47 protein-coding genes and 3 pseudogenes (1 of these 50 only partly in view) are annotated in these 57,671 nt (G+C 54.0%); 20 read left to right on the top strand and 30 right to left on the bottom strand.

The window, feature by feature from the left end; translation table 11 throughout:
• The 3 genes and pseudogenes from NO878_RS13485 to NO878_RS13475 all read left to right on the top strand — a co-directional run.
• On the top strand, nt 1-594 hold the 3' portion of the coding sequence (locus tag NO878_RS13485; protein ID WP_256406500.1) for a helix-turn-helix domain-containing protein. Its footprint begins 357 nt before the window's first position; the window shows 594 of its 951 coding nt (coding positions 358-951); its start codon lies beyond the left edge, outside the window; its stop codon occupies nt 592-594.
• The gene (locus NO878_RS13480; RefSeq protein ID WP_256406499.1) at nt 591-1,436 is read left to right on the top strand and encodes a DUF6036 family nucleotidyltransferase; all 846 of its coding nucleotides are present in this window, start codon (nt 591-593) and stop codon (nt 1,434-1,436) included. Before NO878_RS13485 ends, NO878_RS13480 begins: the two co-directional genes overlap by 4 nt.
• 26 nt (nt 1,437-1,462) lie before the next feature.
• Nucleotides 1,463-1,844, top strand: a pseudogene (locus tag NO878_RS13475) (transposase); the annotation flags it as partial.
• Here NO878_RS13475 and NO878_RS17305 read toward each other — a convergent pair.
• Nucleotides 1,824-2,012 (bottom strand): annotated as a pseudogene (locus NO878_RS17305) (twitching motility protein PilT); the annotation flags it as partial. The pseudogenes NO878_RS13475 and NO878_RS17305 sit on opposite strands and share 21 nt — an antisense overlap.
• Entirely contained in the window at nt 2,009-2,377 is a 369-nt protein-coding gene (locus NO878_RS13470; protein WP_256406498.1) for a UPF0175 family protein, read from the bottom strand. The pseudogene NO878_RS17305 and the gene NO878_RS13470, both read right to left, overlap by 4 nt.
• 313 nt (nt 2,378-2,690) lie before the next feature.
• Between NO878_RS13470 and NO878_RS13465 the strand changes: the two genes are divergently transcribed.
• The 4 genes from NO878_RS13465 (at nt 2,691) to NO878_RS13455 (ending at nt 5,347) form a co-directional block, all read left to right on the top strand.
• Nucleotides 2,691-3,008, top strand: coding sequence for a helix-turn-helix transcriptional regulator (locus NO878_RS13465; protein ID WP_256406497.1), 318 nt, complete (start codon nt 2,691-2,693; stop codon nt 3,006-3,008).
• Entirely contained in the window at nt 3,005-3,340 is a 336-nt protein-coding gene (locus NO878_RS13460) for a hypothetical protein (RefSeq protein ID WP_256406496.1), read from the top strand. Before NO878_RS13465 ends, NO878_RS13460 begins: the two co-directional genes overlap by 4 nt.
• Before the next feature lie 316 nt (nt 3,341-3,656).
• On the top strand, nt 3,657-3,974 hold the full coding sequence (locus NO878_RS17385; RefSeq protein WP_465262112.1) for a DUF8070 family membrane protein: 318 nt from the start codon (nt 3,657-3,659) through the stop codon (nt 3,972-3,974).
• 149 nt (nt 3,975-4,123) lie between these two features.
• Nucleotides 4,124-5,347, top strand: coding sequence for a PQQ-binding-like beta-propeller repeat protein (locus NO878_RS13455; protein WP_343218064.1), 1,224 nt, complete (start codon nt 4,124-4,126; stop codon nt 5,345-5,347).
• An 839-nt stretch (nt 5,348-6,186) separates the two neighbouring features.
• Here NO878_RS13455 and NO878_RS13450 read toward each other — a convergent pair.
• On the bottom strand, nt 6,187-7,029 hold the full coding sequence (locus NO878_RS13450; RefSeq protein ID WP_256406495.1) for a hypothetical protein: 843 nt from the start codon (nt 7,027-7,029) through the stop codon (nt 6,187-6,189).
• Nucleotides 7,030-7,350: 321 nt separating this feature from the next.
• On the opposite strand from NO878_RS13450, the gene tnpA (NO878_RS13445) reads away from it, so the two are divergent.
• Nucleotides 7,351-7,740, top strand: a complete 390-nt coding sequence (gene tnpA, locus NO878_RS13445; RefSeq protein WP_256406494.1) for an IS200/IS605 family transposase — start codon at nt 7,351-7,353, stop codon at nt 7,738-7,740.
• 1 nt (nt 7,741) lies between these two features.
• Nucleotides 7,742-8,896, top strand: coding sequence for an RNA-guided endonuclease InsQ/TnpB family protein (locus tag NO878_RS13440; RefSeq protein ID WP_256406493.1), 1,155 nt, complete (start codon nt 7,742-7,744; stop codon nt 8,894-8,896).
• A gap of 43 nt (nt 8,897-8,939) precedes the next feature.
• Here the strand turns inward: NO878_RS13440 and NO878_RS13435 are convergent, their stop codons facing one another.
• From NO878_RS13435 to NO878_RS13400, 8 genes are all read right to left on the bottom strand, one after another.
• Nucleotides 8,940-9,989, bottom strand: coding sequence for a hypothetical protein (locus tag NO878_RS13435; RefSeq protein WP_256406492.1), 1,050 nt, complete (start codon nt 9,987-9,989; stop codon nt 8,940-8,942).
• Nucleotides 9,986-10,678 carry a hypothetical protein gene (locus NO878_RS13430; RefSeq protein WP_256406491.1) on the bottom strand — a complete coding sequence of 231 codons (693 nt, stop codon included), beginning with the start codon at nt 10,676-10,678 and terminating at the stop codon, nt 9,986-9,988. The genes NO878_RS13435 and NO878_RS13430 overlap by 4 nt, the downstream gene beginning before the upstream one ends.
• Nucleotides 10,678-11,061, bottom strand: coding sequence for a DUF7344 domain-containing protein (locus NO878_RS13425; RefSeq protein ID WP_256406490.1), 384 nt, complete (start codon nt 11,059-11,061; stop codon nt 10,678-10,680). The genes NO878_RS13430 and NO878_RS13425 overlap by 1 nt, the downstream gene beginning before the upstream one ends.
• A gap of 734 nt (nt 11,062-11,795) precedes the next feature.
• A complete protein-coding gene (locus tag NO878_RS13420) occupies nt 11,796-13,439 on the bottom strand; it encodes an ATP-binding protein (protein ID WP_256406489.1) in 1,644 nt (547 codons plus the stop codon).
• The gene (locus NO878_RS13415; RefSeq protein ID WP_256406488.1) at nt 13,439-14,038 is read right to left on the bottom strand and encodes a DUF8166 family protein; all 600 of its coding nucleotides are present in this window, start codon (nt 14,036-14,038) and stop codon (nt 13,439-13,441) included. The genes NO878_RS13420 and NO878_RS13415 overlap by 1 nt, the downstream gene beginning before the upstream one ends.
• Nucleotides 14,039-14,177: 139 nt before the next feature.
• A complete protein-coding gene (locus NO878_RS13410) occupies nt 14,178-15,443 on the bottom strand; it encodes a DNA double-strand break repair nuclease NurA (RefSeq protein ID WP_256406487.1) in 1,266 nt (421 codons plus the stop codon).
• Nucleotides 15,443-18,154 carry an AAA family ATPase gene (locus NO878_RS13405; protein ID WP_256406486.1) on the bottom strand — a complete coding sequence of 904 codons (2,712 nt, stop codon included), beginning with the start codon at nt 18,152-18,154 and terminating at the stop codon, nt 15,443-15,445. Before NO878_RS13405 ends, NO878_RS13410 begins: the two co-directional genes overlap by 1 nt.
• Nucleotides 18,151-19,668, bottom strand: coding sequence for a metallophosphoesterase family protein (locus tag NO878_RS13400; protein WP_256406485.1), 1,518 nt, complete (start codon nt 19,666-19,668; stop codon nt 18,151-18,153). The genes NO878_RS13405 and NO878_RS13400 overlap by 4 nt, the downstream gene beginning before the upstream one ends.
• A gap of 858 nt (nt 19,669-20,526) precedes the next feature.
• Between NO878_RS13400 and NO878_RS13395 the strand changes: the two genes are divergently transcribed.
• Nucleotides 20,527-20,739 (top strand): KTSC domain-containing protein, encoded by a 213-nt coding sequence (locus NO878_RS13395; protein WP_256406484.1) that lies wholly within the window; start codon nt 20,527-20,529, stop codon nt 20,737-20,739.
• A 52-nt stretch (nt 20,740-20,791) separates the two neighbouring features.
• Nucleotides 20,792-22,678, top strand: coding sequence for an AAA family ATPase (locus NO878_RS13390; RefSeq protein ID WP_256406482.1), 1,887 nt, complete (start codon nt 20,792-20,794; stop codon nt 22,676-22,678).
• 183 nt (nt 22,679-22,861) lie between these two features.
• Here NO878_RS13390 and NO878_RS13385 read toward each other — a convergent pair whose 3' ends face one another.
• Entirely contained in the window at nt 22,862-23,728 is an 867-nt protein-coding gene (locus tag NO878_RS13385) for a hypothetical protein (protein ID WP_256406481.1), read from the bottom strand.
• A 34-nt stretch (nt 23,729-23,762) separates the two neighbouring features.
• Between NO878_RS13385 and NO878_RS13380 the strand changes: the two genes are divergently transcribed.
• A complete protein-coding gene (locus tag NO878_RS13380) occupies nt 23,763-25,892 on the top strand; it encodes a DUF262 domain-containing protein (protein WP_256406480.1) in 2,130 nt (709 codons plus the stop codon).
• A 291-nt stretch (nt 25,893-26,183) separates the two neighbouring features.
• On the opposite strand, the gene NO878_RS13375 is transcribed toward NO878_RS13380, so the two are convergent.
• The 3 genes from NO878_RS13375 to NO878_RS13365 all read right to left on the bottom strand — a co-directional run bounded on the left by NO878_RS13375 (nt 26,184) and on the right by NO878_RS13365 (nt 29,059).
• Entirely contained in the window at nt 26,184-26,804 is a 621-nt protein-coding gene (locus NO878_RS13375) for a hypothetical protein (protein WP_256406479.1), read from the bottom strand.
• A 360-nt stretch (nt 26,805-27,164) separates the two neighbouring features.
• Nucleotides 27,165-28,286 carry a DsbA family protein gene (locus tag NO878_RS13370; RefSeq protein WP_256406478.1) on the bottom strand — a complete coding sequence of 374 codons (1,122 nt, stop codon included), beginning with the start codon at nt 28,284-28,286 and terminating at the stop codon, nt 27,165-27,167.
• Nucleotides 28,229-29,059, bottom strand: coding sequence for a hypothetical protein (locus NO878_RS13365; protein WP_256406477.1), 831 nt, complete (start codon nt 29,057-29,059; stop codon nt 28,229-28,231). The genes NO878_RS13370 and NO878_RS13365 overlap by 58 nt, the downstream gene beginning before the upstream one ends.
• A 298-nt stretch (nt 29,060-29,357) precedes the next feature.
• Between NO878_RS13365 and NO878_RS13360 the strand changes: the two genes are divergently transcribed.
• Nucleotides 29,358-30,269 carry an HFX_2341 family transcriptional regulator domain-containing protein gene (locus NO878_RS13360; protein WP_256406476.1) on the top strand — a complete coding sequence of 304 codons (912 nt, stop codon included), beginning with the start codon at nt 29,358-29,360 and terminating at the stop codon, nt 30,267-30,269.
• Between the two features lie 102 nt (nt 30,270-30,371).
• Here NO878_RS13360 and NO878_RS13355 read toward each other — a convergent pair whose 3' ends face one another.
• Both NO878_RS13355 and NO878_RS17185 read right to left on the bottom strand, forming a co-directional pair.
• Nucleotides 30,372-31,214, bottom strand: a complete 843-nt coding sequence (locus NO878_RS13355; protein WP_256406475.1) for a hypothetical protein — start codon at nt 31,212-31,214, stop codon at nt 30,372-30,374.
• Nucleotides 31,215-31,259: 45 nt separating this feature from the next.
• Nucleotides 31,260-31,778, bottom strand: coding sequence for a sigma factor-like helix-turn-helix DNA-binding protein (locus NO878_RS17185; RefSeq protein WP_256406474.1), 519 nt, complete (start codon nt 31,776-31,778; stop codon nt 31,260-31,262).
• Between the two features lie 309 nt (nt 31,779-32,087).
• Between NO878_RS17185 and NO878_RS13345 the strand changes: the two genes are divergently transcribed.
• The gene (locus NO878_RS13345) at nt 32,088-32,843 is read left to right on the top strand and encodes a hypothetical protein (protein WP_256406473.1); all 756 of its coding nucleotides are present in this window, start codon (nt 32,088-32,090) and stop codon (nt 32,841-32,843) included.
• A 1,040-nt stretch (nt 32,844-33,883) separates the two neighbouring features.
• Nucleotides 33,884-34,336 carry a hypothetical protein gene (locus NO878_RS13340; protein ID WP_256406472.1) on the top strand — a complete coding sequence of 151 codons (453 nt, stop codon included), beginning with the start codon at nt 33,884-33,886 and terminating at the stop codon, nt 34,334-34,336.
• A 45-nt stretch (nt 34,337-34,381) separates the two neighbouring features.
• Here NO878_RS13340 and NO878_RS13335 read toward each other — a convergent pair whose 3' ends face one another.
• The 3 genes from NO878_RS13335 to NO878_RS13325 all read right to left on the bottom strand — a co-directional run bounded on the left by NO878_RS13335 (nt 34,382) and on the right by NO878_RS13325 (nt 36,012).
• On the bottom strand, nt 34,382-35,095 hold the full coding sequence (locus NO878_RS13335) for a hypothetical protein (protein WP_256406471.1): 714 nt from the start codon (nt 35,093-35,095) through the stop codon (nt 34,382-34,384).
• Nucleotides 35,092-35,499 (bottom strand): competence protein CoiA family protein, encoded by a 408-nt coding sequence (locus NO878_RS13330; protein WP_256406470.1) that lies wholly within the window; start codon nt 35,497-35,499, stop codon nt 35,092-35,094. The genes NO878_RS13335 and NO878_RS13330 overlap by 4 nt, the downstream gene beginning before the upstream one ends.
• 66 nt (nt 35,500-35,565) lie before the next feature.
• Nucleotides 35,566-36,012, bottom strand: a complete 447-nt coding sequence (locus tag NO878_RS13325) for a hypothetical protein (protein WP_256406469.1) — start codon at nt 36,010-36,012, stop codon at nt 35,566-35,568.
• A gap of 346 nt (nt 36,013-36,358) precedes the next feature.
• Between NO878_RS13325 and NO878_RS13320 the strand changes: the two genes are divergently transcribed.
• On the top strand, nt 36,359-37,771 hold the full coding sequence (locus NO878_RS13320; RefSeq protein ID WP_256406468.1) for an HNH endonuclease: 1,413 nt from the start codon (nt 36,359-36,361) through the stop codon (nt 37,769-37,771).
• A gap of 55 nt (nt 37,772-37,826) precedes the next feature.
• Here the strand turns inward: NO878_RS13320 and NO878_RS13315 are convergent, their stop codons facing one another.
• Nucleotides 37,827-40,187, bottom strand: coding sequence for a DEAD/DEAH box helicase (locus tag NO878_RS13315; protein ID WP_256406467.1), 2,361 nt, complete (start codon nt 40,185-40,187; stop codon nt 37,827-37,829).
• Nucleotides 40,188-40,376: 189 nt separating this feature from the next.
• On the opposite strand from NO878_RS13315, the gene NO878_RS13310 reads away from it, so the two are divergent.
• The gene (locus tag NO878_RS13310; RefSeq protein WP_256406466.1) at nt 40,377-40,844 is read left to right on the top strand and encodes a hypothetical protein; all 468 of its coding nucleotides are present in this window, start codon (nt 40,377-40,379) and stop codon (nt 40,842-40,844) included.
• A 269-nt stretch (nt 40,845-41,113) separates the two neighbouring features.
• On the opposite strand, the gene NO878_RS13305 is transcribed toward NO878_RS13310, so the two are convergent.
• The gene (locus NO878_RS13305; protein ID WP_256406465.1) at nt 41,114-42,388 is read right to left on the bottom strand and encodes an RNA-guided endonuclease InsQ/TnpB family protein; all 1,275 of its coding nucleotides are present in this window, start codon (nt 42,386-42,388) and stop codon (nt 41,114-41,116) included.
• A complete protein-coding gene (locus NO878_RS13300) occupies nt 42,385-42,540 on the bottom strand; it encodes a DUF2080 family transposase-associated protein (RefSeq protein ID WP_256406464.1) in 156 nt (51 codons plus the stop codon). Before NO878_RS13300 ends, NO878_RS13305 begins: the two co-directional genes overlap by 4 nt.
• A gap of 29 nt (nt 42,541-42,569) precedes the next feature.
• Here NO878_RS13300 and tnpA (NO878_RS13295) point away from each other — a divergent pair.
• Nucleotides 42,570-42,988: pseudogene (gene tnpA, locus NO878_RS13295) on the top strand (IS200/IS605 family transposase).
• Nucleotides 42,894-43,121, top strand: coding sequence for a DUF7837 family putative zinc-binding protein (locus tag NO878_RS17380; RefSeq protein WP_481128862.1), 228 nt, complete (start codon nt 42,894-42,896; stop codon nt 43,119-43,121). The pseudogene tnpA (NO878_RS13295) and the gene NO878_RS17380 overlap by 95 nt, the downstream one beginning before the upstream one ends.
• A gap of 181 nt (nt 43,122-43,302) precedes the next feature.
• Here the strand turns inward: NO878_RS17380 and NO878_RS13290 are convergent, their stop codons facing one another.
• The 6 genes from NO878_RS13290 to NO878_RS13265 all read right to left on the bottom strand — a co-directional run bounded on the left by NO878_RS13290 (nt 43,303) and on the right by NO878_RS13265 (nt 55,053).
• Nucleotides 43,303-47,241: a helicase-related protein gene (locus tag NO878_RS13290; protein ID WP_256406463.1), complete on the bottom strand. Its 3,939-nt coding sequence runs from the start codon at nt 47,239-47,241 to the stop codon at nt 43,303-43,305.
• An 18-nt stretch (nt 47,242-47,259) separates the two neighbouring features.
• Nucleotides 47,260-50,151, bottom strand: coding sequence for a DUF1156 domain-containing protein (locus NO878_RS13285; RefSeq protein WP_256406462.1), 2,892 nt, complete (start codon nt 50,149-50,151; stop codon nt 47,260-47,262).
• A 7-nt stretch (nt 50,152-50,158) separates the two neighbouring features.
• The gene (locus NO878_RS13280; protein WP_256406461.1) at nt 50,159-50,800 is read right to left on the bottom strand and encodes a DUF7680 family protein; all 642 of its coding nucleotides are present in this window, start codon (nt 50,798-50,800) and stop codon (nt 50,159-50,161) included.
• Nucleotides 50,800-54,099, bottom strand: a complete 3,300-nt coding sequence (locus NO878_RS13275) for a DUF499 domain-containing protein (protein WP_256406460.1) — start codon at nt 54,097-54,099, stop codon at nt 50,800-50,802. Before NO878_RS13275 ends, NO878_RS13280 begins: the two co-directional genes overlap by 1 nt.
• Nucleotides 54,092-54,319: a hypothetical protein gene (locus NO878_RS13270; RefSeq protein WP_256406459.1), complete on the bottom strand. Its 228-nt coding sequence runs from the start codon at nt 54,317-54,319 to the stop codon at nt 54,092-54,094. The genes NO878_RS13275 and NO878_RS13270 overlap by 8 nt, the downstream gene beginning before the upstream one ends.
• A gap of 143 nt (nt 54,320-54,462) precedes the next feature.
• The gene (locus tag NO878_RS13265; RefSeq protein WP_256406458.1) at nt 54,463-55,053 is read right to left on the bottom strand and encodes a hypothetical protein; all 591 of its coding nucleotides are present in this window, start codon (nt 55,051-55,053) and stop codon (nt 54,463-54,465) included.
• Between the two features lie 168 nt (nt 55,054-55,221).
• Here NO878_RS13265 and NO878_RS13260 point away from each other — a divergent pair, with 168 nt between their 5' ends.
• Nucleotides 55,222-55,908, top strand: coding sequence for a rhomboid family intramembrane serine protease (locus tag NO878_RS13260; protein WP_256406457.1), 687 nt, complete (start codon nt 55,222-55,224; stop codon nt 55,906-55,908).
• Nucleotides 55,909-56,036: 128 nt separating this feature from the next.
• On the opposite strand, the gene NO878_RS13255 is transcribed toward NO878_RS13260, so the two are convergent.
• Nucleotides 56,037-57,473 carry a hypothetical protein gene (locus NO878_RS13255; protein ID WP_256406456.1) on the bottom strand — a complete coding sequence of 479 codons (1,437 nt, stop codon included), beginning with the start codon at nt 57,471-57,473 and terminating at the stop codon, nt 56,037-56,039.
• Nucleotides 57,474-57,671: the final 198 nt, after the last annotated feature.

The following is a 57,671-nucleotide window of genomic DNA, read 5'->3' as shown; positions in this document are numbered from 1 at the left end:
TACCGTCACTTAGATGATCTCCAGCGCGTTGGCGTCGTCGGGAAATCGAAGTCTCGGTATCGTCTCAACGATCCGTTTACAGTATTGGCCTCGATCGCCAGAGGGCTGTTCCACCAGAAACACCGGCGCGAAGCAGAGAAATATGCAACTAGCCTCAACTTCATCTGGGAAACACATGACGAGTATCTCTTCGCGTGTGACTCCGACGTTAGCGCTGATGCGTTTCATCTGACCGGGCCAGCACTGTTCGGTGAGTTCGGCGTCCCACTTCTCACCCGTGATCGATGGCATTACTTTCGGACGGATCGACTCTCGGAAATCACTCCCGCAGAGTTAGTCTGCCACACGCTGCTCATCGATGATGGCTCGCGATACCGAACGTACTGTCTGTTGCTGATACAGAAACAGGGAACCGATCGAACTGTGCTCCAAGATCGTGCTGAACACTACGTATCCGAATCGACGCTCGATCTACACGCTATCATTGACGAACTCATCGAATTCTTGGAGTCGGAAGGCACCGTCACGGCTGAGCAACTGCCCGAATGGGAAGACTTCAAACAAACAGCCAGAGAGTATGAGGTCACTCTATGAGTTCTCGTGAACGATTCGGCCGTGACTATATCGAGGCCGAACTCCGGCGGATCGCAGATCATCTCCAGACTGACGTTGAGGCGTATCTCATCGGCGGTGGCGCGATGTCACTCCACGAGCCGTCTCTCAAAGACACGACCAAAGATATCGATCTCGTTGTCGTGGACGAAGCGGCTCTCAGCCGCCTGATGGGGGTACTCGACGACCTCGGGTACGAGGAAGTCACCGATCTCGGTGACGAGTACGATCGATTGGGCGCACGCCACTGCGTACGGAACGACGTCGGCTGCCAGTTCGACGTCTTCTATCGACAGATCGCCGATAAGCTGTTCTTCAGCGATGGAATGCAAGCGCGAAGCGAACCGTTTCTCTCGGAGGAGTATTTCTCGGTCGGCTTGGTCTCGTTCGAGGACATTTTTCTCTTCAAAGCCGTCGCAGAACGCCCGGACGATATCGGCGATATGGCCACGCTCGTTCAGACGGATCTCGACTTCGACGTCATCGAATCCGAACTTGAACACCAGGTAGAACTCCTAGGCGGGGAGTTCTTCGTCACGGTGGTTTCCGAATCCTTGGAGCGACTCGACGAAAATGAGGGAATCCAAACGCCACTCGATGACGTCGTTCAAGAGTACTATTTGCGGTATATGGAAGGATATGAACTCCGAATGCAGTTAGACGAAGACACCCCGAAGTCCGTGAGCGAACTGGCCACGGAATTGAACGTTTCTAACGAGGAGATTGAACGCCGTTTCGAGTACCTCGAACAGTACGGGTTTGCTGAACGAACTTCTGAGGGAATTCGGGATACAGGCAGGAACGACGCATTCACAAGGTCTTGACCCCCTCCCACGGCTTCAGCCGTGGGAGGAGGTCAATCGACGAGTTGATCGAGATGCCACGCATTCGTCGTGTTCTCGGACTAGCTGAACTTCCTGCGCCTTCAACACTCTGTAAGGCGTTCAATCGACTTGATATGGCTGTCTGGCGTGTTATATTGACTCTCTCAGCGACGCTACTTCCGGCGAGCGGAGTTGTTGGTGTTGATGCGTCGGGATTCGACCGGTCACGCTTCGAAACACTACACGAAACGCGTCGAACTCACGATTCAGCAGCTCAAGGAGACGTTGCTAATCGATGCGAAAGTAAATACGATTCTCGATTTACACGTGACGACGACTCGAAAACACGATAGCCAGATTTCTCCGTCGTTGGTCAAGCGCAACCCCGAGTGTATCGAGTGCTACCTGGAGATATGGGTGGCTACCAACGCCGTTTTCGAGTTCCTCGCGAACGACAGGCACCGTACAGATGCCAGAGAGATCTGCAACCACCCATAGCTCGTCGATGTAGGCGAAATTCGAGAGAACAGTCGTGTTGAGAACGCTCGGCTTCGGCGGCACACCGTCGTCCGTCATTTCGAAGGTGATTCCTCGTCGTCTGAGTTCTCATCACCGAATTCGAGTTCGCGTGCTGCCTCTCCCTCGTAGGCTGCGTCGTCTTCGTCGACGAGCCCGAGGCGAAGTTCAACACCGTGCTCACGGAGAATGTCACGCATTGTCCAGCGGTCGACAGCAGCGAGTCGTGCAGCATCGCCGAGCGTGATCCGCTCGCGTTCGTAGAGAGCGACTGCAGCTGCGACCCGCTCGTTTTCGTGGTCCTCGAAATATTCGCGCACGAACTCGCGCAACGCGTCGCTCTTGCCTCCGAACACACCAGCCTCCACAGCGCCCTCAATGAGGAGGTCGAGGTCGTCAGGATAGGAACCAGTGATTCGTGCCATCGTTCTATCCCAGAGTACGTCTTCATACTATTTATGAACCGTGCCAGATGTCCTATGCATTGAGACGGCCAGCCTCAACTACTGTGCGGCCTGATGTTGCGAAGATACCAGAGGTTTGCCCTGTCTGCGGAAACGACTACGTCCACATGGGCAGCGCCCCCGATGAGGGGCATTCACGCTGAACAAAAGTGATGCGCCGACCTGTTTCAAGGTCGCTGAAGACGGTCTGCGTCACATCCATCATTCCGAAGAGAACGGACCCGATATGTGTCTCTCCCATAGACTTATTTCGTTCTATTACGTTCTATCACGTATGCCCATCAGCATCGATCGGTTCGATGACGAGCCCGCCGAGGTCCTCAATCTCCAAGAAGGAACACAACCATATCAGATCCTGCAGTTCCTCGCCGAGCACAGCGATCAGGCGTTCACACAGACCGAACTCCACGAGGAGACAGGGATCAAGCGCGGGAGCGTTGGCGGGGCTCTGTCCCGTCTCGAGGACCGGGGGCTCGTCCGGCACCGTGGCCGATACTGGGCAATCGCCGAAGACGAGCGCCTCGCCTCGTACGCTGCTCAGATAGGTGCGAGTTCGTCGTCGACGACAGACGACTACTACGGCGGGGAATGACCGACGGATACACTCGCGGCGCAGTGGTGAAGGGCCCTGATCTCCTCGCGGATCACGACTACCGGCCGTATGTTTGCTTGAACGACGACACGCATCCGTTCAGCGACGAGGAGGGTCTCTACGCCGTGGGCACGACGACGCCGAGGGCGGTTGCGATCCCGCTTGGCGAGGACGATTTCGCGGCCGGCGGCCTTCCACGCGACACCTATGTGAACCCGTGGACAGTCGTCTCGATCCGCCACGCGGATATTCAAAAAGAGGAGGGGCGTCTCGTCGAAGCGACGACCGAGAAGATCGCGGAGGAGGCGGCGAAGTATTTAGGCGTCCGATAGAAATTCAGGCAATCAAGAAATATCGAAATGATCCTGCATCTCGCCGGTAGTGCATGTATCGCCGCCAAGGTCGATGCCGAGATTATCGCCGACCTCATCGGCGGTTAGCATCTCCTCATCATCAAGATAATCGAGCAGACCGATGCGTTCCGTAGTAGTTGCACTAGTATAGTCGGAAGCTGTCTATATGAGGGGGGTTTTGCCGCTCCAACACGATTGTTGACAGTCTTCAGCGTAAAATACAAAAACATTAATCATAATTCGGAGAAGTACCATAGTAGAACAGACAGTTCTAACAATAAGATTTCGGAGATCAATGAATAAGAAACTCGTTCGCTCGGCAATTTCTGGAATCGTTCCAGCGGCAATCACCTTCGCAGGTGTTGTGTATATATTCGGATTCGATAGTTCGTTCGTGTTGTTCTTGATTGGCCTTGTTCTTCTTCTCTTCGTTGGAGGGGTGGGGAATATCCGTACAAGCGGTGTCGGGGGCTCTTCGCATAGTGGGAGAATTGGATCTGCCGTTGTGGATCGGAATATCGATCAACGAAAGAAAACTCGATGGGACCGATACATTCTCTTCTACGCATTAGGGCTGATATTCCTCTCAGTAGGTTCTTTCCTGATCGTATGATTGCGCTGCCACCAATACCAGGAGCCTCGCTGTAGGGGCCCAATATATGGTTTGTCTTGCGTATTGGATCGGTGCTGTAGATAACGTTGAGATGGCTAATGGAGTTTCTACTCAAAAATTATATTCTTTCAGCTCACCATTAGCAAAATATGCCCTCCAGTTCTCGCAGGAAGTTCCTAGTCGCTACTGCTGTAACCGGCATTAGTGGTATTGCTGGCTGTTCGAGGTTCCAATCTTGCTCACCGCAACGAACGCAACACGAAACGGATATCGACCTGTCTGAGGAGGCTCAGTGGCCGGCCCAGTACTACGATGCAGCTAATACGTGCTATAACCCATCCGCTCGCGATCCGACTGAAGGCGTACAAGTGGCATGGCGATACACGCTCTGTGGCCCTTCTGATGATGGCACTATCGTGACTCCTGAGACATCGTATCTGCAGAATCAAGTTATCGACACACAGACTGGAGAGTCAGCTGGCGAGTGGGAGAGTGACTCGACTCCTTCGATCAGCGATGGAGCCGCATATTACCCTGTGAATGACTCTGATATGGATAATCCCCAATTGCGAGCTCGAGATAGTACTACTGGAGAGACCTTGTGGACGGCAGATTTGCCAAGGGGAGTGAGCCTTCCCTCACCGACGATTGAAGGCGAGACCGTATATATTGCTGCTGACGACCTCTATGCAATGAATCGAGAGACTGGCGAGGAGCGGTGGCGATTCGAGACGCCGTCGGAAACCGAACTGACGGGGATACCGGCTGTTCGAGAGGGGACCGCCTATATTTTCGGAGAGGACTATACTCTGTACGCAGTTGATACCGAAACGGGAGATGAGCAGTGGCAGGGCACCCCTGTGCAGAGCAAGGGGTCAAGTCCGATTCCGAGCGTGGCGAACGGTCTTGTGTATATTGCTCCTAGCGAGGATAAGATGGGCGAGGTTAGGGCTCTAAACCCGACAGATGGATCTATCGCGTGGCGACATGAAATTGATTCATGGGTCTTTTCCCCGCTTGCGGTTACCGAACAGAGTGTCTTCGCTGTCTGCGGCGGTGATCGAGGTCTCGTGACGGCAATTGATGCTGAGACTGGGGAACGTCAGTGGCAGCAATCGTTCGAAGATGTCCCCCGTCTCGTCACGGTCGCAGTTGGGAGTGAGAATGTGTACGCCGGTTCGATGTGGGCGAGTGATGACGCGCCGGTGTATGCGCTTGATCAAGCTACTGGAGAGCAACGATGGCAGTTCAATACTCGCCCCCGAGACTTCGGTGACTATAGGCAAATGATTGTCAACGGTATCGCTGCCGTCGACGAGTATGTCTTTGTGACGACTAGTGGTGAAGTGTATGCTCTTCAGGAGCAGTCGTAGCTTACGACAGGAACAGAGGTGGAAGTTCGGAGGGAAGACGGGAAGGCAGTTGTCGAAGCTGAAGACGACTCCGGCGAGATTCTCTCGAGGATGGAACAGCTCGTTACCAATCTATTCGGGGTTCGCTGGAAGCCACCAAGCTGAATATTTTGACGTCAGTGGCATCCTTACAAATACGCCATCCACTATTGGTATTTTAGGTGCTGAATCCAAATAATGGGATGGCTGATCGATATCTCATAATAATAGATCCGTAGCAAGAAGAGTTGTAACGCTCTATTTGGACAGATTTACACTCGACGGTCGGGGTGTGTCTGTCCTAACGGGGTCGTTTTTATTCATTCGACGGGTGGTTCTCGTCCAGCTAAAAATAGATCTGTGGCAAGAAGAGTTGTAACGCTCTATTTGAACAAATTTACACTCGACGGTCGGGGTGTAGGACGGTCTGTTACACCCGACCCACCGTCTGCTATCTTCTCTCATTCGTGAGGCGTCGAGAGGTTTAGAGGTAGATCCCTATTCCGGTTCTGGGGAAGTGGGGTGTGGTTTCTTCTGAGTAGACCGTATGGTAGAAGGGCGGTGGCTATGATGCTTCCAAAAAAGAGCAATTGGAGAATAGGGAAGAACGTGAGTGACGGGACTGTGAGTGCTCCGGCGATTGTTGAGAGGCAAAATAGCCCTCCACCAAGTAGGATGATATGCTTGACCGGCTTCGTTGAAACCTGTTGTGCATATGGTCTCATCGAGTGTCGGTGAATTACTTTCCATCGTTTGGGCAAGCGCTTATGCGCACATCTACGTCAAGGGATCATTTCGTGACTGGTCTCGGAGTCTTCATCTCAAGCGCTGTATGCGTACCAAAGCAGCAGCCCCCCAACGAGACTGAACATTGCCCCTGCATACAGTGCAATCGCCTGTCCATCCCCCGGCGGGAGAAGAAGCCAGAGAAGCGGTCCGATAGCGACCAGTCCGACTCCGAATAGCCCAGCGACGATTCGTTCTGCCTGGCCGATCGTCGATCGGTCTTCCTTCGGCGACTCCGGAACTGTATCGATCAGATTCGCAACTATATGGACGTAGTCGGACGGAAGGACGACGATGCGAGGTGCAGTCGGAGCCCCTCGAGTATACGAGAGCCAGCAGATAGCGAACGTACCAATCGAAATAGCCCGGAACGTCTGGACTGTTTTGAGGGGGACCTCGGTCTCGTCAACGACGAGGGTTTCCGCCACTGGGTCCGCGTACCCGCTCGTTGGGAACGCCGCAGTGAGTACCAGCGGTATCGAGCTAGCGATGAACACCGCGAACGGTGCGGAGGAGTGCATCTGGGTACTTCCGAGGAGGGTGAGTGCGCCGAGTAGGCTTCCAACGAGTAGACCGCGACGTGAGAATCGCCCGAAGAACGGCGTCGCCAAGTCCGTCTCGAGCAAGGCAGGGAGATAACGGCGGGAGAGGAGCGCAAGTACTGCGACGGCGATCAATCCGATCGCCCGGCCAGGATCACCGGCCCGGACTGCCGTGGCGACGAGCCACATCAACAGTCCACAGACGAGCACGATAACGCCGCCCAGAATACTCGGAAAGACGTACGCGAGACCAAGCAAGAGCGAGGAATCAGTGACGTCGAGTTCCCAGTCGGCCGTATTGTCACCCCCGCCGTGGGCGGACTGATTCGCGGTCATTCTGTTGTGTTTGGTTCCGAACTGTATTCAACTTGCTCATGACTCACCTCGGGAGCAACCCCCGCGACACTCGGCCTACTCCGCCTGTATATGAATTTTGGTAAGAAATATATCACGACTACATCGGACCCGGGGTAGAGTGCTGGAGTATCTAACGTCGGATCAGACAATCCGAGAGGATTACAGCGGTAGCGAGGCGAAAGCCTACCCGTTCACGGGTGGGATGAAGCCGACAACTGGGGTTCTATCCACGCTCGTAGCCACGGCTGGGGTTGGATGCCTGCGTAACACCTTTAGGTGAGTGACTTCTATATAATGACGATGCCTCGTGGGTTCGACAGGGAACGTACCAACGTCCACAAACTCCAGTATCACTTTGTCTGGTGCCCGAAGTACCGCAAATCGGTTCTTGAAGGCGAGGTACGTGACCGTCTCGAAGAACTCATTGAGGGAAAGGCCGACGAACTCGACTTAGAGATACTGGAGTTGGCGATTCGCCCTGACCACGTACACTTGTTCATCACGGGCGACCCGACGCTTGCCCCGAACAAGATAATGCAACAGGTCAAGGGCTACTCTTCGCGCCACCTCCGCGACGAGTTCGATTTTGGTCTCCCTTCGCTGTGGACGCGCTCGTACTTCGTCTCAAGTGCGGGCGACGTATCCAGCGAAGTCATTGAGGAGTACATCGACGCCCAAGCAGGTGAGTAGTATGGAACGGAACATTTCAACCACGGTGCGGGTCAAACTCCACTCGCTGACCAACAGGAAGGCTGACCTGCTCGCCCATGAGTACGAGGCGTTTCAGACTGCTGTTCATGATGGAGACGCCAATCTCTACTCTGCGACCGACCAGCAGGCGTCGAAGGTGCAACGACAGAAAGACCCGAACCCCGACACCAAACAGCCTGTTGTCCTCCGGAACGACGTGTTCGGCGTGGCTCACGACGAGGACACCGTTCTCTCGTCGTGGTGGGTCAAAGTCCCCGTCTACGACCCCGAACAGGAGCGGGGCAACTCCATCTGGTGTCCCGCCTACGTCCCTCAGAAGGACGAACAACTCGTCCGCGACGGGAATTTTGGGGACAGCGAACTGGTGCGCCGTGACGGTGACTGGTACGTCCATCTCGTCGTCAAACGGTCTGTGACCGTGGCCGACGAGTACGACGACGTGCTGGCCATCGATATGGGCGCACGGTGGGTCGCTACCTGCGCGTTCCTCTCCGACCGCAAGACCACCTTCTACGGCAAGGAAGTCCGTCGTATCCGCGAACACTACAAGCAACTCCGCAAGTCCATCGGGAAGGCGAAACCCCGACATGGACAGCAGGTGGTCAAGCGCATCGGTGACGCTGAGGCGCGGAAGGTGGACGACCGGCTCCACAAGATTGCTCGGCAAATCGTAGAGGATGCCGAGGAACGGAACGCAATCATCGTTGTGGGCGACCTCGGTGGGATTCGCAAGGACAACGATAAAGGACGGTACGTCAACGACAAGACCCACAAGATGCCGTTCGCCCGCCTGCTGAACTACATCGAATACAAGGCCCACGACGCGGGCATCGACGTGCAGTTGATCGAAGAATACGACACGTCGAAGACCTGCAGTCGGTGTGCCTGTGAGGGCGTTCGTGAGACGCAGGGACGTTTCGAGTGTCCCGAGTGTGGGTTGGACGACAACGCGGACAAGAACGGTGCGCTGAACATCGGCAAACGAGCCTTGGGCAAGTTCTCGAAACCGCTGTCCGAGGCGGGGGCTGTACTGGCACAGCCCAAAACGCAGGTCATCGTCCAACGCGACGACGAACCTGCGAACCTCTCCGTATCCGTGGGTTCAACCCCCAGTGGGGGAACCCCACGGCTTTAGCCGTGGGAGGATGTCAGGTAGAAAATGGAGGAGATCTGGCTAGTCAGTGTCCAGACGCAGGATGTGTGTCCTCGTCTAAGTTCTCGTCAACTGGCTCATACTCACAGCCGTTCCCGACAGGCTTGAACCCGGGGACGTAGCTAAAGTGTTTGCTGGGCTTGTTGCAGTATGCCAAGGGAAACGTCCCGCGCTCGAAACGCGCTTTGTTTTGCAATTCCCATTCGTTGACTTTTGCTGTGGGTTTTGCGACATGGGGCGCAGGAAGTTCGCCACGTTCGAGATCGTCGAGTTCGAGGACACGCACTTCAAAGTAGCGGGCAAGTTCTTCAGTTCGTGGAGTCAGTTCGGTCGTATGACAGAGAATCGGCATCGCGCGGCAGGCAAACGCGACCGTACACAGCCGGAAGAGATCGGACGGCGTGACGGTATCTTGTGTCCAGTCTTTACACTGGGCGACGAGCCAGTCCGTCGGGTCCTGTTGTTTTGAAGTCCGGCATGCAACAACGTCGACTTCGAGATTGAACAGCGTCTGGCGGGTATCAGCATCATAGCCCCATCGCGAGAGCGCTCGCTGGAGTTGATACTCTAGCCACTGTCCCTGCCCTTGACCACGTCCATCGGCGTGGGCGTAGTTCGTCTCGGTTCGGACGTCTGCAACCTCGTCTGGAACCAGACTCTCATCCGAGACAGCTGGCAGACGCTCACGTAGCTCTGTGATGCTTTCAAGAGCACGATTGAACTTCCGTTTGGGTGAGTCACTGGACCGGTACTCATCAGGATGTTCGCGGCGAGCGTACTGTAGTAACCGGCTGAGACGGTGCTCGATCTGTTCGAGTGCGTCCTCGTAGTCATCCCACTCGTAGGGACTGCGATTATACCGTGTGTCAGCACCAGGATCTGGATTCGGGAGGATTCTCCGGGCCTGTTTCAGTGACTGAATAGTCGTATGGAAGAGCCGGGAAGCGATCATCCGGTGTTCCTCAGAGAGTGTGTAGTCGTCAGTAAGTACACTCCGCAAGGACTCGACGGTCTCAATAAGCGGATGCAGTTCCTCATAGTACTCGTTCGGGATCGGAGATTCATCGTTTGTCATCGGTCTCTGGGTGAGTTTATCGTGAACTGCGTCCGAGTGAGAGTCGTCTTCGAGAGTGACTGGAGCGTCGGCTGCCCCCGTTGTTGAAGTTGCTCAGTGAGCTCATCTTGGGTAACCGTTTGCCACCGCTCGCTGTCGCCCTCGCGATACCGCAACTCGCCATTAACGGCGACGACAACACCCTGTTCAGTTGTCGAGGTCGCATCGAAGACAAGCGCCGGCGGATCCGGATACGTCCACCCACCGCGGATCCACTCAATCAGCGTGCCGATCGTCGGCGGATCGATCGGGGTCGGATAGCGTGGTGCAGCAGGTGCACGTATCGCGACGTCGTCGACGCGGGTACGCCCCCACACTTGCCATTCGGTCCCTGTCCACTCAAGTTCACGTAGCGTCCAGCTGTCGCCATCACTATCGGGATCAAGGATGAGCCGACGAGGCGGGCTACCAGAGGGATCCCACTCGAGAATACATGAGCCGGATTCAGGGACCGTGGTGCCAGATGTTCGATGCTGGTGTGCAAACAGCGCGGCATCGATCTGCGATCTGGCCCGCCGCAACGTGGTGAGTGGATCTTCTGTCGGCGTCGACTCAGACTCAGAGTCTTCAGCGATCGCTTCAAACAACCGGTGGAAACGAGCGTCGATCTCTCGAAGCGTCTCGAGTTCGAGCTGGTGAGTATCCGTCATTAGCTGCCCTCCGACTCTGGCTTGTAGCATGCCGTCTGCAGTCGCCGGATGTATTCGGCGAGCGGTTCGGTTGCGTCCGTTGATGTTACTGTTTTTGAGCGCTCGTCATAGTTGACAGCGCCCTCTTCAGCAAGTGTCTCAAGATGCGTTTGGATCAGCGCGATGTAGGCCGACGCCCGATCGTCACTACTGACTTTACTGGGATCGATCGTGTTTTCGATGGCCGCGATTTCGATTGCAAGTTCATCAGCAGAGACTGCACCCGATGAACGTGAGAGCGACAACAAGACGCGGCGACGACGACTGTTTGCAATCGCGGTGAACGCGCTTGCGGGCTCCATCGGGATAGCAAGTGAGGCCGTCTCGTCGGTTGGGTCAGCCATTCAGAGTGCCCCCACTGTACGTATCGTACCGCGACGCAGTTGGCGAGTGAGCAACGATGTGTAGCCGTCGGTTCGATGACCGTCGGCTCCGTTGAGGTGCCCGGTAATCGGGGTGAGTAGCCGGACCGGTGTGGTACCGGCGATATCGTTGCAGATTGCCTCGGTACGTGACTGTACGAACTGTACGACATGGGCAGTCAGTGGGTTAATGTCGGGAGTTCCACTCTGAGAGACAGAGTTATGACTCCTGACCCTATCAGGGTTGCTTGCTGTCATTGGATCGGCAGCACGACTCCTCCGGCGTCCAAGCGCCGGAGGGTTCCTCAGGAATCGTGCTATTGCTGTGTGAGATGGATTGTGACTTTTATATTCGTGTCACAAATCCAGTATCGCCTATTCTGGTCTTTGAGAGCCTATACTTTCGAAATCGACTCAAATTCTTAATGCCTTATTAAATCACGCGTCAATACCTTCGGTAGATAAAAATAATTCTCATGCAGCCGTAATCCATCCCAGAATACCGGTCTCGGTTATCATTTAAGGGAAAATGAGTAAGGTGAATTCAATAGGGGCTCCGAGGTGCAATAGTTGTCAACTTCCATCCGCATTCAAATAAAAAACACAACATTGTGGCCCTACGTCATCGATTGAAGAGCGTCGCTCGGACTGGGAATCTTCCGGTCAAAGCACGTCTGCTGAGACCTATTACTGGTTGAGGATTTCAACAAGCCTGTTTAGTCTAAGCTCTGAACGCCAGTTGAGTCTCCCTCGCCGAAGTCAGCTGCTTCTGATCCTGTCGGCTCACGTTGGCGTTCCTCGTAGGCTTCGCGCCATTCTTCGATTACTGGGCGACTTCCAGCACCGTGTTCGGTGTGGCGACGACGGACTTGGATCAGCGCAGGCGTGTTCATCGCGTCTCCAGAAACGACTGCTTGACCGGGTGTCAACCCAGGTAATTCTCTGAGAACGTCTTCGCCCGCAGCTTCAACAGAGTTCTTGATTGCATCCTGGTCGGTCGGATTCTGAATCTGCATCGAAATTTGTGTCCCACACTGCGATAGAACATCTTCGTCAATTTTCGACGGGCGTTGACTGATAATCCCGAGCCCAAATCCGAACTTGCGGCCTTCAGACGTGATGGTTCGCATAATTCCGAGCGACGGCGCATCACCAGAGGCTGGAGCAAACCGATGTCCCTCTTCGAACAAGGCGAAAATCGGATGCTCGATATCCGAATCGCGGTCCCGCACGTCATCAAGTCGCTCTCGATACATCCGCCGCAGAAGAACGGTCGTGATGAGTTGCTGGTCCCACCGATCCAACGTATCCATCTGGAGAACCGTACACTGCCCCGGGTCTACAATCTCGCCCAGCGGAACGTTATCTTCCGGATGGAAGAGATCATTTCGCTCGATCGATCGGCGGAGCCGCCACTCTAATGCGCCGACACTCGCGTCATCATCGCCGTAGATCCGCTCCATTTCGGCGATGAGTTCGTCTATACCCCACGTCCGACTCTCTTGTCTCTGCATCGCGCGCCACGCCGTCGAAAGCCGTTCTTGCATCCGATTACTGGGGTTGTCTAAGATCGCCATCACGTCACCAATTTCAAGTTCAGAGATGCGAACTCGAAGGCGCTCCGGGTCGTAATACTCGATATTTGGTTCATACCCATCTGCACCTTGGAACGCCTCTTCACCCTGCATTTCCGCCAGCGTGTCGTACTCACCGTGCGGGTCAAACACGAGCAGTGATGCGCGCGAGCTCGGACGCATCATCTCCTCGATTAGGACCGACGCTGTGTAGGATTTCCCGCTCCCTGTTGAAGCGAGAATCGCTAGGTGTGTCGAAGCGAATTTTTCGATCGGAATGTGTAGATTTGTCGCTTCTGCCGGTCGATTCAACAGCCAGCCGATGTGCGCGACTCCGTCAAGTGTTGTGACATCCGTGCTGTCAGTTTCACAGCCGAGATTCGGCAACACGGTTTCGAGTTGCTGGTGTGGTGCAATCGACAGGGGCGTACCCGGGTCAGGCAACTGGCGAGGATTAGCGAACGTCGTCATGTTCGTGTCGTAGTACCCGATGACCGTTGCTGTCAACCGGTACAACTCAGTATCATCAGTCGGCACACCGAGCGTTGCCGCAACTGTCTCCGGCCCGACCTCCGGATCCGCAAGGAACCCTTCAGGAAGCCCCCGAATCAGTTCCCGTTTCGTCACGCGAGCGAACACCGATCGTGGCTCACCTTCAACCGGGACAGTGTACGTGATGAATTCACCCGTCTTGATCGACTTGTCCGACGGAGTCACGAACACGAATTCGTTCGGATCGTCACCCGGTCCAGCAACGGTTCCGACCACGTCTGATCGATCAGCCATCAGACCATCCCTCGCTGTTCCCGCGCTTGCCACTGCACGTTCTGTTCCACCACGTCTAGTACTCGCTGGTTTGGATCGTCTTCCGGGAGCATCCCTCGTAACCGGTCGATCAGTGCGACAATGACCTCCGACCCGAGGTCACCAGCAATGTCTAAGAGTCGATCCATGTACGCCAACTGAATCTGATCGTCGACGGTATGGAAGGAAACCGTGACCTGATCAGGACACTGGAAGACAGTATCTTCGACTTCTAACGTCCACCGCGGCATTTGATGCGTTGGCTCCTGTATTCCCCTGTCTTCGGCGATTTCTGCGGTACCGAGAAGCGCCACGCCAGCGAGCGTGGTGCGCTCTTCGATGTATCCCGGCGTGAATTGGGCCTGGTTGTCCTGCGCTAATCGCGGTCCGGTTCGTCCCTGGTCAGGATCGACTAACTGCGTGTCATAAATCACGCCCATGACTGCGTGCTCGGTTCCGTCGACAGTTTTCTTGATGAAGACGGGTTGCCCGAATTCGCGCTCATGCAGTTCCGGTGGACGATCACAGTCTCGTTCCTTGTACACCTCGGCGACGTAATCCAAGTGGCTGTTCGAGGACACGATGCTGCCAATCCGAACGCACGAATCGAGATCCGGACTGTCTACGTTAGTTGATGTGTCTGTCATAGCTTCGTCTCCGTACTGTTGTCTGGTCGTCGAGCGGTGCATCCTGCTGGTGAGTGTGGGATGTGGTGGTGAATCATCGTCGTCGAAGTTCCTTGCTTAGTGCTTTGGCGTCCCATTCCAGCGGTACGTCGTTCGATTCAGCCCAGCGTTGGACGACGCGCTGGAACTGTTGACGGTCCTGATGGTCTAACACAGCGTCGCTGTCGGCCTGTTGCAGGATTTCAGGATAGCCACGTCCGATGCCTGCTTCTGCCCGCACAATGTCGACGGTGTACTCGTACATCGAATCGTACCCATCGGGACCGTTACTGCGGCACAACCACCCGGGGAATTCGATTCGATCGAGTCCAGCGCCTGGCGGCACGTTCAGGTACGAGAACAAGATATCATCGCGGAATTCGTACTCTTGCCCGTTGTACGTTGTCTGCAACGCGTCGATGTTCCCATCACGTTTCGAGATGAATGGGATCGTCGTGTCACCCCACGGGCTCATCAACTCCGTTAAGACGTGCGCATCCGGAATGACGCGATCCGTCCCGAACTCCTCACGTAACAGGAGTCGCGTCATCTTCACGAGTTCAGTCGCGCTCGACCCGGAAACGTACCCGACCAGCGGGATCTCGTGGTGCTGACTCGCTGCAATAACTCGGCTTAGCGTCGAGATGTACCGCTCTCGGGTCTCCGGCTTCAACGGGTTCGCAAACGACGCGATCAACGGCCCGTCGTAGAACACGACCGGCGTGTTGTCGATGTCACCTGCATCACGCGCGTCAGCTAACTCCGAGAGTTGGCCGATGAGTAGCAGTCCTTCGTGTTCGAACCGATGATGCCCCACGAGTTGGGAATCAACGAACCGGTAGTCACTGTCCTCTGATTCTTGTGTGACCTCATCAGGCGTCAAGAGTCGCCCCTCAACGCCGCGGTCAAGCCGTCCCTCGGCGTGATGGTAGTTGACTGCCCATGCCGCTTGGACGTACGCGAGCGGGACGTTGAATTGCGTTGTCGGCGGGAGCTGTGACCCATCGACAGCCATCACCGGCACGTCACAAATAATCTCGCGTGCCCACTCGTTGACCTCCTCGTGATTCTCCCACCCGTCACTCTCTGGGTACGGGACGATGAGACTATCCACCTCATCGAACTCGTCTGTCGGATACGCCCCCGGGTATGACGCGTCCTGAAGCGACGCTCGAATCTCAGCACTCGTCCACTCGTCGGGTAACCGCTGAAACGCGTCCTGATACCGCTCCACGATCCCCGTATCGTCTTCGAGATACGTCTTAATCGTGTCAATGTTCGCCTCCAATTCAGACGCGACACCGCGTTTATCGATCGGCATTAATTGACCGACACCTCCGATGTCTGCTGATCTTTCTCGATGGTGATTGTGTAGTCAGTCATCGAATCGAACGTCTGGTCGTGGCTAATGACCGTGAGTTGCTCGAAGCTATCCAGCTGTTTGAGCTGAGTGACGAGATTCCGCTTCTTTTGCCGGTCAAGGTTTGCCGTCGGTTCGTCCAAGAACGCGATCCCCACAGACGCTGACTGTTCGAGAATCGCCAGTCGCACCGCAAGTGCAGCTGCCATCTTCTCCCCGCCACTCAGGGTCGAAAACGATTTTCGAACATCTGCATCGTGCACGACGATCTCGTAGTCGCTCGTCCACCCCAGGGTCTCAGCTGACGCGCCGCGAATCGACCGGAACAACTCATTCGCACGGGATCCAATCCGGTCGGTGATGATCTCTCGCATCTTTGGCCCGGCCTCGCGGACGTTCTCCCGCACCCAATCGGCGAACTGCTGGTCCGCTTTCAGTTCCTTCACCTGCTGGAGTTTCTCCTGGCGCTCCTCTAGCTTCTCCTCTAACTCCTCGATCGTTTCACGTACCTCCTCCAGGTTCTCCTCCTTATGCTCTAATGACCGCCTATCACCTGCCAGTTCCTCCCTGAGCTCCTCAATGTCTGACTCCAGCGTCTCGAATCGCTCTTCATCGAACGACGCTTTCGTCTCCTCCAGTTCTGCCTCTGTCTCTTCGAGATTCGTTTCGAGGTCTGCAAGCTTGCTCTCCAGGTCTTCGACTCTTTCCTGCCGCTCCTCCACTTGCGAGGCTTGCTGCTCGTGCTTGATATACGTCTGATGTGCCGACTCCGTCTCTTCCAGCGTCTCCTGGACTTCCTCCAACTCCTCATCCAGGCCCTCGAACTGCTCTAACTCGTCTTCGATCTCCGCCAGCGCCGACTGTTCTCCCTCTAGTTCCGCTCGTTTTGCCTCCAATTCATCAGGGACATCAGCATGCTCTTTCACTCGGAATTCAGCAGTCTGGTACTCGTCGTACGCCTCCTCCAAGTCGTCTCGCTCGGTTTCGAGATCCGGGAGCACCGCCAATTCGTCTTCCAAGTCCGCTAACTCCGTCTCTGTCTCTTCCTTCTCGGCGCGCAGGTCGTCGATCTCACCTTCCAACGACTCGATTTTCTCCCGATAAACAGGGATCTTATCAACGCGTTGCTTGACCTCTCTCGCGGTGTCTCGCCGCTCACGCAATGCATCAAGTTCCTCGGCGAGTTCCTCACGTTCCGTCTCGGTTTCCTCGATCCGGGCTTCACGCTGTTCGATCGTCTTCGACCGGTGATCCTCGTCTAACGGGCGGTCACACGTTGGGCACGGCGCATCAGCATCCGCGTCACGCAACCTGTCCAGCTGTTCTTCAAGCCGCTCCCGTTCGCTCGCCAGTTGCTTCCGGCTCGCCTCACGGTCGTTGATCTCATCGGAGAGCGCTTCCGGATCCGTCGTCGCTGCCCACTCGTCCTCTATCTCCGCAATCGTCTCCTCTTTCGCCTCGATCTCGCTCTCCTTCGATTCGATCTTCTCGGCCAACTGCTCGATTTCCTGCTCTAACGCCTCTATGTCGTCTTCGCGGTCTTTCAGCGATTCAATACGGTCATCAAGTTCCTCGTACCGCTCCTTCTCCGCTTCACGCGCCTCCAACGTCTCCCGAGCAGCCTCCAGTTCTTCCAAGTCCTCTTCCAGCTGTTCGACCTCAAATTCGATCGCCTGGATCGTATCTTCCTGTTCGTCTCGATCCTCAACGAGAGCATCCCGTTCGGCCTTCTGTTCCTCTAACTCGTCCTGTCGTTCGCGCGCTTCCTTGTACCGGCTGTACCCCTCACGGTTCGCCTCGCATTTCTCCTGTGCTTTTTGCGCGGCGGCGAGTTCCTCCTTCGCCGTCTCCAAATTGCTGTCCGTCGAGTCGATGTCCCGTTCCAGCGAGTCAGCTTCTTGTTCAAGGCGGTCGATTTCAGCTTCAACAGCTTCCAACTTCTCGTACTCTTCTTCTTTTTCCGACAGCTCGCTGCTTTTCCGTTCGATTTGTGCTTCAATTGTCTCAACGTCATCGGCCAATGACTCTGCTTCCGCTCGCTCGTCCGGCAGCCCCTGTACCTCGCCGGTGAGCGTATCAATGTCCCTACGGAGATCCTGCTGCTGACTCTCGATCGCGTCCGGCACGTCCTTGAGCGTCTCCCACGACTCCTCATACGCATCCAGATTCAGGAGCGCATCGAACGTCGCCGTGCGATTCCGAGGCGTCTGCGAGAAGTCCGACAGGAATCGCGTTTGGGGTACCCCAATGCTGGAACTCCAGAGACTGCTGAGTTCGTCTCCATCTTCAACATCGAAGCGTACGCACAACCACTCCACCAACTGTTTCTTCGAATCGATATCCTGATCGATCCACTCGTCAGCATCGGGGTCATACCGGTGCACGCCGTACTTCGACCGGCCGACCGACCGAACAACTCGGTACCGTTCCGTCCCACCTGGCGTGTCCTGCTCGAACGTGACTTCGACAGTTCCCGAACTCGCACCTTCCCGCACGAACTCCTTGTTGTTGAACGGGAGCGAGTCGAACAACGCGAAACCGATGGCCTCCTGAATCGTCGATTTCCCCGCGCCATTCTCACCGAGAATCGCCGTCACTCCGCCTTCGATCGGCACGACAGTCCGATCCTCGTACGACTTGATGTCTTCTAGGGCAACTTCCGTGATTCTCATTGTTCTACCACCTCTCCTGCCTCCGTCTCGACGTCTGCTTCGTCGCCGCCCGTCGTGTCACCGGTCGCCTCTTCGTCCGTTTCGGCATCGGCGAACGGGTCTTCCTCGATATCCAGCACCACGTCGTCCGCCAAGTCCGGAAACAACTCCTGCCGCGCCGAACTCACCGAGTCACGAATATCCTCGACGGCTTCGTCAGCCTGCGCCATCTGATGCGCATTCCCTAACACGTCAGCGACATCGCCTGCATGATCATCGTAGATCGATTCCTTCGCAATCGTCTCGAAAACACGGTGTTCTAACGCAGCCGTGTTCAGCTGCCCATCTTTGAACACCTCGTCCTCGTCAATCTCCGAGAGAAGTTGCTGCACGTTCGCCGTCCGAATCCCCGTATTTACCTGAACGTACAACGCGTCGCACGCATCTTCTACCCACGCCGCAAGTTCATCGGTTCGGAAATCCCCACGGCTAAACTGCAACGTGCCCGTGAACCGAAGATCGATAATCGGTTCTCGCGGCTCGCCTTGTACCGTGAACTCGTCCTGACTGCAGTACTCTGTCATCGCAGCCTGCTCATCCCGAACGTTCTCCTGAAACGCGGTTTCGAGATCACCGGGTGACTCATGCGCCGTCACGTCGAATTCAATCCGGTAGTACGGCCGTCGCTTCGTCGGATGATACTCCACGTCGAACCCAACCGCGTCACCACCAGCCCCGGAGCCTCCGACGTCAAGCGCGACCGAGTAGTAGCCGTGCTCCCACTCAGATCGCCCTTCCCGCGTGTTATGCGCTTCCGGTGACCCAGGATTGTATATCCACTCGCCCGACTCGTACCGCTTGTGAATGTGCCCAAGCGCCAGGTAATCCACCACCTCTTTCACGTCCCGCAGTTCGCCGTGGATTACTGTCCCGCCGAGCGTCGGCACCTCATCTTCCATCCCGAAATGCGCCAGCAACACGGTCCACGCCGGTTCCCCATGCATCTCATTCGTCTCTTTGATCCCCTTCGCCACCTGCTGGAGCGCCTGGTCTGTCTTCGCACCGCGCCACTGCAGGCCGAACACGCGAATCGGCCCGTCTACGTCCGCGACATCAATATCATAAAACCCTGCAGACTGCCCCGGCTCTTCCGGATCATACGGGTTGAGCCACGCTGTCTCCGGGTCCGCATTGAGTTCGGCCTGCAAAAACACGATGTGTCCGCGCTGATGCAGGTAATTCAACCACGTCACGTCACGCGGCGTCAGGTTCTCGTCGTGATTGCCACGCGAGACTAACACCGGCACCTCATCAGGTATCCGTTCGAGTTCCTGTTCGATCTGATGCAGGATCTTCGGCCGTAAATCCCGCGAGTGGAACAGGTCACCCGGTAATAGAATCGCGTCTGTCCCGCGCTCCTCAATCATCTCTTGGAACGCAGCACGCGTGGTCGATACCATGTCGTCCTCCCGTTGTTTCAATCCGTACTGTCGATGGCCAAGGTGCGTATCAGCGATGTGCGTGAGTGTCAACATTATCAGTGTATCGTGGAGGGTACTTGTTCAGCCAAGCGTGCTACCAAATCACGGGCCTGAAAGTATGTGACTACGTGTAACCGGACGGCTATTAAATGCCAGTCAACCAGGGTGAAAGTGAATCAGAGACGACAGACAACATAGATAGCCATAAGATTGTACAGAAATCGGAAATATCGGAGGCTCTAAGCTCTCTACTTACACTTTGGATGGCGAATCTTCATACGGATCGTTGCTGTAAAAGCAAAATAGACGCATGACCTCCAAGATCTGCCAAGCAATTCAGGAAAACCGCGTAATCGAATTCCACTATGACGGACATTACCGAAAAGTCGAACCGTACTGTCACGGCACCAGCAAACGCGGCAAAGAATCAGTACGAGGGTATCAAGTCGCAGGAGGAAGCAACTCACGCAGTATCCCGTTCTGGCGACTCTTCACCATCGCAAAGATCGGAGATCTAAGTCTCACTGACGAAACATTCCAAGGAAATCGACAGGCGTACAACCCGAACGACAAGGATCTCCGCGCCCACTGTAACATCTAACTCGGAGTTCCCGAGGACCGATTTCCGCATAGCGCATCCCGATTGGCGCGGGTATAATCTCAAATAAACCAACACCAACATCTTCCTCGGCCTCGGCGAAGAAGTCATCACCAAAGTCCCCACAATCCCCCGCGGCTACGAACAAGACCTCCAAAAATATGGCAAAAGCCAAGCCATCATCAAAGCCACCGACGTCAAAGCCGCCGAAGTCAAAGGGCTTCCCTACTGCCTCACCCAACACAGCAACTGAGGGTAGACAAATCGCTATATAATGGATAGAACTAAATGACTATTCTGCTACATTATTTAGTATGAACCGGATTTCTGTCTCCTCAAGCAATCTCAGCAGTGTAGGATATGACGAGTCGAACCAAGTTCTAGAGATCGAGTTCCACGGTGGAAGAGTCTACCAGTATTTCGATGTCCCCAAACGAATCCACCAAGAACTTATGAACGCCAATTCGCACGGGAAATACTTCAACCGAAATATCGAAGATAAATATCGCTACGATCAGATCAAATGATGCGCAGTAATTTAGTGCGTGTCCAAGATCCCCGAATCGTGAGGGCAGAGCCGTGAGTGACAGACTGACTCACGTTTCACGACTCTCAGTTGAGAACATCGGGAAATTTGAGGACTTAACACTCCAGCTGACCCCATTTACACTCTTAGTGGGCCCTAACGACGCTGGAAAAACCACTCTCTTGGAGGCATTACAGACTGTATGCGATCATTCGAGTCTAGACATTGAGCAGATCCGGCGTGATGTGACACGAGACACCAGAAGAGCACCCGAGGCCTCAATCGAGGCGATCATTGAAAACCCGCCAGACGACCTGGCAAATCGTGCCAATCTTGAGGATGACGATGCTGCAGGGCTAAAGATCGAATGGGAAGTAACTGGAGATTCAGAAGAAGATCTCTATTTGGAGTCCCCAGACCACTATCTCAGAGAGCGGGTTCCCGAAGATGAACGACTCCACGAATGGGACTATTATGCGGACGGCGAAAAGGAGATTCTGGAGGATTACGATATTGAGCCAGGAAGCAACGCTGATGAGCGGGAAGAACAGTTTGAGGAATTGAAAGCTGAGATCCTCGAAAATCCCGAAGATACCTGTCTTGATTGGGTCTCTTGCGGAACCAGAGAATTCAGTCGTTTAGCTCCAGCCAGTGAGCAAATCGATACCGAGGATGTAGACAGTCCAATCAAGTTACTCTCAAAACTACTCCGTCAAGAAACCAAATCGTTCCTCTATGCCGAGGATGAGGATGGTGAGAAGAGTGGAGTTGACGAGCTTGTCGAAATTGAGGAACAGGCGACGGATGCGCTTAACGAACGACTCGAAAGCCTTTCCGACAGGATGGAGCGATACCTCCCTGGTCTGGACCAGATCACAGTAGATCCTGATTGGAGTTTTGTCAATGGGGCAGATCTCTCCAATATCGTGCTTCGCCGAGACGGTGAACAGATCCCGCTTCAAGAACTGGGTGGCGGAACTAATGCCCGCTCGGCCCTCTCAATGCTTGAATGGAGCGCAGAGGTCAACGAAAGAAAAGAATCCGTCATCCGGACGATGGACGAACCGGATCACCGGCTCCATTTTGACGTCCAACGGAGGCTGATCAATCTTCTCCGGAGCGACATCTCGGATGAAGATAGTTATCTCTCCCAGTGTATCGTCTCAACTCATAGTTTGATTATGGTCGATGGTACTCCCTTACATGAAGTAGTATATCTCCCTGAAGAAGTGGATGCCAACGACGAAAGAGCGCCGCTAGTTTCGAAAGATGAAGCAGAGGCTGAGGATTTCATGGGCAACATCATGGCCGGTTTGGGACTCTCTGCCAGCTGGGTCTATCTCGAACGAGCGATGATTGTCGTAGAGGGTGCAACTGAACACAAATATATCGAAGAACTATACCACCAAGTCACCGGTAGCACCCTCGTCGAGGATGGTGTTCAAGTCTGGGATAGTCAGGGATGTGGCCATATCGTTAAAACCCTTGAACGCCTTCAGGAGAGTGGACGAGCACGAACGTTCGTTATCCTAGATTCCGATGCAAAAGAGGAAACCCATTCTGAAGATACTCTTGAAGACCACCTTGAAGATATGTACGAAGTCAGCGGTTCGGAACCAGAACTCGTCTGGGTCGGTGACAAGGAACTTGAAGACACGTGGGAGAAGGATGATTTAGCTCAACTCGCTGAAGAACACTGGCCGCGTGCAGACGGCAATGACTGGGATGAAATCCATTTTCAGTCAGTAGACGAGGCAGAGAAACCGAGTGACGAAATCGTTGACACCATTCGAGGTGGCTGCGCGCAGAATCTCCAAGACTGCCCCAGTGTGACTAAACCAAACATAGGGCTTAAGATGGGGAGATTAGACGATGTGGAACACCCAACCGAGATTGTCGATATTATGGAACATGTTCATGAATACTGTAGCCAGAACTAAGAGAGAAGCATAGGTTGTCTCGTCAACCGTAATACTTCGATCTATTTTCGATCCAGTCTGTGAGCGAAACCCCACCACAGTATGTCGTCCGGCTTGTTCGTCTGTGAGCGTCACCTCCGCTGCGTAATCTAGGTGCGGAGTTCTGCGGCCGCGATGATCGGCAACGGCGTCGTATAATGCCTCTTAGAAGATCGCATCGGCATCACTCTCTGTCCAGTTCGTATCGTAGCTTGAGAACACCGCGGCGTCGAAGACACAGGGGAGCACATCGGCTGTTGAACAGCCGTCTTGAACGATGTCCATGATGAAGTGGTAATACTCCGGGGTGCTGAGTCCTGACCCGGAAACGTGGTAGGGGAGATCGAAGTTCGCGTTCAGCCACTTCGTGATGCGAGAGTCGAGTGGAATCTCGAACCTCGTTAGACCGAGAATCTGGAGAACGTTCCGCGCTTGCTTCGAGCCCACTCTGTGGAGTCCATCACCAGCAAGTCGCTCGGACAGGTAAGTCGCTGCTTCACGCTCCGTCCCCGGATCGCCGGCTTTCGGCTCTCGCGTTCGTGCCTCCCGTAACAGCTCTAGTTCACTCCACAGTTCGTCCCACCCGCCACAGTCCAGTCGTTCGAGATTCGTCTCACAGGCGTCACCGATGTTGTTGTAGTACCGAATCCCTCCGTGCTCTTCGAGCGTCTCGGAAACGAATCCACTGACGTCATCCATATTCCGACACTGGTCGAGACCCACTGTCTCAATTTCGTTTTTCAGAAATTTGGAGACGTGGCTGTCCGGTCCCGAGCGCTGCTGGGAGGTGAGTAGTGCTGCGAGATGCGCATTCCAGAACTGATCCGGAGTGATTTCGATCTTGGCTTTGTTCACGTTCTGTTCCCGTCGTTTCTGTACGAACGGGTCTTTTTCTTGATCGGAGATAATCTCAAGAACGTTGCCGATCTCCTCGTCTGAGAACGTCCACTCGACCTGAGCCATACGGATCCGTCTTATGTACTGGCGAAAAATCTGTTGAGGATCGTTTAACTCCAGTAGCGTGATTCCCACAGGAACTTTCTGCCTTCTCTGAGCAATCAGGCGTATGGAATCGGGAAAGAAATCGTTAGAAGAACTGACGACAGCAGGGGTGTTCCACGTTCCGGAGTACCAGCGGTACTACTCGTGGACCGAACCGGAGTGGGACGACCTCTGGACTGACCTCTACACGCTACCTCCGGACAAGCAGCACTACTTCGGGACGATCATCATCCAGAAGACGGATGAAACGGAAAGCGGTGGGGGTACTGGTAGATACGGATCTTCTAGAGAGAAACCGATCAACCTCCTCATCGATGGCCAACAACGCCTCACCTCGCTTGCGTTGCTGGTGCGCTCAATGACGGAGAGTCTGGAGGATATCGCACCGGAAACGGATCACGAGGCCGAGATACTCAGCGACGTCGAAGAGATGCGCGAGACGCTTCTCGTAGAGGACAACATCTATCAGCTCCAATTACTTGACGAGGAAGACAACAAGTACCTCGAATGGTTGCTTACCGGGCACGACGTTCACGAGCCAGAGCGCCCGTCTCAGCGGAAGATGATCGAGGCGAAGGAATACTTCGACGAACAACTCGATAATCTCACTGCGTCCCCTGGTGTCAATCCCGTAGACGTCGCCACCGAACTCAAGCAACTCTGGGAGACCATCCTAGAACTCGAACTGATGGTGTACGTCGTTGACGCAGCCAACCCGGAGAAGGCGACACTCATATTCGACAGCGTCAACGATCGCGGTCGGTCCCTCTCAACGTTCGACAAGACGAAGTCCTTCCTGATGCGGATGGCCTACCTCGCTGCGGCCGACGAAGGTGAGGCCCAAGCAACCATTCGCCGCATTCGGCAGTCCTTCGGAGAGATGTATAACGACCACCAGACAATGCTGGAGTCACCGTACGTCACCGACATCAGCGACGATGCGGTCCAGCGGTATCACTTCATCTCGTACTTCGACTGGTCAAACTCCGACGAGTACAGCGATCCTGCCTTCCTCACCGAACTGAAAGAACACGTTCGCACGCTTCGAAGGGAAGACTCTCAAGCGTGCTTGGAATACATCCGCGACTACACCAACAGCTTGGAGCGCGGGTTCAACGCGTTAGCGAAAGTACTCGACCGTACTGACGACGACGACATCTCGACGCTTGTCCAGCGGATACATCGCCTGCGTCATGCGACGAATTTCTACCCGCTGCTCCTCAAAGCCTGGCCGAACCTCGATGATGACGGGAGACAGGAGCTTCTGAACGCGATTGAGACGTACATCTTCCGCGTCTACTCTATTGGGAACCATCGGAGCCACACTGGTGAATCCAGCCTTTACGTCCGCACTCGGAACCTCAGCAAGGACAGCCCTGCCGATGTCTGGGTGAGCAAAGTCGTCTCCCTGATGAATCGATACGAGGACGACTCGCAATTCCGACGGTCACTGTCCGCTGCAGACCTCTACTCGAAAGCAAGCTCACAGGACCTTCGGTACCTCTTCTACTTCTACAACGAACACCGAGCTGACGAGAAGGGTGAACGTGGGGGCCCGACGCTCTCGGAAGCAATGAGTAACGAATACACGGTCGAACACATCTGGCCACAGAGTCCTGACGAACTCCCGATCCAGGATGCCGACGAGTATCCGAGTCCCGAAGCTCGGTATGATGCATATGTTCACCGCCTCGGGAACCTCACGTTGGCAAGCAGATCGTGGAACTCGAAGTGGGGGAACGCTGCGTTCGAGACAAAGCGCGACGAAGGGTACGTAGAGTCGAAGCTCTGGGTTCAGTGGGACATCCAAGACAACTACGACGAGTGGTCTGTCGAAAATATCGAGGACCGCGAGGAGGCGATAATCGAGTTTGTTCTCGAAGAATGGGAGACCCCTGAGACACGTCTTGGCGGCGTTGAAGAACCTGCAGACGCCATTGACCGGCTTACGGCGGAGGAACAGTTCGTCCTCAAGGCACTCCGCCAGAACACCGGCGGCGCGGTTCGCCGTGTCATCCACGGGGATGTGTGCGAACTTCCCGATTCACCGTTCACAGAACCAAATTCGAACGGTACAGAACGAAACGAAGTGGGTTCGATTCTGAGTCGCCTCCAGAACGTCGGTCTCGCCGAGCAGAACAAGCATACCTGGTCACCCACCGACGAGGCGATTACCGTGGAGGCCCCCACCTAACGCCCAGTTTCTACGATCCGTCTAAACCTCGCAGTCCGAGTTTTTGTGCCCGTGATCGATGTGATGGATTATCACGCGTGTCGAAGATTTATTCGACCCCAGCCAATCGCCTGTAAATGAACCGACTGCTTAGTCGTCGTTCGCCTGGCTTGCTTGGAGATCTCGGATGATCTGAGGACACGTGGCATCGGCGGCCGAACTATCTGAATGGGGAATAAAAACGGCCGGCTGAGCTTGGTACTCTTAGTTTCGATCCTCGTGAGTGTCCTCGGATTTACTGCCTCGCTCCCGTCAGATATCACGTCTGGCAGCGGATTGACAAATATTGTGGCGCACGGTGTCGGCATCCTGTTCGGTATGGCGGTTGCGGGAAGCCTCCGATACCATCACAAACGATCTTCTGCGGAAGAATCGACCGCTGTCTGACACCACGCAGCACAACCATTCCTTAATCAACGGGTCGATTGTCCGTTCGATAAGTGCATCCGTCAATTCCTGGTCGTGCCGGATGCATACCAGATCGATATCGTGCTTGTCGCACAGATCCTTCTTTTTCTGGTCGCGCTCCTGCCGTTGTTTGAGGCCTTCTTTGCCACCCCAGTGATCCACTGCATCGTAGTGCTGGATTCCCTGGTATTCAATCCCGACCTCGGCTTCTTCCAGAAAGATATCCAGCTCCAGTCCGTCGAGAAAGTCCGGCCGGTAGTGACGCTTTATCGTGTGATCAGGATAGTTCGATTCCACGAGCTGGTAAAGGATGGTTTCGCTGGTCCACCGGTTGCCCTTCTTGTAGTGGCCGAACGCCTGCCGAATCTCGTTCTCGATGGTATCCATGATCTCCTTACGCTCCGCCTGTAACTGATCCTGCAGCTCCGCGAATTCCTCAGCTTCGTCGCCGGGTAGTGGATCCATCTCTTCGTAGGGCTCCCGGACCTCGCGGATCCGGCGGTTCCGCTCCTCCCGGTCGATATCATCCGGCAGATCGTCGCGGACCTCGTCAATCGCTTCCTCTTTCTGATCGATTATTTCTTCGACTTCTTCCAGTTGCCCGGTGAGATGTGGAAGTTCCGAGTTTATGGCCCCAATTCGGCGCTCAATCTGTTCTCGTTGGCTTTTAGATTGGAGAGGTTGCTTTTGAGCAAGGCAGTGAGAATACCGATAAAGACACTGACTGCTGCCGCAAGTGCCGCGTAGAAGCCCGTGACCATTAGATTGTGGGATTTGTGTAGTCGTTAAAATTCTTGATGAGATTTGATTTGATCGGGAAGAGACTTAGACAGTAACCCAAAATGCCTCGACACCGGGGTCGCGAGGAACGGTATTCTCCGATTGACGAAGTTCCGCCACCGCTTGGTTTCGGTCCAGTTCGAAGGTCTCGGCGACTTCTGTCGTTGCGACGGGTTCATACTCCATGACGAACTGCGGGATAGACCTTCCAGTCGGTTCGGGTTGGACGTTTTCCCCGACCATGCGAGCGAAGATTCGACCGGACTCGATATTCCCAACCCAACTGTGTGGGAGGTCACCAATCATGGCCTCGATCCGTGGCATCTCCCCACTCGGTTCGGGAACGTCGATGTTCGCCATGTCTGCTCGAAGTTGATCGGTGTCGAGACCAGTCTCTTCGGCGAGCTCGATTAGGATGTATTCATCCTCGATATCCCGTCCATCCGATAGCGCAGCGATCCGAAGTCGCCGAAGGTACTCGCGGGCAAGACCTTGCCTTTGAGCGGCAATGAGTGCTCGATATGATTCCGTAGTGGATTCCGGAAGGTCAAGGTCGTCGACGGTGGGCATCTCGATAGTGGAGTCCCACTCGTCAATCGTACGAGGTGGGAGTGGGTTGTACTCGACTGTGAGGTTGCCCCCGAAGATCTTTTGAAGACGACGGAGGTCGGGTTCGTTTCCCCATCCAGTAGCGTCCCAGGGATCAGTGTGGACGGTTATCTCGGCCTCCTTCTGCTCCTGTTCCTCGTCTTCCTCTTCGTCCGTTGAGTCGTCCGGGTGCTCGCAGTCCTCCGGTGGTTCGGGTGAGTCGGACGGGTCGGGGGACTCGTATGGTTCGGGAACTTCGGATTCTTCCTCAGGTTCGTCTTCGTCGGGAGCCTCAGTCTCACCACCAGTCGGGACGGGAGCCGCACCTGCACCTGCTGCCGCGCCTGCCGCTGCACCTGCACCTCCAGCACCACCCCCATCGTTGGGTGGTGCGACCGTAGTCTCCCCCTCGGAGGTATCGTGGTCCTCAACTTCCGTTTGGTTGGGGTGAACTGAGGGTTCTTGCTCTTCCTCTTCGTCGTCGACGGTCTCGCTCGTTCCGGTAGGACTGTTACCCATTGTTAGTACTCTAGGATGTCGGGTGCGTTCAGGGCGTTCGCTTCGAGGTCGTCTCGCCACGGCTCGAACTGGTCATTATCGTAGTTGCAGTCGTCTATGAATTGCTTGAGGCCAGCTGCTCCGTTAACTCGCGATGGGAGCTTTCGTAGATGAGTCTCGCCGTGGAGTGCAATCATGAAGATATTGTCCGGGTTGGCGAAGTCTACGAGGTTGTTCGTGTGGTCTCGGAGGTCGTTGAACCGATTGCCGTGGGTGTAATATTGTCTCGCGTAGAACGCGAAGTTCTGGAACCCGTGTTTCCGATACCACGGGAGCATTTCCTTGAACTGCCACGGCTCCATCGCCTTCGCGAGCGGGAGGATTTCAATCTCCCATCCTTGTCGCTCGATCTCGTCGAGAACCCAGTCAACTCGGATCCGATACTCCCGAAGTCCACCTCGTTGTTTGGACTTCAGGTCGTTGCCGTAGACCTTCCCGGCATCCGGGATGTAGATCGCCGGCTGGATTCGCTCCAGTAGGTGTCGGATGTTGTCGCGTGTTCGATTTTTGAGTATGTCGTCGGCCTCGGTTGCCGTAACGATGGGCACCTGCCAATTAGACAGGTAGGAGTGCAAGGATTCGTGCTCCTCGACGAGCTCCACCGCATCGGAGAAGTTGAACATCACGTAGGTGATGAGCTTGTTCCCGAGGATGAAGTCCTCCAACTGGTCATTGTCGGCTTCGTAGCGGAGGATGATCCCGGCAGGGAACTGACTGATGAGGCGGGATACAGCTATCTCGTGGAGGGTTTGCTGGCCTCTACGGGAGCTTGGAGGTGTTGAATACGAACTCATTTATCGACCTCGTTGCCCCTGTAGACCATCTGATCAACGTGGTAGCTCGGTTGTATCTTCGGTACGAACTCGTGGGGGAATCGGTCACCGGGCATATCGGATCTCTCAGGCACGTTTTGTCTCTGTGGTGCCTACGTGAGACCAAGTGATGAACAGGGATAAACATGTTGGACAGATTTTCTACAAAGAGGATGAATTAGTGTTCTCAGTCAATTCCATAGCCGATAAACACATAATTCTACCCTCGTAGAAAGCGCATAACGAAGGTCTTTACCATGAGTCTCAGACAGGAGGAACCATGACCGAACGAGTCCACTTCATCCCGGTGGGATTCGACTTTGATCGCCTGATTTACCCAATTTCCAAAGGGAATATCGATGCTGACCGTGTAGTTCTCGTGACCCACAAAGGCGATCCAGAGGATGAGGGAACGAATAAGGCCGCGGAGCTCGCGGCGAAGATGGCCGATAAGTTGGTGGAATCCTTCGAGTTGATCGATATCGAGGTCGAACTGAAACCACTTGATACGAAGGAGATGTTCGATTACGAGACTCTCTATCCAAAGGCGTACGATTTCATTTTTGACGAATTGAAGGAGGGGAACGAGGTTTTCGTGAATATCTCGTCGATGCCACGAACGGTTGCGTTTGCGTTTGCTACTGCAGCGGATTCGATAATTGCTGAGGATCGGGAAGAATTGGAGGATGTGGAAGAGATCCGGGACATGCTCCACACGTACTATGTTTCGCCCGATGAGTATCTGGTACACCGGATGAGAGAAGTTCTCGAAAACGCTGCGGATACGCTTGATGACCTGAAACGGTACGAGGATTTGACTGTCCACGAACAGTACGAGGAAATTCGGAGTGTCTTGGACCGAATCGAGAGCAACGGTATCACCGAGGGTGCACAGAATCTCGATGGGCAGATGTACGTTGAATTCCCTTCGTCGCCAGGAAGTGACGTAGATGATTTCGAAGAGACTATTCTGAATTTTCTCTCTGGAAAAGACCCAATCCAGTCGACCTCGGTCCTTGCCAAGAAATTGGCTGCCAAGGAAGGAGAAGAATACGATGAATCCTTCCGAAGTCGTGTCCAGTACAACGTCTCGAAACTCGACGAGAAGGGATATGTGGCCCGTGAGAAGGTCGGAAATCGTCTGGAAACGCAGCTCTCTACGATGGGAAGACTGTGGGTACAAACTCACTAACAAGGGCGCACAGGTTCCTCACAGGATAGACACTCGGCATAGACTGCTCGATGTCAAGTGTTCTCGTGATCCAGCAACACTGTCATCGGTAGGAATTCATCTCTATGAGAGCCAGTCCTTGTCTAATTGCTGCCGCTTGCGCTCGAAATGCTGAAAGAAATCTTCGAAGACGGATTCAAGCCGTGAAGCGATAGCGGATGCATGATCACGGGTTCGGTCTGGCTCGAGAATCATGGCCGCAAATGCGTCTGCAGCCTTCTCAGACCGGGTTTCACGGTAGTTCAGGGTTCCTGGGATATCATTCTCAATAATTTCACCGCGTATGCGTTCGGACAACGTCCGCGCCTGGCTAATTTGCACCTGGTTTTCGAAGAGAGACTCGGATCCAACGTCCCCTTCTGAATAGAAGGTCCTCCAATACTTTACTTGATTATCAGCGTTGTGTCCGAGTTCGTGAGCAAGGACGCACGGATATCGCCAACCTGGAAAATCCGTCTCCGTAGTTCGAAGCTCAATTGTTGGCGGCGATGGCCAATACCGGCCACGAACAGCCGGATTATCAAATGAAACGTGTCGTTCGATGGCCGCCAAATTGAACAGCGACTGAGCAATAGCAACCGCTGCCTCCGCCCGCTGCTGCTGGACGTTTAGAGAGAGCGTATCCACACCTGGATAATCATACGCATCCATATTCTCCCGCCAGAGCTCGAAATCTCGCGTTAGATCGTCCGATCGTAGCTCGTCTTGGCGACGTTCATCAAGAGGACGCTCAGCGTGCAGTTGCCGGGCTCTCTGAAGCTCCTCCGGAGTGGAATTCTCTGACGGAAGTCGGAGTGTAAATGGCGACTCAACAGCCCCGAGTCGCTCAAATCCGTCACGTAATTCCTCAACAAGGCCCTCGTCAAAATGGTCTGTCGTCGCAAGACGAAGGCTTTCTTCTGGCACAGATACTGAGAATTCTGCACGACCGACTACAAAAACCCGTGTGGTTCAGTATTGTGACGCGATTGCGTCAAGTCCGCGCGTCAAGAGGGCAGCACGTTCAGTTTTCTCTTTCCCTGCCGTCCGCTGTGTATCGACCGTGCTTGGTGCCACACCTAAGATAGTGGCCGTATCCTGTCGTGATACGTCAAAGATGTCTCGAAGGAGGTAGGCTCGCGCTTGTCCTTTCGGCATGGCGTCTGCGTCGGCGATTCGCTTCGCCACAAGGAGCCCGAGAGCTTGCTTCGAGAGGGTGTATTCGACCCCTTCATCCGTGGCGGTTGCAACGAGGTGTTCGATGTGTTCGTCGATATCCTCAGCGCCAGGAGCATCGAGGACCGCCTCCTCAGTGAAGCTACCACCGTGAACTGTCCCTAACATGATCGACCGACGGAGTGGACTGTAGTAGGCACTCTTTCCGGCGTATTCGCCGATATAGATGAGACGTGGCGCAGGCTCTGAATCGTCATCCAGCTCACGCTCATCGGTCGGGCGGATGATCGGTGGATTCCCGTGATTTTCGGTCACGGGGACCGGTGGGACCAGGTCAGACGTGTCTGGTTTCGTGCTCACGGTTCTTCTGATTACTACTATACAGTAGCAATATTTAATTCTTGCTGCGGAAGACGACAACCGATAGTTGCAGGCGGATGCCTATCGAGCAGCGTTCTCCGCCGGCAAAAGATCTCTAAGGCTCTGTTGAAATCCTATCGGTTCAAAACTTCTCCAGCTAAGACAGCCGTTAGGCAGGTATGCCTACTGAGTGATTGTTACAATCGATATGTCTTTATACATAACTGTACGCAGGGATAATCAACGTAATAACTAGTCTCGATTATGACAGAAAATTCGCCGCTAAACTACGATAAGTATGAGCTTAACCAAGAGGCGTCGATTTGTTCCTTCAAAGAAGAATTAAAATCGCCGTCGCTGTCCTTACTTGCCCCAAGAAAGGATTTTGATGGAGAATCGATTGAAGTAGCAGAGGAGGGTGAGTTCCGCTGGATCGATAGATCAGTTATTGACCAACTGATGTATATGGACACGCAGCAAACCGCTAAATTTGTCGAAACAATTGATGACACTGCACTTCTCCGCTCAATGCTCGTTGAACTAAAGAAGGCGCACCAACAAACTGAGTTAGAGCGGTTTGAGGAACGACTTCAGCACGCAGAATCAGAGGAAGAGAAGGAAGATATCCGTGAAAACCACTTACCACTTGGTGATGAATCCCTGCTACCGGCTAACACAGAGGCTGCTCCTACGGAATTAACCAAGCACGAAGCCTCGATTATAGACTACGACTACGAGGCAATCAATGAGGACAGTACGGCTGATGAAATTGTCGCTGAGTTTGTCGATTATGAGTTTAGGTCTATTCCAGAGATCATATGGGAGGCTGAACAACAGGAGGGATTTTCCCGGGGGATCCCAGAGAAACTACTCTATAAACTGGCTGAAAAACACCTCGCCCTGGATTCTGGGACAGTCGATAAGACTGTAAATGAGCTCGAATCAAAGAATCTAGTTAATAGGACATTCCCGTATCATATCCGCGGGAGCGCGCCTTCAGTGGTGAGGAAGTGGCGATAAATCCACACGCCATACTTATCGACCGATGACAGAATGTATTAGATATTGACGATTTCAACGAAGCCAACCTCTCTGAAAAACGGTTACTGCCAAAGTTTACATCAAAACAAGAATGACTTGACCAGTATGAGTGGAAACCGAGAGGGAGAGCCCGATAACACAAGGCAAAGGCAGTGTGCTGAACCCGGCTGCAAAACTCGGATTGGAAGAGAGCACACCTACTGTAAATCACATCGATTCTAACAATCCGACCACCGGAAACTGATGCCTTTGAACGCTGGAAGTCCCTCTTGATACTGAGTTTTATACTGTGTCACGTACCACTTTCCCTGTATGAGTGGGAGAGATGACGGGCCGGAAGTAACGAAAGCGAAAGAATGCGCAGAGCCTGGCTGCAAAACACCTATCGGAAGAGAACGCACCTACTGCGCAGCACATCGACGCTGAAAAACAATCCACAGATATGAGCGACGATGAATTTCTGCGGGAATTTACTGATCAGAAACAATGTGCGGAACCTGACTGCAAGTCTCCCGTCGGCAGAGAACATAGTTACTGCGCAGCACATCGCCACTAAACCCGTTACACAGCCTATCACCGACCCCTGAACGCGGAGAGATAGTTCTAATACTGAATTTTATACACAGTCAGCAACCAGTAACAGCTGATGAGCGGGAATCAAGACGACAAGCAACAATTGACTGGTCAGAAAGAGTGCGCGAAACCTAGCTGCAGAACACCGGTTGGAAGAGAACACACCTACTGCCTTGAACACAGATCCTGAACCTCAAGAAACGCATGAGTGATGACGATAATGGAGAAAAAGCTGAACTTGAGAAAACGTGTTTAGAAGCTGGCTGCGAGACCTCTATAGGAAGAGAGCACGATTACTGCTTCTCACATAGAAATTGAACCTCACAAACCTGATTTCTCCATCGATTTTATCCACCAGTCTAATCGGTGTGTTTGTCTTAGATCATCTGCTGATCCTTGGAATGAATCCGGCTATTGCAACCGAATCACCGAGCAACGAGAATTCTATGGATATCGTGGATAAAATGGCAGGGAGATCTATCGCGATTTTCGCAGTCATCCTCGTTGTCATCCAATTCGCATTAGGTGGAGGAAACGATCTATTATACTACGAAAGTCTGGCACTAACCACTTTGATCATGGCCGCCGGCTTTCTGACCATAACATTTGCCTCAGAACTATTTGCTGACCTCAAAATCCTGTGGTTCAGAATCCAACTAACGTCGCTCCGTTATTCCGGACTCCTGCTATTCCTTGGGCTTGTCCTGCTGCTGAAATCCCGATCCATACCGAATACTTTATCGAATATGTTCGGAGCATTCGTCGCGATCTCCTGGCTGGCTTGGATCTACCACGAATACCGATACATCTTCAAGATACAACGGAGAACCTGGAATACTGGCGACATAACGAGAAAGGAATGGTTGAAAGACTTCATTAAAGACCGAATCCCGTTTTGACGGGCAAATCTAAGATGAGATCCGAATGGAGGTTTTATCTCCCTGTTACCAACTCTGCCCGTAGAGATCATCGTCCGGCTTCTCTTTCCCGCATTTCCAGCACTCCTTACCATCCCCAGTTCGCCTCCATTCGTGCCGACAGTTATTCATCTGACGGGTTTCCAAGTCATCTGCTGATTTACGCGTATACTCGATAACGATCTCTGATTTCCCATCCACTTTCTTTGCGTAACAACCGCGTTCCCTACATGACAGCTTGCTGCTTTCATGGCCGCCACTCCAGCTGTGGACATGTGGAAGCCCGTCAGTTGGCACCGGTTTTTCGAGTTCGTCATCGACCCGGACGAAAACAGTCTCCACACGATGCATCGGATCGTTGTTCTCCCGGTAAATCGGTGACTGGCTCTCGCTATGCCGCCGATATTCTGTACCGCATAGAAGACACTCGATCTCGTCTCTACCGTGTTCGAACTCATGGCTACAGTCTGGATTCGGATCTTCCAATTGCCAATCCTCGGGAAAATCGAACCATTCCCGTGGATCGAACACCTCCCATACCTCGCTCGGCTCAGTAGTGTAAGGTGAAAACGCAGTCCCATCCTGCTCTTGGAACGCCCTCTCGAATCGGTCTAACAGAAACCGGTCACCGGTGAAGTCATCCTCAAACGCCCACATCACCGAGAACCCAGCGGCCAAGTAGTCTCGAGATACCTGCGGAATGTTCTTTGCCTTGTTACCGTACTGCACCTCGACGATCACTCCGTCTCCGAAGAACTGGTTTTTTCTTCGAATTCTACCAGTGCGTCTGCGCGGCGCACAGAAGCATCGCTCAAGGTTTCGTCTACGTCGACCGCAACCTCGGAGTTACACATCGCCAAATCCTCATCCTCGAAACGGGCCCTGAGCCCGGATACTGCCAATGACTTCAATACTTGATGGCGCTCAGACTCACCGACATCACCACCCAGTCCTGAACAACCCTTGTTGCCGCCGACTGATTCAACGTGGAAGAAGTGCCGTGCTTTCTCACCGGAACCGCCACGCGGCCTCATCCGGCCACCACATTCAGGACAATACACGTCGATACCGTCATCGACCTCTTCAGGAGTAACCAAACTCTCCGCAGCTCCAGTCTCCGGTTCCCGATGCGCTAAAAACGGCATCCAACCTCGCTGTACTCAGTCGTGTGACCTAAACATTCTGCCGCCGATCAACTCTAACAGATCTAATTAAAATACGCCGATCTTCACTGTTTGCCATTTCAACGACTCAAGAGTATCACTAGAATGCTCTGAGAACCTTTCCGCAAGTTGATCATTGGTGAGTGACGTAGAATCATCTCCACTCTCATGTGAAATGTAGTCAAACTGTTTCTCCACTTTATCGAGCTTCGACCGTTGTGACTCGTCAAGCAAATAGGATGCCTCAAGGCGTGACTGCTTCAAAACCTGTTCAAGCCGCTGTAAATCTTGATCTGGCATTTCTCCGTGACCGTCATCTGCATCCCTCAACTGAGATTCGCGAATGTCCCCAATCTCCTTCAAAACCGAGCGCAGACGGTCCAAATCCCGTTTCCGACGTCGAAGAAACGCCCATCCCTGTGCGATTGTACCACCCAAAACACCACCGAGAAAACCGAGGACTGGTGCCGAAGTCAGATCAACCATTTCTATCATCCTATCTGAATATGTAATGGAGATAAAAATTTGGCCGAACCAAGGGGGCAAGAGTACAGATACTCACAATCACACGCTACCCTTTATTTTCAGCTGATCTCTGGTTCTGAAACCAGTAAACCGGCAATCCACCGCCGTCCACAGGATAAGCAGGCACGGTTCCCAGTAGATGTGAAGACAGGAGAATATGCTGAACTAAGCGATAGCCAGAGAGCCGTTGCTGACGTGGTTGCAGAGGCGAATACACAGGTCCACCCAACGATCGTGCGTGTTGGGATCAATGGTTACCGGATGAGTACGAGCTGTCAACGCTTATTTTGGATTGAGACGATAGGATTTCTTAAGAATGCCATTCTACGAACGACCAGAAGTCACCATCACGGATATGCGGGAACATGGGCAAATTGGCCCGTCAATGGCCCACCTCCTAGAAGATGAAGGTCTCACTAATGTCAGTGATTTCGCGTACGCCGACGTTCAGGCCATTTCTGATGCCCTAGGTGGGATGGGATCGGGAGCACCCGAGCTTGTGTTTTTTGCGCGGAATCAGTTGCGATTGAGCTGCCCAGAATGCGGCGCGCTCAACCTACTGTATTCACCGGACCGGGATCACCTCGGGCAAGGCCTCCCGTCTCCGATTGAATGTTTCTATTGTGATTGGGAGGGATCACGGGCCGAAGTACGGGCCCAACAAATTACGAACTACGTGACTGAAATTCAAGGCGTTGGTCCAGCGAGTGCGGACCAATTAGCAGATGCATTCGGGACTGTCTGGCGCGTTGTTGCGGCTAATCCGAAAGAAATTGTCGAACAGACTAGTCTGTCAGTCGAGAAAGCCACAGTAGTACACGGCCATCTCTGTAAGAGCATCCACCCAGAGCTCGACCATAGAGATGACACGCCCGTCCAGAAATCTACGGTTGAGTCTCATCCACTAGATCGGGAGGATGTCAAGATACTCATCGGCGAAATCCAACAGCAGACGCGGTTAGATCAAGAAGACGCTGAATGGTACGTCAAAGCAACGTGCGCTTTTAGAGAGGCGTATCCCGACGACCGTCTGGAACGAATTCACGAGGCTGCGAAGGAACTGACCAAGGTCCGTGAGAGAATTACTAATCTGAAGGATGAGCGAAGAGAAATGCATGAATGGACCACCATAGAAATGGAGGGCGGTGAGAAGATTCAAATTCGTGAATTCATTGGTGATGTGGAACGAAAAGACGAGATCAACGACAAACATGATGAGCTAATTTCCCGGCGAGACTCTCTTCAGCAGACAATTAGTGACGAGTTAGATCGATTCCTAGACTGTAACCAACTTGATTTCGACACCCAAAAAGAAGCGATCATTGCGGTTCGAGCAGTCTTCGATCAAGAACTGAGTGTTCCTGTTCGAGGAGTGAAGATCGCCAGGAAACTCGGCTGTAGCAAAGGATACCCAAGTGAGTTCGTTCTTGAACACTTTGAGTCTGGGTCGGCAGTCATCCCGAAGGAATACGTTCGAAAGCGGACTACTCTCTCTGATCAAGAAAGACGAGCTATTCTAGAACGAGACGGTAGCAAATGTATCCGGTGTGAAGGTAGCGGAGAGCTCGAAGTTCACCACATCATTCCAGTTGCAGACGATGGTTCGAATGAACCGGACAATCTTGCTACCCTCTGCCACGACTGCCACCTCGATGCTCACGGGGGGATAACGCTATCTCATGAGGTTATCTACGACTCGCGAGAAGAATTCTGGAACTGGAGTAAATAAAGGGACTGCTAGCACGCAAAACGCCGGTTGGCTCGTTCCGTGCGTTAAGAACCATTCAGAAATCGTCGAGTGTCGTTGACTGAACCGCGTGCCCAGCATTACTCTCCTCTTCATCATCGTCACTGGTGGCGTCTGCTTCACCCCCGGTCTCGTGATACCGGGTTAGACTGTCACCGCCAGAGCGTTTCCATGCGGACTCGGCAAACGGGACCTCAATCCGCTCGTCCTCATCTGGATTCCATTCCGTCACGCTCTCTAGCAGGTTTCCGCTGATTGTGTCCGCGATTGCGGGCGCTGCTTGCACCGTGTCGAGGAACAAGCCTTCCTCAGCGTCCGCAAGCAACTTCGACAGTCGCTCGATCACGAAGTGTTCACCACCAGGATCCCACGAGGCGCTCGCTCCGCCTGTGCGGTCCAACTGATCCTTCAGGTTGTTGTACCGCGCCCGGCCGAAGTACTCCACATTGTCAATGAGATACATGTCCGGACCAGGAACTCCTTCCGCGACTTGTGCGGCGAACAGTTCCAGCCACTCTGGTTCCGCGGGCATCTCATACGGCTCGTACAGTAACTGGACGCTTTCAAGCGCAGTGCTGATATTGGACGCAGTGTTGGCGAGACTCGATAGGCCATTAGTGCCAAGAGCGTCCTCAATGTCGGTGATGGAGATGCCTGCACACCAGAACCAACAGGTAAGGACTGCGGTCGTCCCTTCGGATCCAGTCAGGTTATGCAGGTCCATTTTCTCGTTGAGTCCATCCTCGTCGTCAATCACCATGATCTCGTCACAGTGGTAGTACTCCTCCGCCAGTCGCTGCACCAGCGTTTCTGGGGTGAGGTCCTGTCCTTGTTCGTTCAACCACTCGGTGAGTTGCAGAACGCCTTCAACGCTGTTGTCGAACCAGTTGCTGTGTTCGTACTCAACGAGCGCACTGCCGAGGTCAGTAGCTGTGTACCATGTGTCATCGCTTTGCGGCTGCCCGACCGGCTTGTGCAATAACCCATGGTCCGTGAGCCACGCGAGCGTCGTTTCGATCTCGTCCCTAACGTCCGCACCGGGCTGCTCACCGACGTCATTACGGATGTGTGCTGGAACTTGATCGACGCTTTCCGACCAGAACAGCGTTGACTGGATGAACTCGACGACCTCCGTGTCGGTTTCCCAGCCGTAGTTGACGAGCTCTAGGACCAGCCAGCGAAGCGCAACCTGCCCGGACAGGTGCGATGTGACATCTTCGATGTCTTTCTCTTCGACCCGTGTGTCGAACTGGAACTTCTCGAAGGCTTCCTCGTCATTGTACATCAGGAATGCGTACGCTTGGTCGTACTCGTCAGCGTCGCGGCCAGCCCGCCCGATCCACTGGACGTATTCGTAAACACCGATGAACCCGCCCTCCCAGTTCCGTTTCAGGTCGGCTACGATGACTGACTGGACAGGTGAATCAAATCCATAACTCAGGGTAGTCGTGCAGAACACACACTTGATAATTCCCCTCTCGGTATATTCCTCGATGAGGTCTTTCACGCCGCGTTCCAACCGCGAGTGATGGTACGCGACGCCGTTGTTCAGGAGTTCAATAAGGGTTTCGTGGGTGTCCGTGAGTTCAGTCTTGATGACCTCTTTGACTTTGGCGCGGAAGTCGATGTTGTTGTCCGTATCAAAAGTGAGTTCATCAGCAACTCCGCGTGCACGGGCCTCTGCATTACGGGTCGTGTCGTTGAACACTAAGAACGGACCCTTCTCGCGATGGTCCTGGATGAGTCGCGAGATTTGCCGTGCGTACTTCTCGTCTGTTTTTTCGACGGGCTGTTCCTCAATGGGGACAGCACGGTCTTCGCTGCTAATGGTGAGGTCAGCATCTAACCAGCGGGCGATCGTATGCGGGTTCCCGACAGTGGCTGAGATACCGAGGATTTCCATGTCGCCGTTGATGGCGGCGCTAATCCCTTTCTCAATATTGGGCCCTCGTTGGGAACTGTATATTTCATGAAAGTCATCGAGGATGACTGTATCGAACCGATCAGCGTACCCGCGAACCACCGATTCGAAGAACGACTCGAACGTCGCGATGACCACATCCGCTTTGGTGTAGCCGTGGCCTTTGTTCACGGTGACGCTTTCTGGTGTCCATGCAGAAACGGTAGCGTGTTTTTCGCCGACGAGTGCGACCGACGGGACGAGGTATGCGACATTATCCCCATTTTGTAGGGCTTTCTTCGTGACGGCCTCCGCAACGAACGTCTTCCCGTTCCCTGTCTCTGCAACCAGTAAGTGATTGCCGTCATCAAGGACTCTGTCTGCGAAGGCTTCGTACTGTGTGACAGTGAGATCAGTAAACTCGGGGGGTTTCTGGTCAAGGAGTTCTTGGATGAGACCTTGATCGGTTTGTGGAATGCTGTCCGGAACTGGCGGCATTATTACTCAATGAAAGTAAGTGTCGCTTTCATAAATAGTTGCATTTCTACCCCGGTCGTGTTAGCTTTGGCATCGATGCCACCAGACTGCGAGAGCTTGGAGCTACGATTCTGCGGTCGTCGGCTCCATATTGCTGAACGTATTTGACTAGCCGATATGAATAAACATTCTGAGAACGAGTTGATTCAAATGGCTACCTATGATTTGAATACGGGGAAGAGGATTGACGAGCCGGAATCAAAACCTCGCTTCCTTGTAGACAACGAGTTTGAATTTGATCGTTCGGACCCGCCAAAATTACTACATGATGTTATCCCAGAATTTGAGGGAAAGAAGGTCGATCCTCGGAATCCGCATAAGCCAAACTCTATCGAATTTGAAGGAGAACGGGTCAAGCTCAAAAGCCCAACCCGGTCAGACTATATTGAATTTGAGAAAACCGGGAGGGACATGATATTAATGACATTTTATATACCTCGTGAATGGGATGATGAGGGGAAACGCTTCGGACATGGGCTATCAGAGGACAGGAAAACACTTGCAGAGATTGGCAGAGAACTGGGGACAATTGTCCAAAATCAAACGGAGCGCCCGAGTGGAATACCGAACAACGAACAACCGCACAATCTGAATAATCTCTTGAAAGACTTAGACTGATCTTTGATGGCGGGTGCCGAAAAGCCTCGTTGACACGACGGCTGAGCGGAATCCACAGGTGACGGTACATCGCAGATTCGATTCCACACAAGGCTTACACCCAATCATTACCCTACAGTCGGTTGGAAGGGACTTGTCACACGCTCCCTTCCCTCCCCTGATGACCGACGATCCAACTCTGGGAAGCTGTGCGAAGTGCAATGAGAGTCTCTCTACCGGATATCTCTTAGTGAACCGCCTCGGGGTCAAGCCCCGAGGCTTCCCGTGGGTTAGTCGGACACTCCCATCCGACCATCGGCCTGATAGCCTCGAACGGTCGGGTGGGTCACGGTCGGGACGTCCACAGCCCCCGATGCCTGCCGTCGCACCTTCCGAGCAACGGGAAGGCTGTTGAGAGCAGGCACATTCCAATCGAGTTTCTTCACGCCTTTCACGGCGATGTTGACGCTTGCACCACGGTCGCTGTGGTCTTGATGCTCACAGTCCTTGCACTTGAACCGCTTCTTGTTGCGGTTCACACGCTCCGTATGCCCACACATCGGACACCGTTGGCTTGTGTACTCGGGATTAATCCAACCAGTTGGGATGCCCTCGAACGACGCCTTGTACGACGTATAGAACTGAAGGGCACGGAACGGCAGGTGGTGCAAGCGTCGGTTCATCCGCGTACCGTAGTCGATACTGTCGCGCATCTCTTTGAGGTCTTCAAAGACGATACACGGCGTCTCGAAGTGCTGACTCCACTCCACGATGTGCCGAGACACCTTGTGGAGTCGGTCGCGGACAAACCGTTCCTCACGCCCTTCCAACGTTTCGTAGATGCTGTCCTTTCCCGCGTTCTGGACGCGCTTCCGCATCGTGAAGTAGCGGTGGCGCTCGAACTTGATTTCGGGAAAGTCAATAATCAGTGTGTCCTCAACCCCGTCTTCGGACAGAGCGGTGAGGGCTACGTTGTCCTCGTTCACGTCCACGCCAACGAGCGTCCGTGAGTCGTGTTTGTCTCGAACAGCCTGCTCGGTGTTGGTGACATTGACGTGCAACTCAGCGTTGTCGTTGTGGAAGAGGGCTTCCGCTGTCCCAATCTTCCACTCGTCACTGGTGAGCGCAGTCTTGAGAATGTCGAGGTGGGCATTACTCCCTTCGAGGACGCCCTTGACGTGTTTGTACGGCTTCGCGCTGATACGGAACGCCACGTCCCCGTCGTCGGTGAGCGACAGGTTGTACCCTTCCTTGTAGTTCGCACGAAGCGGGTACGCACCGTCTTTGGTGTGACTCGGCTGGCCGAAGTCGTCGTACTCGTAGTAGTTCTCCATCGCACCGAGTGCCTTGGCAACGACGCGCTGAGTCGTGTTCTTCACGAGGTTGGCATCGTCGGCCACGCGGTCGGGAATGACGTCCCAGTCCACGCCGTCTTTGGCAAGTCGGATGGTTTCGTTGTACACCCGACGGGCTTCGAGCGTGGCATCGTACAGCAGACCCTCGTTGTCACTCTGGATGTTGAGTTGGAAGTCCAGCGTCTTGACGAGAGCCTGTGAATCGGTCATTCGTCGTCTTGTTCGGTAGGTTCTGAGGTTCGGACGACTTTCACGTCGGCTCCACGCCAGCGTTTAGGGACGGTGACGTGGGCGCTGTTCCCGAACGGTTTGACCTCGCCGTCGAGAACTTCCTCGCCGTCGATTTTAAAGCGATTCACCATACCCGAGTATATCTAAAGGATATACTTAACTGTGCTGGTGGAATGGCTTCGATAAGGGTGAGAAGCGGTCGAATCACGCGGTGTACAACGTCAACTACCTCTTCGTGTGGTGTCCGAAGTATCGACACGCGATTCTCAAACCCATCAAGGATCCGGTGGAAACGAGTTTCCACGACGTGTGTGACCAGTACAATTACGAGTTACTGTCGCTCCACATCTCGCCCGACCACGTACACCTGTTCCTGACAGCCCACCCGAAACACGCGCCGAGCGAGATTGCACAGACTGTCAAGAGCACCACGGCGCGGGAGATGTGGGCACAGCATAGTCGTTCTTGGAGGAGTATCTGTGGGGTGGTGGATTCTGGGAACAGTCGTACATCGAAACGGCAGGAACAGTCTCAACGGAAACGATTGAGCGGTACATCGAGCGGACAGAACACGTCTAAGTGTCGGCTTCACCTCGGGGTCAAGCCCCGAGGCACTCGCCTTGTTTTCTCTGTAGGATACGAGAAAGACGACGGAACGACGGGGATCTGGGCAGAGTGTCCGGACTGCGACAAAGTCGTGAGCCCTCAGTAACGACCTACAGCGGTGGAGCGACAACATCAAGAGTTACCCCACATATTCAGTCATCTATGCAGTTTGTGGGTTAACCAATACTAACGCGAATCAGGCCGACATCGGCGACGATATCTATCTGCTGATCAGGCTACTGAGAGAAATCGATTAGACCAGTCAAATAACCCCTGAGGAAGGCTAATCACGTCGATTTATCCCGGTTTTCGAGAAATCGATCACACCACGATGGGAGGTCATCCATCGGTCCGTTCTCAGTAACGGTTCCATCGTCTGCAATCCGCGTGAATACTCCATCTCGCCCCCACCCGCAGACAATAGGTTTTGTCTCCTGATCGGGTCGAGTCGCGATACGCTGGTCGAAGCGAGTTGATTCCTCACTCCGATTCTGGAGGATCGTAAGAAGCTGGCTGAGAAGTGAGTGCCCCGGTGCAAGATACTGAACTGAGGGGAATTCATCGGCACATTCAGCGGAGAATGTCACTGCAATATCGTTGTCAGCAGGCGCAATAGCCTGTGCGACCGTCTGGTCTCCATCGCTGACTGGTACCTCAATCGAAGCGTCACCGACAGAAAGGCGATATGTGGTGTCCGCAAATTCGAATGATCCATCATCGTACTTGAAGTCGATCCCTGAAACCGGTGTGAATACGATACCAGCCTCAGGTAGCGTACTGTTTTCGGTCAAAACCGACTGTAGACTCGGAGTCCTGAACGGGGGCTGATACTCGTACGTTTCCTCCCCGACCTCGACAAGATCCGGATGGCTGTAGGACTGCCAGGCGTCAAGTTTGGCCTCGTCGACGACGTCCTGTGCCACGAGCTCATCGACTTCTTCAAGCGACTCACCGACGTCGACACGGTCACCTTGGTCGCGTTTCTCAAGTTGCTCGGAGAACTCACGGTCAGCTGATTCGACAACTGTCTGGCTGTCCTCGTCGCCGGCGTTCAACGTCGCAGCCCGGATCTGTTGGCTAACACCCGAGAGAATGGGTTGCATCTCACCGACGACGTTCTCGAACAGACCGATCCGGTCGTCAAGACGATCATAGATATCGGTCTCAACAGTGTCCTCGTAGCTGTAGTTGAGAATGCGAATCTCATCGAATCGCTGGCCGATACGGTCAATCCGACCGATACGCTGTTCGACCCGCATCGGATTCCAGGGGAGATCGTAGTTGATGAGCGCCCCACACTCTTGGAGGTTCAACCCCTCACTCGCAGAGTCGGTACAGACGAGGATGTCGACCTGCCCATCATCGCGCGAGAATTCGCGTTTCACACGTTCTTTCCCGACGCTCTTCCAGGATCCAGACTCGGGATCGTACAGTTCGCCACCACGGCCGGAATAGGTAGCAATGGTCGATCCAAGGAGGCCGACGAGACTCTCCCGGATGAAGTCCATCGTGTCTGCGTACTGCGTGAAGACGATCACTCGATTGTGACCAGCGCGGTCCAGTTCATCGAGGTCTTCATACAACTGCTGAATCTTGGGGTCAGTGTCAACCCGATCCAGATCGCTGACAAAGGCCTCCAGTGCCTCGATTTCTTCCTCGATGAGCTGTTTCCCTTCCTCAGTCACACTCGGGATGAGTTCGGAGAGATCTAACTCATCGCTGCTCGCATCGAGTTCATCCAACACGTCACCATCATCGAGGTCAGCATTTTGTAGTGTCTCAAGGACGATCTGCTCAGCGTCGCCATAGTCACGGTCGCGAGCACGTTCACGACCGGCCAGCACGGTTCGTTGCGCTCGGAGCGTCTCAAGGCGGTGTTGTAGGCTCTGACTGATCGCATAGACGCTGGAGGTGAGCCGTTGCCGATACGTCGTCATCACGAATCCTATCGCGCGTGTTTGAGCTTCGTCAGTCTGCTGGGCTCGCTTATAGAACTCTCGCGTGTACTCGTCGATTTGGTCGTAGACTGCTCGTGTTTCCTCGGTGAGTTCGATTTTCCGCTGTTCGGGGTTTCGATCCGGGACGGTCGTATCGAGGAGGCCCACAGCCTCGTACTTGCGGAGGGTATCCCGCGTATTCCGGTGGATGAGCGCATCCACCGGCGTGGATTCCGAAATAACCTCTCGAATGACTCGCCAGCCACCCGGCGACAGTTCATCTAATGCGTCCTGGCGGTCGCTCCGAGAAGCCATCAGCCACTCATCCGCGTCCTCGGGATAGAGGAGTCGCTTGAGCTTCGTATCCTCGCTCGCCTCAAAGCGGTCAATATCATAGTCGGCCATCGCGTCATCGACACGGTCAAGATAGCCGTCGTAGGCGTCTCCATAGGCTCGTGCGAGCCGACACGCTGTCAGGACGCGTTCTTTAGCGATTGCACGGTCCTGACCGTCTGCATTGATATCAAGCACCTCAGCGAGGTGCTGGAACACCTTTGAGGAGAATGGTCGATCCGCCGGAAGACGGTCCTGATATTCTAATCCATCGAGCGTGGCTTGGGTGTTCCAAGAAGCATCCGCTTCGTCAGGCTGTGAACTGGACTCGTCGAGAGCCTCATCAAGCGCCTGCGACAGGCCGTCTCGGGTTTCGAAAAATTCGACGAAGATATCTCGGGTGTCCCAACCCTCGGGGAGATCTAGTAGCTGCATCAAGTCGTAGAGTTCACCCGAATGGAGTTGCATCGGGGTTGCAGTCAGGAGATAGTAGGCGTGTGTATAGTCTCGAAGTTGCTCAAGGAGGGCGTAGAAATTGCTTCCGCGTCGGGCGTTGTGAGCCTCGTCGACGAGGACGGCATCCCACACACCCATACGATCTTCCGCATCGTAATCACGTCCCCGACAACTTGCGGGGATGTCGTCCCGAGATCGATCGGATACACGATCAAATGGCGCAACCTGGTCCCATCGGTCGTCGAGGCGAGCGGTGTGCCACGACATAATGACGATCGTCGGTCCATCAAGCGGCGACGATGCCTCAGTAGCAGCCGATTGTTGCTCGTAGAGGAACCGCCAGATGGGACTTGAGATCCACTCGGAATCGTCGGCGAGCTCAAGATCCGCTACTGACGGTGGGTAGTAGTCGCGACCACGGACGTCGCGGAATACGTGATCGCCCGCTGTGTCCCGATCGAAGCGGACGGCGTTGATGTTGAATTTCTCCCAGAGCTCTTCTTGCCACTGCCGCTGGAGGCTGGCCGGAACAAGCAGCAGTCCTGTGTCGAGTTCTCCGGTAAGACCGAGCCGAGAGAGCGTCAAGCCGGCCTCAATCGTCTTCCCGAGCCCCACCTCGTCACACAGGAGGAAGCTTTGCGGATACGTGTTGACTAGCGTGTCCGAGACCACCCGTTGATGCGGCCATGGAGTAATCGTACTCGCTTCCTCGGCGAGTGCGAGCCCACCGGGCGTGAGCGGTCCATCCTGGATGATATGCGCCTTGTCGCGCTCCGTTGGTGGTGCAGTACCATTCGCAATCTGAATCGCTTCTTGGAGGTCGCTCTCGGTGTCGGGAGCCTTCCAGTCAATAATGTCCTCTTCGATTGCCTCGGGGAGATCATACACTTCGACGAAGGGGTGTTCATCGCTCCACAGTCGCTCGAAGGTTTCCTCATCGCCGTCGACGTAGTCCGCCTGCTCTGGGATCCACGAACGGTGGACTTTGAAGCGCTCGTAGTTGCGAGCCCAGCCGCCAACGGTCTCGTTGACGCTACCCTCGAACGAGATCGTGTTACCGTCGCTGTCGTGGAAGAGACCGACTTTTGGATGGAAGATCTCCCAGTTGTGGGATGGAGAACGGGGGTACGCGACCTTGATGTGCAGACGACCTTCCCGGAGGAGTCGGGCGAGGATACGGAGGTTCGCATCTAAGCGTTCGTCATCAAGGTCCTCGAGATTCTCTTCTAGGCGATCGGTAAGTGCCTCTAAGACTGGGCGGTCTGTCTCGTAGAGTTCGGTACCGACGATAAGTCGCATTTCGCCGTCGTTCTCGACGAGGGCATGAACGCCGTTTGCAGCGGCAGCAAGTGCCGTACTAGAGAAGTAGCCTGCGATCCGATCGTATTGCTGGCTACGTTCTAGTGCGGGCTCGTAGAAGTCCTTGACGAGATGAGCTCGCCCCCGTTCGGGTTTGCTCTCGTAGATGGACTGCCACTCGTGATCACGTAGATTGGTCATAGCTGGAAGCGTTCCGGGTTAGGTGTGATCGTCGAGTTCGCTCTGTTCGTGTTTGTCTTCTCCGGCGTCAGTAAAGTCGGTGGGCGTGAATTCGAGACCGAGTGCATCGTGGGCTCGCCCCAGAGCGAGATCGCGAGCAGCCTCCCACTCCGAACTGTTCTGAGGAAGGACTTGGAGCAGAGCCTTCAGCGTTGCCTTGAACGCGGCGTCTGTATCGAAGTTGCGTTCTTTGAGCCAATCAATCGCGACGTCCTCGCCTTGTTTCTCGTAGACATGCATCGCAGCATGAACAGCATCGAGGGCGACCGTATAGGACAGCGCATCAGGATCAACAGGTGTCCGACTCGATCTCTCTTCGGGTGGGAGCGTGATATCTTGGACGCGGTCATCGTGGGTCTTCAGCTGAATGTCACCACGTTTCTTTCCCCAAATTTTCGTAGAGCGTTTGATGCCGTCGATATCAACTCCAAGACCAAGCCCTAATTGATGACCATCATCATAGTCGAAGGTATCTGATTCATGGACTAACCAAGAGAGAATATACCACTCTGTGATATCGTCTAAATTACCGAGACGTTCTCCCTCAAGATACTCATCAACGAGAACTCGGGTTACAGCCTCGCGAGCCTCTTCTAAAGCACGGCGGGGAGGAATTTCCTGATCTTGGTCATCAACAACCGGATAGGCATCAGCGTAGACTTTGAGTGTCGGACCGAATGCAGAGATAATCACGTCAGTTTTTGTGAGCGAAAGCCCTGAATTCAGGAGATCACGTGCAGCATCCTTAGCGACGGATCTTGTTTCCGCTCTAACATCACTCCAAAGAGTGGGACTCTCGTCATTCCTATGCTCCGCCGTGGTGTATGGCTTCCGACCAGTCAAGAGTAGAGTACTGTCGGCAGAACCGCCACCCTGAGTATCCGTCCTGTGGGGCATTTCGCTGGTGATAGGATGGGTGGAAGTTATTGTAAACCCAGATCGGATGAGAGAGTTCGTGAGTGTATCCCATGCACTAGATTCCTTATGGGTGAACATCACGGTCATAACGCCACCGGGTTCAAGAACTCTATAGAGCTCTTGAAATATATCCTTCATTTTGTTCTCATAGTCCTCAGCAGCCAGTTCCGACTTGGAACTGGATGACGAAGCTACATCTTCATATTCAGCTACATTAGCAACAGCTTCACTGTCTTTGTCAGTAAGATCATCTGAGAAAATCTCAGGGTATATGCCCGAGAGATATTCTTTCAGCCATACATAGCACATATCTGCCATCTCAGAGTAAATTATACTATCATAGTACGGCGGATCAATGATAACAGCTTGAACCGAGTCCGAGTCAATCTCTAGATCTGCTGCGTCACTTTGAGAGATATGGACATCATCAGCGGCTTCTTCGTTGTAATATGATACAATCTCTTGATAAGAATCTCGCACTCGGTTAAGATGGTCATGATAATCCTGAAATCCTAAGGCGGGATTATTCTCAACAAAGGTCCATTGAAGCGTGAAGTGTTTTCCACCAAGGGCGTTACCTAAGTTACCAAGCCTCGTGTCAAGAGGAGAGAAGCGAGAATTCCGGTCAACGATTTTACTTGCTACCAAAGACAGGGCGGTCAGCGTTGCCTCTCCTTTGTCTCCATCTTCATTTGACAGAACATCATCTTGCAATTCGTTGAAGGCGCGAAGATATTCATACTGAGTAACTAACTGTCGAGGAGAGAACGCATCACGCCATTTGGTAACACCGTACGGTCCAGCCCGATCTTCATCACCGATGTACCTCTGAACGTCAAGGAGTGTGCTAAGTTCAAAATCAGAATCGATCCGTTCCCTAGCTTTCCTCTGTGCCTCATAATCGTCAGAGTTCGGGGCCCGCCATCCTGTTTCTCCGCCCGCCTTAACATATTTCACCCCATACGGCTCATAGTCGAAGTCATCATCACGAAGACGGATCCGAATCTCTTCGGATTCCATAACGATTCCACAATTCAGACACTCAGCACCACTACGTGTGTGTGGCCCCTGTTGAGGATTAAATTCGGATTTTGTAACATCATCAGGCAGATGGACAACTTCATAGCTGATCTCCGAACCGTCCTCTGATACAATCGGACGAGCTGCTGCCCCTTCAGAAGAGGACTTTTTCCTAAGCCACCACTTCTTAGCGAGCGGGATATCGCAGCCACATTCAGGGCAATCAACCGTATATGTGCAAACGTAATGAGACGGAGTTTGGTGGTCTCTCGCTCCAGGGAAATACGATTCTACTCGTTCCCCGGCACGTTCGTTGATTTGATCGCCCCACTTATTCAGTTCATTTGATATTGAGCCAACCTCACGAGCATATTCCAAGATGACTTTTAGGATTACGGTAGGGACAGGATTGAGTTCATTTGCTATGGTTGGGAGGCCGTATCGGGCTGATTCTAGAGGGATCACTCCCCCACCAGCTGTTGGATCTAAAACCGTCGGGAGCTCTCCATCCCAGCGTTCCCTTAGAAGCGAATGAATCTCCTCCATTTCAGAAGAGGTCGGGGTTTGAGAATATGGACGAGGATAGCCATAGTGGTCGTCTAAGGTGCCCGTTCGCTCTCCTTCAGTTCTCTTTCGTTCGGCAACGTATTCCTGAATATCCACTTCGACTTCGTCACGAGGACCAATTTGCATCCAATCAAGGATCGTATTTGAATCAATTCCGGATGGAAGAACCGACGAAAGGGTTGCTAGTCTAGACACCGGAGTAGGTCGACGAGCAAACCACGGATGGAGATAACGATGAGGAGGCATCCGATTCGGGTTTGCCTCCTTCAGGTTCTCGATACCAACCGCCTTCAACGGAAGTGTTCCCTCAATTGCGACACTCTGCAGTTCTGAATCGCTATCTTGGCTTTCTGAGTTTTGGCTCATAGTTAGATCACTCGATGTGGTTAGTCAGGAGTACTCGGAGGGCCTTTTCGCCGTTCGGGCTTGAGGGGGACCGGCATTTTGCATACCAATAGTAGCACTCCTCATCGCTCATCCGTGCAACGCCTCGAGCCAGCGATCTCATCCGGTCGATTCGCTGCAGTGGCTTCACGCCACGGAAGGCAACAGCAAGCCGAATACCCGCCGACTCGGGGAGGAACACGAATCCCTCCCCGCCATGGAGAACTTCTGATGTCTCCGCCGGCGTCTCCTCGATTGCCTCCCGGACGACATCCTGGAGCGCACGAACACGGGTTGGATCAAGGCGAGCGACCTTTGCGCCGACCCACTCATCCCACGTCCAGCCATCGAGCTTGGAAAGGAGGTCGTCGCCGGCGACGTCCGAGATGAGGTTCTCTACCGGAGTAAGGCTCAGCGAGCGACCATCCCGTTCTAATCGATCACGCCGGGCCTCTGCCTGCTCACGGGGCAGAAGTTCGTGGAGCGTCCACTCCGCGCCACCGTCTGTCTCTCGCCGGACCAGCGTGAACGTTGGTCGGCCACCGAACATACTCGTCCCGTAGCGGACCAACCGATCTTCATCGGGATCCTCGGCGGACGGAGACCCGAACTCCGAGTCACGACTCGCCATCAGATCGTCACCTCCGAACTCGCTCGAATCGGGCCACGTCCTTCGACACGGACGTCGATGTTGCCCGCATCGAGGTCGCTATCGAGCGCAGCAAGGAGGTCCTCGCCATCGTCGGTGATCGGTTCAGGCTCGTCGAACTGGAACCGGAACTGAATCGTTTCCCGATCGTCACCGAACGAGCTTGGTTGATCGATCACGTCCCGGAACCGCCTCGGAGAGCCGGTGAATTCCGCGCTGTAGGTCCCGTCATCAGTCCGGGTTTCGTACTGCATTCGGACCGTCACCGCGTCTTCGCGAGCTTTGAATCCAGGTCGCTGACTGACGAACTTGGCTGCCTGGAAGGGGTCGTCCCCGCCGACTTGGATAGTTACCTCGTCGAGGAGTGGCGTCCGGTCAGTTCCGGCCTTCGATTCCGCGTCGCGACGAACTTCCGAGAACGCCCGCGAGGCGGACATCATCTTCTTGCTCGCCTCCCAAGACTCGTCGGGTTGGCACTCCTTGCATCGGCCTCGTTCGTCCAGCAGCTGCTCGCTTGCGACCTCCTTTCCACAGGAACTACAGGTCGTATCGGACTGATGTTCCTCACAATAGTAAGGTTCGCTACCCTCTGGGTTTTCAATCTCCGTACCACACTCAGCGCAGGTGGCAACCGTCTTTTCTGGCCGATCAATTTCGTCCAGATGGTCGTCAACCAGTGCGTCAACATCTCGGTAGACGATGAACGCGCCTCCAATCTGGACGTCACTGTCTCGAATTGAGGTCTCGACGCCGGGGGAATCAGCGAATGGTTCTGGGTGTGGCCACGTCTCAGGCTCTGTTGTGCCAGCCCAATATGCGGTCCCAGACTCGCCATCCCAGTATGCGTACCCGTGGTCACTAACGAGCGAGGAGACCGTCTCTCGTATCGGTTTGGTGCTGAAGAGGTAGTCCAAGCCAGGCTTCTTCGCGTACTGGTTGACCAGTGCTTCGGTAGACATCGCGTCCTGAGTCTGCTGCCAGAGCTTCTGTTGGACGTGAGCGGATCCGCGAGCGCCAGCGTCACGTTTCACGATCTTATCCTCAAGCGTCGTCTGGACAGCGTCGACCAGCGTCGTTCCTCCGTTGGACTCGGTTGCACCGATGGTGATGTGCGTCAGTCCGTTCCGTTCGGGATAGTAGAGATGGCGGTAGACGTTGCGAACGAGTTCCCCCAGCATCAGCTGTGCTTCGTCACTCCGCTCGCGGAGCTCTTCGATCTGCTCCGACGAGAGGTCGGCTTTCTGCTCGGGGCTATCGAGAAGAGCTTCAATCGCTTCGAGACGCCGCGCTTCGTCGATAGCTGCATCCTTTCTGTCGTCGTCAGGAGCGAGGAACAGGACGTAGTTCTTGTAAATACGGGTCTCCGTCTCCCCTTCGTGTTTTGCGGCCTGCTGCTCGTAGAGTTGCGTCACCCGACTCGGTGGCGTATTGCCGCCGTCCTCAACGGCAGCTGAGTCTGGGTGCATTACCGCAAGCTTCGGCGTATCCGGAGTATCTGGGAGGTCTGCCGGCGATTCGGGGAATTCGACCGGCTGGAAGCCACCATCCCCAATCTCCTTCGAAGTAAGACGGTTCTCGAAGCGCGAATGAGCGCTCGCTTCCGGGGTGGACTCGATCCGCTGGTCGATTATTCGGATCAGGTTCGGCTCTTGTTTGAACCGAATCCGCTCTTCCTCGTAGAGGAAGTAACACGCGACGTCCATATCGTCCCCTCGAAGCGCCGAGAGTGCAGCATCGTAGTCGTCGAAGCTCAACTCTGGATGGCCGATAGCGAGGTTCAAATCGGCGTGGGTGAGGCCGGCGGCCTGTTCACCGTACGCAAGACTGTGCCAGAGAACCGTCGTTGTCAGATGAGTGCCGAGCGGCGGCAGATCGTTTTCCGTCCATTTTCGATCCTCAAGTTGGGCGTGAGCGGTCCCATCATCATCGTAAATGTCGGCGGTGACTGCAGGACCGAGATCGACGAAGTCGAACAACCGCTCGCGAAGAATGGTCTGAATCCCGCCACCCGGATCGTCGTCAGCGACTGTGAGATCGTAGATACGGAGCCAATGGCGATTGTAGCTGTCGGGTTGGTGATTCCAAAGATAGTAGACAGCCCGTGCGAGCAAGCGGAGGGCGTCACGAGTGCGCTGGAATCGTGGAATCGTATCGATCTTGTCTGTGAGTGCGTCGATCAGTGACGGATGAAAAGGATACTCGCGAGCGAGGACGTCGACGTAGCCGGCGTCGGTCGCTTCCTGGGGATACTGGCGGTCCTCTTGATCATAGAACTGGAAATAAGAGTTAGCGGCCTCGTGAGCGGCGTCATCGGGGACTTCTGAAAAGAGACGGTGCTGAAGGACCTGTCCAATTTCATTTTCGTCGGTTGGTGTGACCGTCTTATGCTGGCGGCGGCCGATCTCGTTTACTTCCTCAATATGTTCACGGACGCCGTCTCGGACCCGGTCAGCCTGCTCGGCAAATGCTGTATCTGCGATAGAGTAGACAACCGTGACGTTATCCGACTCAGCAGCAGCCTCAAGGAGCGCCATGATGAACGAGAGCGTCTGGTCGGCCAGCGTCCTGTCGCCGACAGACGTGCCAGCAGCCTTGTTCATGTAGTCGGCAATCTCGTCGATGAGGATGAGTGCCGGCTGGTCGTATCGGCCGAAGAGTTCCGATAAGGTGCCTTCCCCCGGAGCATCCCGGTCCTGATCGTAGTCCTTGAGATACTCGTAGCCCTCGAGCCCGTAGAGCTGGTAGGCGAGTTCACCCCACATGGTTCGGGTGTTTGGGGCATTCGGGTCGGCGGCATCGTGTCGAGCATCCTTGCTGTCTGCTTTTGTCCCGATGAAGACCCCGGTCGCAATATCAAGCCCCTCTGCGATCGCATCTTGGTAGTCAGCGGCAATTTCGTCATCGCCGTCAAGGAGATAGTGCGAGAGGTTCTCGATCGCAGCAGGATGCTCGGCAAGATGATACGCAGCGATGAGGTCGTGTGTTTTCCCGCCGCCAAAGCGTGTGTCGAGGCAGAGAATACTCGACGTATAGGCTCCAGGATCGTACTCTGTTGTCGCCAAGAAACGCCCTGTGAGATTAGAGAGTAACGTCCGGAGCCCTTCTGTCGGGTAGGTCATGTCGTAGAAGGAATCAGGGTCTCGGTACACCGGCGCTGCATTGTCAGGTGTATGGACGACGGTTGAGAGTTTCGCAGCGAATTGCTCTTCTTGAAGTGAGCCGTCTAAGACGTCGTCCCGAGGCTGGCAGTTTTCGAAGAGAGAGGGATAGTCACTACTCATCGGATTCCTCCGCCGTTGAGGCCTCAGAAGCTGGTTTGGAGACGATTACGAATTCTGTCTCCGAACTGTTCTCGATGATGGCTTTGGCGATGCCTTTCGACTCAGCAATATCAACCTTGATTGAGTCCCCAACCTCGGCACTGAACTGTTCAAGTTCAGGGCCAGACAAGTTCACCCGACCCGATCGGCCGGTGTTCTGTCCGATTGTCTTCTTAGTCATTGGATATAGACATCACCTAATCGAAGCGTTATAACCTTTACTTAGTCTAAGATAATCCAGTAGTATCAGCGGTCAGAGACACGATTTTTTCATCCATATTACGTGAACGCATTGGAGATACATGGGAATCTCGAGTGTTCTCGTTAGGAATCGAGGAAGCCAACGCCGATGGTGTTGCCCGTTGCCCATTGCACAATACCGATGAGACCAGCGTACGCCAAGAGTATATATGAGAGGACGATCGCGATCATCCCCATCGAGAGCAACTCTGTGCCAGAGACGGGGATCGAGATGGTTCCGCCGATCGCGAAGATCCCGACTAGGAGTGGTATACCAGCGAGTGCGGGGACGAGTAGCCCAATCAGTCCGACTTTCGAATACCACGGGTTGATCAATTCGGCGACAGTCAGTTCTTGTTGGCCATCCACGATGATATCTGGGGGAATCGGCCAATCACTGCGATCGTCGCTCCACCAGTAGATGCGACCGTTATTGGCGGGCATGGACTCGCAAACCTCCACCTCATCAAGCGTGTTCAGCTTTTTGCGGACAGTCTCCTTACCATGACTGGTATCAAGTTCCGACTGCATTTGCGAGGCTGTCCATATCGGGCGGTCATTTTCATACATTGTCAGCGCGACCTCGGCCGGGAGTAGTTCGTTGCCACTAACGTGGCGTGGATCGGTCTTGAGCTTCGTGCGGACGTCGTGGGGAAGGAGGTCAAAACGTGACATGGATAGGAAATTGGTGATTCGTGGTTGGGCGAATGGCTATCGTGAACAGGCGAATCCCGATTCTCAATGCCTCTAAAAGTATTCTGGGGTTCTTTTGATTAATATGCGCCGAGCGCATCAAAGCAAACGGGCAACCGTGCTGAGAAGCGTCTGCGGGGTACGACTATGATGGGATTCAATCACCCCCACTGTGAACAAGTCGCCGAGGCAATTCAGAGCCGATTGTTTTTCCAAAATCGGCTGGGGACAGGATTCCTCACTACAGTCATCATGCTGTGGTACCTCTTCCAAATTGGAGTGGTGTTTCTCGGGTGGGACAAAGAGCTCATCCAGTGGATGTTCACAACTGAGTCGTTTCCCGCATTATCGCCTGGACTGTTCTTTGCGATCGTCTCACATGCGTTCCCACCGCGAATAACCCACTTGTTTGGGAATGTAGCCTTCCTGTGGCTATTTGCCGGAGAAAGCGAGCAGCATATGCGGCAGGCCGAAGTTATCGCATTTTTTGTGATTACCGCGCAGGTAGCGGTACTAATCGGAACTGCAGTCTCCGGTGAGAGTACACTAGGCGCTAGTGGGGGCGTATTGGCATTTATCGGTTTTTACAGTGTCCACATGTTCCTCGAGCACCGAGACGAGTTCGAGTTCGGCGCACTCACGTCTGGCAGTCCAATCACCACTCCAGTACGAACGTATTGGGGGATCGTCTTGGTACTTACTCCCATTGTGCTGATTCCATACATGCTCGGGCAGCTGGCCGGACTTCTTCCGGTTGGCCGGGCCGATATCGTCGGTCATCTTGTTGGATTCCTATTCGGGATAGGATACGCCGCGGCCCGGAGTAGAATCCGATAGATACGATTCTTAATAGAGAAAGCTGGGATAATCTTCAGGAGGTAACTGTTCAAATCGAATGTGTCTGCGATTTTCGTGCTATCTGTGGCCTTGTCGCATGTAGAAGAGAATTTGACCAACTTACTAGATCAATCCGACGTGAGATTGGAAACCGTCCTCAGGCCCGTTTCTATTTCCATCCGTTTCGTCTCGCTCTGAACACCCCATTTCATTATTCGACGAATCTCTCGCTCGCTTAGGCCCTGAAATTCAGTAATATGTAGCTCAATCAGAACGTCTGCAAGTCTCTTCGCGACCACCTCATGATCTTCGGCTACTCGATCCCATCCTGGGTCGTGAACCCAGTCGTTTCTCACGGTCCAGATCTCCTCTGCGATTCGACCGATGATAGGATCGTAGTCACCACTCGTTACGACTCCCAAAGCGAACAACGCCCGATCGATGACTTCCTGCTTCCCTTCGCGCCCTACCATCGTGAGTTCTTCAACAACCCGCCAGAAATTGAAAAACGACCGGTTGTAGCTGGTTGAGGTAAGACCCTCTTGGTACTCAATCAAAGCGTTGTGAAGGAGGGTATTATCGCCCGCTGTTCCGGATCCGAATGATTGGAGCTGCTCAAATCTGTCTCGAATCGAGGAGTAGTCTATTTCAGCTTCAGGAAGACCACCGGTCTCGTAGATGTGACATCCATGAAATCCATAGTCGGTTCCAACCGTTTCTTCAGTCCGATCGTCTTCCCAGAACATAGCGAACGGTTTTCTAATCGCTGTCCATCGAGCATCAACACCAGTAAGACGTGAGGACGAGCGATCCCTGTCGCCAAGCGGGCCCATATCCAGATAGTGGTGAGCATGATTTATTTTGGCGGAGAGCAACTGGAGCGCGTTCTTGAACTCGATGAATGCGTATGCTGGGCTAGTGGCAGTGAGAGTTGTCCGCCAGATATCATACTCGCCATCATCGATTTCAACAAGAATGTCTTGTCCGTCGTGAGCATCGGGATCGCGAGCGACCGCTTCAAGTCGGGGACGCCACTCAGATGTATTAGCGGGTTCAATCACGAGATCGTAGATATGGAATGCATTTGGAGGGTCTTCCCAGCGGATATGCCAAGGAAACCACACGGTGAACGTGATCGTATCGGCTCGCCCGATATCCTCCTTGATTGAGTTGATTTTCGATTCAAAAACCTCAACTCTACCATGTTCCTCAACAGTCTCTGCTACCGGAAAGAACGGCTCAGCAGGAGCCCTTTCATCATTCAGACTATCTTCTTCGACGTCAGATTCAGTGTCCGATTGGCTGCTCTCAAGCGTGAAATCCGAGACAATTCCCATGAGATCCTGTTGTAGGTCGCGGGCGGTGACTTCCATATCGTGGATGTCGAAGTATGTCGCGATAACTTGGCGAACCGCGTATTGATACTTGAGCTTCCGGAGTGGCTCCGACTCGCCAGGTGAGTTGACAGCGTCGGGGGCATCCGCGGCAAACCGATCGAGAGCAGTGTGTTGTGGAGCATGCTCGATCAACAGATCGATTAAGTACTCTGCTTCTTCCTGACTCATAGGATCGCCATCGGAGCGACCTGACTTCAACATAGCCCCGAGCAAGAATCGCGGAGCTATGATACCCCAGTTATCCCTTGTTTTCAGGGCGTAGAGGCTGGTTTGCTCAATAAATTTCTAAAAAGTATTTTAGCCAGCAAACTAATAAGCCAACCAGAAAACCAACTGGCCAATCAACTGTATGGTTGTCCGTCTGTC

This window comes from Haloplanus ruber (genome assembly GCF_024494725.1).
Classification (GTDB): Archaea; Halobacteriota; Halobacteria; order Halobacteriales; family Haloferacaceae; genus Haloplanus; species Haloplanus ruber.
Note: the sequence above shows the minus strand (reverse complement) of the source record. Positions and strands in the feature narration are given on the sequence as shown.

Coding starts and splice junctions, on each gene's coding strand:
- NO878_RS13455 (WP_343218064.1), top strand. CDS start 4,124: ATGCCCTCCAGTTCTCGCAGGAAGTTCCTAGTCGCTACTGCTGTAACC.
- NO878_RS13265 (WP_256406458.1), bottom strand. CDS start 55,053: ATGTCACGTTTTGACCTCCTTCCCCACGACGTCCGCACGAAGCTCAAG.
- NO878_RS13260 (WP_256406457.1), top strand. CDS start 55,222: ATGGGATTCAATCACCCCCACTGTGAACAAGTCGCCGAGGCAATTCAG.
- NO878_RS13405 (WP_256406486.1), bottom strand. CDS start 18,154: ATGAGAATCACGGAAGTTGCCCTAGAAGACATCAAGTCGTACGAGGAT.
- NO878_RS13425 (WP_256406490.1), bottom strand. CDS start 11,061: ATGGCTGACCCAACCGACGAGACGGCCTCACTTGCTATCCCGATGGAG.
- NO878_RS13280 (WP_256406461.1), bottom strand. CDS start 50,800: ATGGCGAGTCGTGACTCGGAGTTCGGGTCTCCGTCCGCCGAGGATCCC.
- NO878_RS13310 (WP_256406466.1), top strand. CDS start 40,377: ATGGCTACCTATGATTTGAATACGGGGAAGAGGATTGACGAGCCGGAA.
- NO878_RS13395 (WP_256406484.1), top strand. CDS start 20,527: ATGAACCGGATTTCTGTCTCCTCAAGCAATCTCAGCAGTGTAGGATAT.
- NO878_RS13315 (WP_256406467.1), bottom strand. CDS start 40,187: ATGCCGCCAGTTCCGGACAGCATTCCACAAACCGATCAAGGTCTCATC.
- NO878_RS13275 (WP_256406460.1), bottom strand. CDS start 54,099: ATGAGTAGTGACTATCCCTCTCTCTTCGAAAACTGCCAGCCTCGGGAC.
- NO878_RS13420 (WP_256406489.1), bottom strand. CDS start 13,439: ATGGCTGATCGATCAGACGTGGTCGGAACCGTTGCTGGACCGGGTGAC.
- NO878_RS13270 (WP_256406459.1), bottom strand. CDS start 54,319: ATGACTAAGAAGACAATCGGACAGAACACCGGCCGATCGGGTCGGGTG.
- NO878_RS13300 (WP_256406464.1), bottom strand. CDS start 42,540: ATGGTGAATCGCTTTAAAATCGACGGCGAGGAAGTTCTCGACGGCGAG.
- NO878_RS13305 (WP_256406465.1), bottom strand. CDS start 42,388: ATGACCGATTCACAGGCTCTCGTCAAGACGCTGGACTTCCAACTCAAC.
- NO878_RS13290 (WP_256406463.1), bottom strand. CDS start 47,241: ATGACCAATCTACGTGATCACGAGTGGCAGTCCATCTACGAGAGCAAA.
- NO878_RS13320 (WP_256406468.1), top strand. CDS start 36,359: ATGCCATTCTACGAACGACCAGAAGTCACCATCACGGATATGCGGGAA.
- NO878_RS13450 (WP_256406495.1), bottom strand. CDS start 7,029: ATGACCGCGAATCAGTCCGCCCACGGCGGGGGTGACAATACGGCCGAC.
- NO878_RS13410 (WP_256406487.1), bottom strand. CDS start 15,443: ATGCCGATCGATAAACGCGGTGTCGCGTCTGAATTGGAGGCGAACATT.
- NO878_RS13480 (WP_256406499.1), top strand. CDS start 591: ATGAGTTCTCGTGAACGATTCGGCCGTGACTATATCGAGGCCGAACTC.
- NO878_RS13330 (WP_256406470.1), bottom strand. CDS start 35,499: ATGCCGTTTTTAGCGCATCGGGAACCGGAGACTGGAGCTGCGGAGAGT.
- NO878_RS13255 (WP_256406456.1), bottom strand. CDS start 57,473: ATGAGTCAGGAAGAAGCAGAGTACTTAATCGATCTGTTGATCGAGCAT.
- NO878_RS13460 (WP_256406496.1), top strand. CDS start 3,005: ATGACCGACGGATACACTCGCGGCGCAGTGGTGAAGGGCCCTGATCTC.
- NO878_RS13365 (WP_256406477.1), bottom strand. CDS start 29,059: ATGAGTTCGTATTCAACACCTCCAAGCTCCCGTAGAGGCCAGCAAACC.
- NO878_RS13465 (WP_256406497.1), top strand. CDS start 2,691: ATGCCCATCAGCATCGATCGGTTCGATGACGAGCCCGCCGAGGTCCTC.
- NO878_RS13435 (WP_256406492.1), bottom strand. CDS start 9,989: ATGACAAACGATGAATCTCCGATCCCGAACGAGTACTATGAGGAACTG.
- NO878_RS13380 (WP_256406480.1), top strand. CDS start 23,763: ATGGAATCGGGAAAGAAATCGTTAGAAGAACTGACGACAGCAGGGGTG.
- NO878_RS13360 (WP_256406476.1), top strand. CDS start 29,358: ATGACCGAACGAGTCCACTTCATCCCGGTGGGATTCGACTTTGATCGC.
- NO878_RS13340 (WP_256406472.1), top strand. CDS start 33,884: ATGGATATCGTGGATAAAATGGCAGGGAGATCTATCGCGATTTTCGCA.
- NO878_RS17385 (WP_465262112.1), top strand. CDS start 3,657: ATGAATAAGAAACTCGTTCGCTCGGCAATTTCTGGAATCGTTCCAGCG.
- NO878_RS13375 (WP_256406479.1), bottom strand. CDS start 26,804: ATGGATCCACTACCCGGCGACGAAGCTGAGGAATTCGCGGAGCTGCAG.
- NO878_RS13430 (WP_256406491.1), bottom strand. CDS start 10,678: ATGACGGATACTCACCAGCTCGAACTCGAGACGCTTCGAGAGATCGAC.
- NO878_RS13470 (WP_256406498.1), bottom strand. CDS start 2,377: ATGGCACGAATCACTGGTTCCTATCCTGACGACCTCGACCTCCTCATT.
- tnpA (WP_256406494.1), top strand. CDS start 7,351: ATGCCTCGTGGGTTCGACAGGGAACGTACCAACGTCCACAAACTCCAG.
- NO878_RS13325 (WP_256406469.1), bottom strand. CDS start 36,012: ATGATAGAAATGGTTGATCTGACTTCGGCACCAGTCCTCGGTTTTCTC.
- NO878_RS13345 (WP_256406473.1), top strand. CDS start 32,088: ATGACAGAAAATTCGCCGCTAAACTACGATAAGTATGAGCTTAACCAA.
- NO878_RS13285 (WP_256406462.1), bottom strand. CDS start 50,151: ATGAGCCAAAACTCAGAAAGCCAAGATAGCGATTCAGAACTGCAGAGT.
- NO878_RS13400 (WP_256406485.1), bottom strand. CDS start 19,668: ATGTTGACACTCACGCACATCGCTGATACGCACCTTGGCCATCGACAG.
- NO878_RS13440 (WP_256406493.1), top strand. CDS start 7,742: ATGGAACGGAACATTTCAACCACGGTGCGGGTCAAACTCCACTCGCTG.